At 70.8% G+C, this 47065-nt stretch carries 37 protein-coding genes and 2 tRNA genes (1 of these 39 cut by a window edge); 5 read left to right on the forward strand and 34 right to left on the reverse strand.

Annotated elements, in window-relative coordinates; genetic code table 11:
- Together ACZ32T_RS03865 and ACZ32T_RS03870 are read right to left on the reverse strand one after the other, a co-directional pair.
- A protein-coding gene (locus ACZ32T_RS03865; protein ID WP_467263390.1) for a YceI family protein crosses the window boundary here: on the reverse strand, positions 1-454 show its 5' portion. It extends 431 nt beyond the left edge of the window; the window shows 454 of its 885 coding nt (coding positions 1-454); the start codon lies at positions 452-454; its stop codon lies beyond the left edge, outside the window.
- 223 nt (positions 455-677) lie between these two features.
- Positions 678-1496, reverse strand: coding sequence for an arylamine N-acetyltransferase family protein (locus ACZ32T_RS03870; RefSeq protein WP_467365185.1), 819 nt, complete (start codon positions 1494-1496; stop codon positions 678-680).
- A 100-nt stretch (positions 1497-1596) separates the two neighbouring features.
- Between ACZ32T_RS03870 and ACZ32T_RS03875 the strand changes: the two genes are divergently transcribed.
- Positions 1597-2052: a pyridoxamine 5'-phosphate oxidase family protein gene (locus tag ACZ32T_RS03875; protein ID WP_467365187.1), complete on the forward strand. Its 456-nt coding sequence runs from the start codon at positions 1597-1599 to the stop codon at positions 2050-2052.
- 26 nt (positions 2053-2078) lie between these two features.
- On the opposite strand, the gene ACZ32T_RS03880 is transcribed toward ACZ32T_RS03875, so the two are convergent.
- From ACZ32T_RS03880 to leuS, 5 genes are all read right to left on the reverse strand, one after another.
- Positions 2079-4643 (reverse strand): ComEC/Rec2 family competence protein, encoded by a 2565-nt coding sequence (locus ACZ32T_RS03880; protein WP_467365189.1) that lies wholly within the window; start codon positions 4641-4643, stop codon positions 2079-2081.
- Positions 4644-4678: 35 nt separating this feature from the next.
- Positions 4679-5356 (reverse strand): ComEA family DNA-binding protein, encoded by a 678-nt coding sequence (locus tag ACZ32T_RS03885; protein WP_467365191.1) that lies wholly within the window; start codon positions 5354-5356, stop codon positions 4679-4681.
- A gap of 785 nt (positions 5357-6141) precedes the next feature.
- The gene (locus ACZ32T_RS03890) at positions 6142-6987 is read right to left on the reverse strand and encodes a DegV family protein (protein ID WP_467365193.1); all 846 of its coding nucleotides are present in this window, start codon (positions 6985-6987) and stop codon (positions 6142-6144) included.
- A gap of 187 nt (positions 6988-7174) precedes the next feature.
- Positions 7175-7867 (reverse strand): hypothetical protein, encoded by a 693-nt coding sequence (locus ACZ32T_RS03895; RefSeq protein WP_467262627.1) that lies wholly within the window; start codon positions 7865-7867, stop codon positions 7175-7177.
- A 167-nt stretch (positions 7868-8034) separates the two neighbouring features.
- Positions 8035-10908 (reverse strand): leucine--tRNA ligase, encoded by a 2874-nt coding sequence (gene leuS / locus ACZ32T_RS03900; protein ID WP_467262628.1) that lies wholly within the window; start codon positions 10906-10908, stop codon positions 8035-8037.
- 465 nt (positions 10909-11373) lie between these two features.
- On the opposite strand from leuS, the gene ACZ32T_RS03905 reads away from it, so the two are divergent.
- Positions 11374-12603, forward strand: a complete 1230-nt coding sequence (locus ACZ32T_RS03905; protein ID WP_467365195.1) for a hypothetical protein — start codon at positions 11374-11376, stop codon at positions 12601-12603.
- Entirely contained in the window at positions 12600-14174 is a 1575-nt protein-coding gene (locus ACZ32T_RS03910; RefSeq protein WP_467365197.1) for a ferredoxin, read from the forward strand. The genes ACZ32T_RS03905 and ACZ32T_RS03910 overlap by 4 nt, the downstream gene beginning before the upstream one ends.
- Before the next feature lie 77 nt (positions 14175-14251).
- Here the strand turns inward: ACZ32T_RS03910 and ACZ32T_RS03915 are convergent.
- The 9 genes from ACZ32T_RS03915 to ACZ32T_RS03955 all read right to left on the reverse strand — a co-directional run bounded on the left by ACZ32T_RS03915 (position 14252) and on the right by ACZ32T_RS03955 (position 19334).
- Positions 14252-14324, reverse strand: a tRNA-Ala gene (locus ACZ32T_RS03915).
- 163 nt (positions 14325-14487) lie between these two features.
- Positions 14488-14721 (reverse strand): hypothetical protein, encoded by a 234-nt coding sequence (locus tag ACZ32T_RS03920; protein ID WP_467262631.1) that lies wholly within the window; start codon positions 14719-14721, stop codon positions 14488-14490.
- Between the two features lie 453 nt (positions 14722-15174).
- A tRNA-Ala gene (locus tag ACZ32T_RS03925) sits at positions 15175-15247 on the reverse strand.
- Positions 15248-15363: 116 nt separating this feature from the next.
- Positions 15364-16017, reverse strand: a complete 654-nt coding sequence (locus tag ACZ32T_RS03930; RefSeq protein ID WP_356715560.1) for a histidine phosphatase family protein — start codon at positions 16015-16017, stop codon at positions 15364-15366.
- A complete protein-coding gene (gene rsfS / locus ACZ32T_RS03935; protein WP_099172529.1) occupies positions 16014-16445 on the reverse strand; it encodes a ribosome silencing factor in 432 nt (143 codons plus the stop codon). Before rsfS ends, ACZ32T_RS03930 begins: the two co-directional genes overlap by 4 nt.
- 60 nt (positions 16446-16505) lie before the next feature.
- Positions 16506-18260, reverse strand: coding sequence for an LCP family protein (locus ACZ32T_RS03940; protein ID WP_467365200.1), 1755 nt, complete (start codon positions 18258-18260; stop codon positions 16506-16508).
- A gap of 19 nt (positions 18261-18279) precedes the next feature.
- On the reverse strand, positions 18280-18897 hold the full coding sequence (nadD, locus tag ACZ32T_RS03945; RefSeq protein ID WP_356715468.1) for a nicotinate-nucleotide adenylyltransferase: 618 nt from the start codon (positions 18895-18897) through the stop codon (positions 18280-18282).
- A 38-nt stretch (positions 18898-18935) separates the two neighbouring features.
- A complete protein-coding gene (locus tag ACZ32T_RS03950; protein ID WP_356715470.1) occupies positions 18936-19097 on the reverse strand; it encodes a hypothetical protein in 162 nt (53 codons plus the stop codon).
- An 84-nt stretch (positions 19098-19181) separates the two neighbouring features.
- The gene (locus tag ACZ32T_RS03955) at positions 19182-19334 is read right to left on the reverse strand and encodes a hypothetical protein (RefSeq protein ID WP_187355734.1); all 153 of its coding nucleotides are present in this window, start codon (positions 19332-19334) and stop codon (positions 19182-19184) included.
- Positions 19335-19445: 111 nt separating this feature from the next.
- Here ACZ32T_RS03955 and ACZ32T_RS03960 point away from each other — a divergent pair, with 111 nt between their 5' ends.
- Positions 19446-20591, forward strand: a complete 1146-nt coding sequence (locus tag ACZ32T_RS03960) for a M48 family metallopeptidase (protein WP_467262634.1) — start codon at positions 19446-19448, stop codon at positions 20589-20591.
- On the opposite strand, the gene ACZ32T_RS03965 is transcribed toward ACZ32T_RS03960, so the two are convergent.
- The 5 genes from ACZ32T_RS03965 to proB form a co-directional block, all read right to left on the reverse strand.
- On the reverse strand, positions 20524-21645 hold the full coding sequence (locus ACZ32T_RS03965) for an SCO2583 family membrane protein (protein WP_467365202.1): 1122 nt from the start codon (positions 21643-21645) through the stop codon (positions 20524-20526). The two genes, ACZ32T_RS03960 and ACZ32T_RS03965, sit on opposite strands and share 68 nt — an antisense overlap.
- 308 nt (positions 21646-21953) lie before the next feature.
- Positions 21954-22553, reverse strand: coding sequence for an SCO2584 family spore wall biosynthesis protein (locus ACZ32T_RS03970; protein ID WP_467262637.1), 600 nt, complete (start codon positions 22551-22553; stop codon positions 21954-21956).
- A gap of 97 nt (positions 22554-22650) precedes the next feature.
- Complete coding sequence (locus ACZ32T_RS03975; protein WP_467365204.1) at positions 22651-23934, reverse strand: glutamate-5-semialdehyde dehydrogenase; 1284 nt, start codon at positions 23932-23934, stop codon at positions 22651-22653.
- 98 nt (positions 23935-24032) lie between these two features.
- On the reverse strand, positions 24033-24518 hold the full coding sequence (locus ACZ32T_RS03980; protein ID WP_467262639.1) for a hypothetical protein: 486 nt from the start codon (positions 24516-24518) through the stop codon (positions 24033-24035).
- A gap of 130 nt (positions 24519-24648) precedes the next feature.
- Complete coding sequence (proB, locus tag ACZ32T_RS03985; RefSeq protein WP_467262640.1) at positions 24649-25767, reverse strand: glutamate 5-kinase; 1119 nt, start codon at positions 25765-25767, stop codon at positions 24649-24651.
- 297 nt (positions 25768-26064) lie between these two features.
- Between proB and ACZ32T_RS03990 the strand changes: the two genes are divergently transcribed.
- Positions 26065-27477, forward strand: coding sequence for a polysaccharide pyruvyl transferase family protein (locus ACZ32T_RS03990; RefSeq protein ID WP_467365207.1), 1413 nt, complete (start codon positions 26065-26067; stop codon positions 27475-27477).
- A gap of 53 nt (positions 27478-27530) precedes the next feature.
- Here the strand turns inward: ACZ32T_RS03990 and ACZ32T_RS03995 are convergent, their stop codons facing one another.
- The 13 genes from ACZ32T_RS03995 to ACZ32T_RS04055 form a co-directional block, all read right to left on the reverse strand.
- Positions 27531-28751 carry a glycosyltransferase family 2 protein gene (locus ACZ32T_RS03995; protein ID WP_467365208.1) on the reverse strand — a complete coding sequence of 407 codons (1221 nt, stop codon included), beginning with the start codon at positions 28749-28751 and terminating at the stop codon, positions 27531-27533.
- 211 nt (positions 28752-28962) lie between these two features.
- Positions 28963-29559, reverse strand: a complete 597-nt coding sequence (gene rfbC, locus ACZ32T_RS04000) for a dTDP-4-dehydrorhamnose 3,5-epimerase (RefSeq protein ID WP_365929561.1) — start codon at positions 29557-29559, stop codon at positions 28963-28965.
- Positions 29560-29653: 94 nt separating this feature from the next.
- The gene (locus ACZ32T_RS04005) at positions 29654-31669 is read right to left on the reverse strand and encodes a glycosyltransferase family 2 protein (RefSeq protein ID WP_467365210.1); all 2016 of its coding nucleotides are present in this window, start codon (positions 31667-31669) and stop codon (positions 29654-29656) included.
- Between the two features lie 237 nt (positions 31670-31906).
- A complete protein-coding gene (locus tag ACZ32T_RS04010) occupies positions 31907-32752 on the reverse strand; it encodes a class I SAM-dependent methyltransferase (RefSeq protein ID WP_467262645.1) in 846 nt (281 codons plus the stop codon).
- 229 nt (positions 32753-32981) lie between these two features.
- A complete protein-coding gene (gene rfbD / locus ACZ32T_RS04015; protein WP_467262646.1) occupies positions 32982-33860 on the reverse strand; it encodes a dTDP-4-dehydrorhamnose reductase in 879 nt (292 codons plus the stop codon).
- A gap of 138 nt (positions 33861-33998) precedes the next feature.
- Positions 33999-34985 carry a dTDP-glucose 4,6-dehydratase gene (rfbB, locus tag ACZ32T_RS04020; protein WP_467262648.1) on the reverse strand — a complete coding sequence of 329 codons (987 nt, stop codon included), beginning with the start codon at positions 34983-34985 and terminating at the stop codon, positions 33999-34001.
- Positions 34982-36052, reverse strand: coding sequence for a glucose-1-phosphate thymidylyltransferase (locus ACZ32T_RS04025; protein ID WP_467262650.1), 1071 nt, complete (start codon positions 36050-36052; stop codon positions 34982-34984). Before ACZ32T_RS04025 ends, rfbB begins: the two co-directional genes overlap by 4 nt.
- A gap of 366 nt (positions 36053-36418) precedes the next feature.
- Entirely contained in the window at positions 36419-38464 is a 2046-nt protein-coding gene (locus tag ACZ32T_RS04030; RefSeq protein WP_467262651.1) for a hypothetical protein, read from the reverse strand.
- Positions 38465-38594: 130 nt separating this feature from the next.
- Positions 38595-40097 carry a D-ribitol-5-phosphate cytidylyltransferase gene (locus tag ACZ32T_RS04035; protein WP_467262653.1) on the reverse strand — a complete coding sequence of 501 codons (1503 nt, stop codon included), beginning with the start codon at positions 40095-40097 and terminating at the stop codon, positions 38595-38597.
- A gap of 300 nt (positions 40098-40397) precedes the next feature.
- On the reverse strand, positions 40398-41840 hold the full coding sequence (gene obgE, locus ACZ32T_RS04040) for a GTPase ObgE (protein WP_467262654.1): 1443 nt from the start codon (positions 41838-41840) through the stop codon (positions 40398-40400).
- 140 nt (positions 41841-41980) lie between these two features.
- A complete protein-coding gene (gene rpmA / locus ACZ32T_RS04045; RefSeq protein WP_056785490.1) occupies positions 41981-42238 on the reverse strand; it encodes a 50S ribosomal protein L27 in 258 nt (85 codons plus the stop codon).
- Between the two features lie 14 nt (positions 42239-42252).
- Complete coding sequence (gene rplU / locus ACZ32T_RS04050; protein ID WP_015577124.1) at positions 42253-42573, reverse strand: 50S ribosomal protein L21; 321 nt, start codon at positions 42571-42573, stop codon at positions 42253-42255.
- Positions 42574-43060: 487 nt separating this feature from the next.
- A partial coding sequence (locus ACZ32T_RS04055) for an Rne/Rng family ribonuclease (RefSeq protein ID WP_467365212.1) occupies positions 43061-47065 on the reverse strand: 4005 nt, incomplete at its 5' end.

Raw genomic sequence — 47065 nt, forward strand, 5'->3', positions numbered from 1 at the left:
AGGTGTTGAACCTGCCGTGGATACGGGCCATGCCGATATGACGTGCCGTGAAACCGATCTGGGTGTGCGACGGCTCGATCTCCCAGTCCCCCGGGTCCGGGAGCTGCGGGGGCTGGGCCACCTGGAGGGAGACGTCGCCGAGGCTCGCGTGACCGCCCTGGGCCACGGTGGCCGAACCGTGGAACGGGGTGAAGCCCTCAGCCGTGACACCGAGGCGGTAGTCGCCGACCGGGACGGTGGCCACTACGTTTCCGAAGGGGTCTGTCTCTCCGCCGACGACCTTGCGGCCCGCGCTGTCGGTGACGACGAACTCGGCCTGCCGTACGGGCTCGGAGACGGGGTCCAGTACACGACAGCTCAGCACTCCGGCGTTCTGCGGCACCGGCAGCCCGGGGAGGGGGTTGCTCTGTGCGGGGCCGGTCTTCGCTCTGCTGCCTAGCCAACGGCCGAACATGTGCACGTACTCCCCAGGGGCGGTTCTCACCTCGGGCCCCTGACAGCCGGACGTCGTTGTCGGAGCAGCGGCCCGCCGACGAATGGGTATTCGATCACCGTTGCGACGTTCGAGGCAAACGCAGCAGCTCAGAGAAGGTTGTGCCGAGCTGTCCCAGCTGTGCGCTGCTGTACGCACGTACCACCTAAGGTCCGTAATGACCGGGGAGCCGACGTGCGCACGGTCAGCTCCGGGGGCTCACCGTGGGCAGGTGGGTGAGCGTCAGGCCGAAGTGGTCGCGGTAGGCGGCGAGTACCTCGGCGTCGCCCCTCAGCTCCGTCTCGTGCCGCTCGCCCCGCACGGTGGTGATCAGGGTGCGGCCTCGGAGCGTCACCCGGCCGTCCGCGGTGCGGCGGGAGCAGATGAGGAACCGTGAGAAGTGGGAGTCCGGCGAGGTCCGGTGGTACCAGCAACCGGCCCGGAAGTCCGCCAGCACCCGAGGGCGCGGATCCAGGCGGAACTGGCGCGAACCGTCGCGCAGCAGATCGAGGTCTCCCTGCGGCGCCTCCCTCAGCCGGAACCTGCCGCAGGGATCGTCCTGCTCGGTGCGGGCCTCCAGCTCGAGCGGGTACAGGGCGTGGTTTCCGAATCCGACATCGGCGAGCCACGGGCCCGTACCGTCGTCGGTCCCGACGCGCAGCGCGACATGGTCGTACGGGATACCCAGACGTCCGCCGTCGCCGAACACCCGCGCCTGGAGCAGAGTGACGCGGAATCCCAGCTCCCGGAGCAGCACGGCGAAGGCGCCGTTGAGCTCGTAACAGAAGCCGCCCCGGCGGTCCGTGACGATCTTGTCGACGAGCTTCTCCTCCTCCAGCACGATGTCGTGGCCGAGATGGATCGAAAGGTTCTCGAAGGGCACGGCCATGAGGTGGCGGAGCTGCAGCTCGCGCAGTGCCGCGGCGTCGGCACGCGCGGGGCGGGTCGCACCGATGCGTTCCAGGTAGGCGTCCACCCGGGCGGAGGCGGGCGCGTGGGCCGGTGGCTGCGGTTCCTCGTCCATCCGTGAAGTCTCTCGCGGTGCGCCGGACGGCGCCATGAGCCGGTGGGCCTAGGACTGCCGACGGATGCGGCGCCGCCTGCCGGTGGTTAGCGTGCCGGCCATGACGGAGCGAGAGCCGGCGCGCGGCCATGAACAGCGCAAGCAGGACGTACTCGATCGCCTGGAGAAGGACGAGGACGTATGGGTGGCGACGGCCTCCGCCGACGGGATGCCGTGCCTGGTGCCGTTGTCGTACGTCTGGGACCGGGGCACGCTGCTGCTGGCGACCCGGCGCAGCAATCCGACGGCCGTCAACGTGACGCCGTCCGGGCAGGTCAGGCTCACGCTCGGGCACACCCGTGACGTGGTGCTGATCGAGGGAACGGCCGAGACCGTGGAGGGGCCGGACCTCCCCGCCGAGTCGGGGGACGCCTTCGCCGAGAAGCTCCACTGGGACGTGCGGGAGCGCGCGGCATGGGTCTATCTGCGCGTCACGCCGTCCACCGTCAAGGCGTGGCGCGAGGCGAACGAGCTGGCGGGGCGCGATCTGATGCTCGACGGCATCTGGCTGGTCTGACAGCCGGTGCCGGGCGCTGCTCGTCTTCATGACCGGCCTGCCGCACGCAGCCCGGCGCCGGAACCCGTCACCGCGATCGCACCGTGGAGGTCGGTACGCAGGACCTTCGCTCCCACCGCTTCGAGTGCTTCGACCGTACGGGCCGCCGGGTGGCCGTACGGGTTGTCCCTGCCACAGCTGATCAGCGCGAACCTCGGGCGTGCGCTGCGCAGGAGTGCGGCGTCCTGGTGGGCGGAGCCGTGGTGTGCGACCTTCAGCACGTCCACCCGGGGCAGCACCGGGTAGCTGCGCAACACCCCTTGCTGTGCCGGGGGTTCCAGGTCCCCGAGGAGCAACAGGGTCAGGCCGCCGGACCTGACGAGGAACGTGACGCTGGAATCGTTCGGCTCCTCGGTCACGTAGGCCGCTGCCGCCCCCGGCGCGCCGGGCCAGAGCACCTGCCAGTCGAGGGGCCCCGTCCGGCGCCGCTCCCCCGCGACCGCCCGGACCATCGGGACACGCGCCGCCGCGGCCGTTCTCTTCACGAAGGCCGCCTGCTCCGGCGGTTCGTCGAGACCCGTCGTCTGGATCGTGCCGACCTCGCGTCCCCTCAGCACGCCGGGGAGGCCGCGTACATGGTCGGCGTGGAAGTGGGTGAGCAGCAGAAGCGGCACACGGGTGATGCCGAGGTCGCGCAGGCACCGGTCCACGGGGCGGGGGTCAGGACCGGTGTCCACGACCACTCCCGTGCCGTCCCCGGCGGCGAGCACCATGGCGTCTCCCTGTCCCACGTCACAGAGCGCGAAGGCCCAGCCCGGCGGCGGCCAGCCCGTCATGATCCGGGTGAGCGGTACCGGTCTCAGCACCGCGAGCACCAGAACGAGCGCGGCGGCGGAGCAGACCCAGGGGTGACGGGCCAGGCGGCGGGCCGACAGCACCAGCAGGGCGGTGAGGACCGCCAGGAGGGCCGCGCCGCGCCAGCCACCCGGCCAGTCGGCCTCCGCGCCGGGAAGTGCCGCCCCGGTGCGGGCCACGGACGCGATCCACCCGACCGGCCAGCCGGCGATCCCCGCCAGCACCTCCGCGGCCGGCATGGACACCGGGGCCGCGGCGAGGGCGGCGAACCCCAGGACCGTCGCCGGAGCCACCGCGAATTCGGCCAGCAGATTGCAGGGGATCGCGACCAGGCTGACCCGGGACGCGAGGACCACGACCACGGGTGCGCAGACCGCCTGGGCGGCTCCGGCGGCGGCCAGCATCTCCGCGAGCCGTGCCGGGACCCCGTGCCGCTGAAGAGCGCCGCTCCATCTGGGCGCGAGGGTGAGGAGCGCCCCGGTAGCCAGCACGGACAGCAGGAACCCGTAGCTTCGGGCCAGCCACGGGTCGTACAGCACCAGCAGCAGAACGGCCGCTGCCAGTGCGGGAATCAGCGATCTGCGCCGGCCCGTCCCGATGGCGAGCAGCGTGATCAGGCCGCACGCGGCCGCACGCAGGACGCTCGGCTCGGGGCGGCAGACGATCACGAAGGCCAGCGCGATACCGCCCCCCGTCAGGGCGGTCATGCGCAGGGAGATGCCCAGCCGGGGTGCCAGCCCGCGGCGTTCGCTGCGCGCCGCCGTTCCCGGCGGACCGATGAGGAGGAAGAGCAGGATCGACAGGTTGGCGCCCGAGACGGCGAGCAGATGCGTGAGGTCGGTGGCCTTGAAGGCGTCGTGCAGGTCGGGTGGGACCCGTGAGGTGTCGCCGACCACCAGCCCCGGCAGGAGGGCCCGCGCATCGGCGTCGAGCCCGTCGGTGGCTTCTCGCAGGCCGGACCGAAGGCGCCCTGCCGCGCGTTGGAGGAGGGTGGGCTCGGTGGTGACCTGTGGCGGGTCGTCCGCGTCGGTGCCCAGTACGGCCGCGATGCGCTCCCCCTCATGACGCGGAGGTGCGAGCCGACCGCTGATGCGGAGGCCTGTCGAGGGCAGCAGCCGCTGCCACCGCGCCGCCGCGCCGCCCGGGGCGACCATGACGAGAACGGGGGTGCTGAGTCCGGTGACCGTGCCGTCGGGGGCGGTCAGCCGGTCGACCTCGGCCTCCAGGAGCAGGGACACGGGCGTGCTGTGATCCCCCTGCACGCGCGGCCGGGTCCGGCGGGGGTCGGAGGTTACGGTCACCTCCGCGACGACGCGCGCGTACGACTCCGCCAGCCCGGGTACGGGGCCACTACGGGAATCCGCGCCGTGAAGCCCGGCCGCAGCCGCTCCGGCCGCCGCGCAGAGCAGGACCCCGGCAGCGGCGGTGGTCCGCGTCCCGGCGCGGCGGAGCGCCCTCGCCGGCCCGCCGTCCGCAGCCGCGGTATCCACCGCGCCCGCCGGATCCGCGACCCTCACGACACCCCGGGGCTCGGCTCGCGCCACGATCCGGGGTACGGCGATGAGGCCGAGCCCCGCGCACCCGCAGAGGACCGCCCCGACCGCCACCCACCGGCCGGGCGCCCCCAGTGCCAGGACGGAGGCCGCCCAGGCCGCCAGGGCCGGAGGGACCAGCCGCAGATCGGCCGGGGCATCCTGGCGCGGGTCGGCGGCACCCAGCCGGCGGCCCGAGTCCGCGTGGACGTCAGGTCCGGTCATGCGACGGCCCGAGTCCGCGTGGACGTCAGGCCCGGTCATGGCCTGACCAGCGGCCGGAGATCCGCGAACCGGCGGTCCCCGATGCCGTCGACCTCGCGGAGCTCGTCGACCGAGCGGTAACCCCCGTGTTCCGTGCGGTAGTCGACGATGTGCTGGGCGAGCACCGGTCCGACGCCCGGCAGGGTTTCGAGCTGCTCGACGGTGGCCGTGCCGAGACTCACCGGCACAGTCGGCCCGCCCTGTCCCGCCGCGCCGCCCCCCGCTCCCGTTCCGCCGGCGGGCGGTGGGGCCGCGGGCAGGCCCACCGCTACCTGCTCACCGTCCGCCAGGACACGCGCCCGGTTGAGCGCGGAGACATCGGTACCCGCGCGGACACCTCCCGCGGCGCGAAGGGCGTCCGCGACGCGGGAGCCGGCCGGCAGATGCTGGATCCCCGGCCGGCGCACCTTGCCGCTCACGTCGACGATGATCTGCCCGCCGGACGCTGCGCCCGTCCGCGCTGCCGCGTCGGGACCCGGCGCGAGGCCCGGCAGAGCCTTCGGTGACCCCGGCCCGCCGTCCTGGACCGCCCCGGCCTCCGCGACCCGGTCGGGCGCGCGTACGGGCTCGGGGCGGGCCGACCAGAAGTGCGCCGCCGCGAACACCGCGGCCCCGACCAGGACGACGGCGAGGGCGGCGAGAGCGCGTGGCTCCAGGCCACATCGCAGCCGCACCCACAGAGGTAAGCGATCCCGCAGAGCGGGCCCTGCTTCTCGCCACCACGGTCTCCGCCCGCCGGACCCGTCGGGCACCGCGCGGCGCGGCGGTCCCTGGGGGACCGTCGCGGAATCCGCGTCGGAAGCTGGGCGGGGTGGCGTGGCCACTGCCCAGGAAGGGGCCACGCGGGCACTCCGGTGCCCACCGGCCGTCCCTGCGGCCGTGCCCGCTGCAGGCAGCACCGTGGCAGACGCAGGCACCGGCCCAGCGGACCCGGAGACAAGCCCGGGCGCGGACGCGGGCCCGGACGCGGCCCCCGCCCCGGACACGAGCCTGGTCCCGGGCGCGGGCGCAGACGGGGCGGCGGCCATGAGCGCGTCCGCTCGGAGCCGGGAAGCTGCCGCGACCTCGGCGTCCGACCCGCGCGGAGTGCGCCGTCGGCGCCCGTGCCGGCCGCCGGACGCGGCACCGGGCGAGCTGCCGGCCGCTCCGCCGGGGCGGACACCGGGCCCGGGCCGAACGCGCGCGGGGCCGGGCCCGTGGGACACACGGCGTGCGGCGCGATGCGTGGCCCGCCGCGTGGGCGGGTCCATGGCCGCGTGTGCGGGCAGATCCGCGGACCTGTGCACGGGCTTGGCCGCGTCGGCACGGCTCTGCCTGTCGGTGGCACGGTCAGCTGCGAGAAGTGAACGGAGTGTCATGCCTCACGACGCTAGACACTTCCGGGAAAATCCGCCGAGCTGCCCCAATTACGGTGGATAACTCGCCAGTTGTGAATATCCGCGTCACCCGCAGGGGTGACTCAGCGCGGCGCGACCACGGCTCCGAGCAGCCCCGGCCCGGTGTGCGCCCCGATCACCGCGCCCACCTCGCTCACATGCAGGTCCACGAGTCCCGGAACCCTGCCCCGCAACCGCTCCGCCAGTCGCTCCGCCCCGTCCGGAGCGGCCAGGTGATGGACGGCGATGTCCACAGCCCCCGTTCCCGCCCGCGCGGCGACGATCTCCTCGAGCCGTGCGACCGCCTTGGACGCCGTCCGCACCTTCTCCAGCATCTCGATGCGCCCGCCGTCGAGTTGAAGGAGCGGCTTGACGGCCAGGGCCGATCCCAGCAACGCCTGCGCCGCACCGATGCGCCCACCCCTGCGCAGATAGTCCAGCGTGTCGACGTAGAAGAACGCCGATGTGCCCGCCGCCCGCTTCTCGGCCGCGGCCACCGCCTCGTCCAGCCCGCCGCCCGTCCCGGCGGTCTCGGCCGCGGTGAGCGCGCAGAATCCCAGAGCCATGGCGACCATGCCGGTGTCGACCACGCGTACCGGCACGGGCGCGTCCTTCGCCGCGACCACGGCGGCGTCGTAGGTGCCGGAGAACTCGGCCGACAGGTGGAGGGAGACGATGCCCGTGGCGCCCGCCTCGGCCGCGGCGCGGTACGCGGCGGAGAAGACTTCCGGGCTGGGCCGTGACGTGGTCACGGAGCTGCGCTTCTGCAGGGCGAGCGCCAGCGACCGGGCCGAGATCTCCGTGCCCTCCTCCAGTGCCTGGTCGCCCAGGACAACGGTCAGCGGCACCGCGGTGATGCCGTGCCGTTCCATCGTCTGGGGCGGCAGGTAGGCCGTTGAATCGGTGACGATCGCGACATGGCGGGACATGAGCCGGAGGTTACCTTCCGGGGTGGGAGCACGGCAGCCCGGGACCGACGTGCTGATCATTTCGGGTCGTCCCCGTGTCCGCCCATGACGCACCTTGGACTTTTCGGGAGACGTTCAGGGCGCGCCCGTGCCCGTCACCCGGACAGGTCGAGGACATCCCGCGTCTTCGTCGTCGCCAAGGCACCCGTCAGTTCGTGGTCTCCGGCCTGGCCGACTTCTGCCACGGGTAGTCCGCGCGCAGTCGCGGGTCCGGAGGGGTGAGCGAGGGCGGCGGCGCCTCCTCGGCGGGTCCGTCCCAGCTGTGCCCGGCCGCATTCGCCCGTGCCGCCGGCTCCTCGGTCGTCCAGTGCCGCAGAGCGCCGGACTCCAGGTCGATCTGCGCGTTGAGTGCGGCCAGATCATCGTCGGCGAACTGCCGGGCCCGGTCACGCGCCGCCCAGCGCAGCGACTCCGCCGAATGTGTGATGCGCTCCGTTCGCTCCTTCAGGGCGGGTAGCAGCGTGGCCACCGTCGCCCGGTCCGGCTCGCGCTCCAGGCGCTTGAGTTCGTCGTCGAGCTCGCGTCCGTGCACGCTCAGGCGCTGGAAGAGCCCCAACGACTCCGACAGGGACGCGTCCTCCGCCGCCCCGGCGTTCAGCGCGTCCTGGGTGGCCCGCATCGACGTACGCAGCGTGAGCCTCAGCTGCGCGAGCTCCCCCGGCACGCCCGGCTGGCCGTAGCTCTTGGCCCGCAGGGTGGTGTCCTCGACGGAGCGGCGTGCCTGCGTGATCGTCCGGTCCACACCCCGCTTGGCGGCGCGCACCGTCTTCACACCGGCGTACACCCCGAGCGCCATGAACGCCACGAACAGCAGCGTCAGGATCAGGATCACGGCTTCCATGAACGCCCCTCGGGTTGTCGGTCGGCGGCCGGCGTGCGGCCGCCCCTTCTACCGTAAACGGAACGGGCAGGCCGAGGGTTCCACCGGAACCCCCAACCTGCCCGTAGGGGAAAGCCCTGGCACGCCCGCCGGGCCGCCCGCACCGTTACGCGGGGACCGCCACGCCGTTACGCCGGGACGATGTTGACCAGCTTCGGCGCCCGCACGATCACCTTGCGGATCCCGGCCCCGCCCAGTGCGGCGACGACGTTCTCGTCGGCCAGGGCCAGGGCTTCCAGTTCCTCGTCCGAGATCGACGGGGAGATCTCCAGGCGCGCCTTGACCTTGCCCTTGACCTGCACCACACAGGTCACGGTCTCGTCCACGACGTACGCCGGGTCCGCGACCGGGAAGTCCTGGTGCACGACGGACTCGGTGTGCCCCAGTCGGCGCCACAGCTCCTCCGCCACGTGCGGCGCCAGCGGTGCGACCAGCAGGACCAGCCGCTCGGCGACCGACCGCGACAGCGGCCCGCCCGCCTTCGTCAGGTGGTTGTTCAGCTCGGTGACCTTGGCGATGGCGGTGTTGAACCGCATCCCCGCCATGTCCTGGCCGACACCGTCGATGGCCTTGTGCAGCGCCCGCAGCGTGTCCTCGCCGGGCTCCGTGTCCACGACGGTGACCTCACCGGTCTCCTCGTCGACGACGTTGCGCCACAGCCGCTGCAGCAGCCGGTACTGGCCGACGACGGCCCGGGTGTCCCACGGACGCGAGACGTCCAGCGGGCCCATGGCCATCTCGTACAGCCGCAGGGTGTCCGCCCCGTACTCGCCGCAGATCTCGTCCGGCGTCACGGCGTTCTTCAGGGACTTGCCCATCTTGCCCAGGACGCGGCTGACCTTCTCGCCGCCGTGGTAGAACGCTCCGTCGCGCTCCTCGACCTCGGCTGCCGGCACCGCGATCCCGCGGCTGTCCCGGTAGACGAAGGCCTGGATCATGCCCTGGTTGTACAGCTTGTGGAACGGCTCGACGGACGAGATGTGCCCCAGGTCGTGCAGCACCTTCGACCAGAAGCGCGCGTACAGCAGGTGCAGCACGGCGTGCTCCGCACCACCGACGTACAGGTCGACGCCGCCGGAAGGGCGGCCCTCGCGCGGCCCCATCCAGTACTGCTCGATGGCCGGGTCGACCAGCCGCTGGTCGTTGTGCGGGTCCAGGTAGCGCAGTTCGTACCAGCAGGAACCCGCCCAGTTCGGCATGGTGTTGGTCTCGCGGCGGTACTTTCGCGGACCGGCGCCGTCACCCAGGTCCAGGGTGACGTTGACCCAGTCGGCGTTCCGGGACAGCGGGGTCTCGGGCTGGGTGTCGGCGTCCTCCGGGTCGAAGGTGCGCGGCGAGTAGTCGTCGACCTCGGGCAGTTCCAGCGGCAGCATCGACTCGGGCAGCGGGTGGGCGATGCCCTCCTCGTCGTACACGATCGGGAAGGGCTCGCCCCAGTAGCGCTGACGGCTGAACAGCCAGTCACGCAGGCGGAAGTTGACGGTGCCCTCGCCGACGCCGCGCGCCTGCAGCCACTCGGTGATCTTCGCCTTGGCGTCGACGACGCCCAGGCCGTCCAGCGAGATCTCCTCGTTGGCGGAGTTGACCAGCTTCGCGTCGTACGAACCGAACGCGTCCTCCCACGTCGAGGGGTCCAGGCCGCGGTCGTCAGCCGGCTCGACGACACAGCGCATCGGCAGCTCGAAGGCGCGCGCGAAGGCGAAGTCGCGCGCGTCGTGCGCCGGTACGGCCATGATCGCGCCGGTGCCGTACCCCATCAGGACGTAGTCGGCGATGAAGACGGGGACCTTGTCGCCGCTGACCGGATTCGTCGCGTAGGCGCCGGTGAAGACACCGGTCTTGTCCTTGGCCTCCGCCTGCCGTTCCACATCGGACTTGGCCGCGGCCTGCTTGCGGTACGCGGTGACGGCCTCGGCCGGGTTCGCGTGGCCGCCGGTCCACACCGGGTGGGTGCCCTCGGGCCAGGCGGCGGGGATGATCCGTTCGACCAGCTCGTGCTCGGGCGCCAGCACCATGTAGGTCGCGCCGAACAGCGTGTCCTGGCGGGTGGTGAAGACCGTGATGTCCCCGGCCCCGTCGACGGGGAAGTCGACGCGCGCACCCTCGGAACGGCCGATCCAGTTGCGCTGCTGCAGCTTGATTGCCTCGGGCCAGTCCAGGCCGTCCAGGTCGTTCAGCAGCCGGTCAGCGTAGGCCGTGATGCGCATGTTCCACTGGCGCAGCTTGGCCTTGAAGACCGGGAAGTTACCGCGCTCGGAGCGACCGTCGGCCGTCACCTCCTCGTTGGCCAGCACGGTGCCCAGCCCGGGCGACCAGTTGACTGGGGCGTCCGAGGCGTACGCCAGGCGGTACTGCCCCAGGATGTCGGCACGGTCGGCGGCGCTCAGCGCGGCCCACTCGCCGCCGCCGGGGACGGGGCGCTCACCGCTCTCGAACTGCGCGACCAGTTCGGCGATCGGGCGGGCCCGGTCGGCCTCGGTGTCGTACCAGGAGTTGAAGATCTGCAGGAAGATCCACTGGGTCCACTTGTAGTAGTCCGCGTCGATCGTCGCGAAGGAGCGGCGCTTGTCGTGCCCCAGGCCCAGCCGGCGCAGCTGGACCTTCATGTTCTCCATGTTGGCCTCGGTGGAGGCCCGCGGGTGTGTGCCCGTCTGCACGGCGTACTGCTCGGCCGGCAGGCCGAAGGCGTCGAAGCCCAGGGTGTGCAGGACGTTGTGCCCCGTCATCCGCTGGTGGCGGGCGTAGACGTCGGTGGCGATGTAGCCCAGCGGGTGACCGACATGCAGCCCGGACCCCGAGGGGTACGGGAACATGTCCATGATGAACTTCTTGGGCTTGGCGGCCAGCTCCGGATCGTCCGCCAGGTCACCGGTCGGGTTGGGCGCCTCGTACGTCCCCTCGGCGTCCCAGAAGTCCTGCCAGCGTGCCTCGATGTCGGCGGCCATCGCTGCCGTGTAGCGGTGCGGCGCGGCCACCTCGGCCGCGGAATTCGTCTCGCTCATGATCCTCAAAGCTCCATCGATCGTCATCTGCCGGCGCCCACGTCTACGGACACACGTCTACGGAAACGAAAAATCCCCTCGCACAGGAGGGGACGCCGCGCCGAGTCCGACCAGGCATTCTCACCGGTCGGGAATGATCAGCGCGGCTCGCTAAGCAGAAGGCGTACGGCACGCATGGCGTCAGGGTACCGCACAGGCACGGGGCCCGGCCCGGCACATATGCGGCGGAGGGGCCGCCCGGCGGCCGCCGCCCCGCGCCCGGAAGGCACGCCACCTGCGCCAACCCTCCACATGACCCGCACACTCCGGAGGTTACTCCGCGTACTGCCTCCTATCGGGGCAACACTTCAAACCTCGTACCGGCCGGTATACGGCGACCTAGCATGCCGCAACGGGACCGCATTGCCGAGCCATTCGGAGTCGCCCCCCATGAAGCCTCATCGCAGGATCCGTACCTCCCCCTCCATGAGTTCCGGCCCAGGGATGAGCCGCCCGGTGCAGGGCGGACTGACCGTCGCGGCGCTGGTTCTCATCCCTCTGCTCGCCGTCGCGGGGAGCGGCGGCACGCGCGCCGCGTTCGACTTCACCACCGGCGTCCTGACGCTGGTCTCCCTCACCGCCACGGTGGCCTGGGGCCTGCTGGCCACCGACCGGGTGTTCCTCTCGGCCCGCCGGCGGATCGTCTGCCAGGGCATCCACCGGGCCGCCGCCGTCGCCTCGCTCGGATTCCTCCTGCTGCACGGCACCGTGAAGGTCGCCCTGGGCCACGTCGGTCTGCTCGGCGCCCTCATACCGTTCGGCACAGGCGTGAGCGGCACCGCGGGACTCATCGGCTTCGGCTCGCTCGCCGGGCTGCTGATGATCGCCACGGCGGCGACCGGCGCCCTGCGCGGCGCCTTCGCCACTCCGGGCCGGGTCGCCGGCCGCTGGCGCGCGCTGCACGCGCTGGCCTACCCGGCCTGGTGCTCCGCACTGGTGCACGGTCTCCACACCGGCCGGCAACCCGCGACCTGGGTCGTCGTGACGTACGTCCTCTGTCTGACTGCGGTGGCGGCCGCGCTCTCCCTGCGACTGCTTCCCGGGCCGGCCAAGCGCCTGCTCACCGATCTGGTCACCGGGCTGGTCCGCCCGGACGGTTCTCCCGCCGCGCCCGATCCGGTCATACGCTCTTCCCCGCTCCCCCGCCCTGAACACACGGTTCCCCCGGCCGGCCGGGGCCTGCCTCCCGACGCGCCCGGCTGGGGTGACGACGACCACGCGGCGCGCGGTACCCCGGTCCGCCCCAGGACGCTTGCGGCCCCGCCACCAGGAGCCTTCGAACCGCAGGAGTACGGGCCGCAGCCCCACGACCGGCCGCCGTACGTACATCAGCGGTACACCGCGCCTCCGTACGAACCCCCGCCGCGCAGCTCCGAGCGGCTGATCCCGAGTCCGGTTCCGGCGCCGGCGGCAGGGCCCCGGCCCGGCATCTTCGCTGCGTACCGGGCCGTCTCCCGTCCTTCCGCCCGTCCGCCGGAGCGGAAGGACGACCGCTGGCCCACTCCGGCCCCCACGCCTCCCGCACAGGCGCTCAGGCCCGCGTACGTCCCGCCCCCCGGCCCCGCCTCCGCCCAGGAGACCGTGCAGCTGCCGGGCCCGCTCTACCCGCCCTCGGCGGGAGAGCCCTGGAACACACCGGCAGGAGACCGACCGTGAACGTCCCTCTCCCCGATGTGCCCGAGGTCCGCGTCGTCGGACTTCCCCAGATGACCACCGGTTTCGACCTGGTGGAACGTCTCGACCTCGCCATGCATCTGAGGGTGCACGGTCCGCTCGAGCCGATGACGGGCCAGCGGCTCGCCGAACTGGCCGAGTCCATCTCGCTGTGCGGCCGGGGCGGCGCGGGCTTCCCGTTCGGGAAGAAGCTGCGCGCGGTGGCGAAGTCCGCGGTACGGCGCGGCGTGCGGCCGGCCGTCGTGATCAACGGCAGCGAGGGCGAGCCCGCCTGCCGCAAGGACACCGTGCTGCTCAACCGCACCCCGCACCTCATCCTCGACGGCGCTCTGCTCGCCGCGGAGGCCCTCGGCGCCCGCACGCTGGTCGTGGCCGTCACACGCGACTCGACGGAGATCTCCGTACGGGCCGCCCTGGCCGAACGCGGTCTGTCCGACCGGCGCGGCCGGCATCTCCGTGCCCGGGTGGTGCGCACCCCGGAACGTATGGTCTCCGGGGAGGCCTCAGCGGTCATCCGCGCGGTGAACGGCGGTCCCGCCCTGCCGCCGGGCCGCCGCGAGCGGGCTGCGGAGTCCGGCGTCGGCGGCGCCCCGACCCTCCTGTCCAACGCGGAGACCTACGCTCAGCTCGCCGTCGCCGCACGGCTCGGCTCCCGCCGCTACGGGCACACCGGCCTGCCCGACGAACCAGGCACGGTCCTGCTCACCGTCTCCGGGGCGGTGGCACGCCCGATGGTGATCGAGGTGCCCACCGGCGTGCCCCTGCGCTACGTCCTGCAGCTGGCCGGCGCCCCACCCCTGCCCCAGGGCGTACTCACCGGCGGCTACCACGGCAACTGGATCGACGGGCTCGCCGCGCACGACGCCATGATCTCCAAAGCCTCCCTGGCCGCGGTGGGCGGCGCACTCGGCGCCGGCGCCATCCTGCCGATCGGGCCGGAGACCTGCCCGATCGGTGAGTCGCTGAGGATCGCGACCTGGCTGGCCGCCGAGACGGCGGGTCAGTGCGGCCCGTGCAAGCTGGGGCTGCCTGCCGCAGCGGGCGGTCTCTCCGACGTACTGAACGGCGGCGGCCCCGCCGCCCTGGAGGCGCTCACCGAGGTGACCCAGGCGGTGAAGGGCCGCGGGGCGTGCAAACACCCGGACGGATCCGCCCGGTTCCTGGCCTCCACCCTCTCCGCGTTCACGGACGATCTCGCCGCGCACGTGCTGGACGGAGGCTGCGGACGGGAGACGCTCGGGGTACTGCCGCTGCCCGCACCCGGCTACGACGGCCTGGCGGAGTCCGTACCGAGCGGTCACAAGCTGGCGGTGGACTGGACGCTCTGCCAGGGCCACGGCCTCTGCGCGGACATCGTCCCCGAGCTGATCAGACTCGGACCCGACGGCTACCCGGCGCTCGCGGACGCCACTGTGCCGACGCACCTGCGGGGCCGCGCCCAGCGGGCCGTCCGGAGGTGCCCCGCCCTGGCACTCCGTATCGAACAGGTGCCCGCGGAACGCCCCGCGCTCCCGAGCACACAGCGCAGAGCCCTGGACAGCGGACGCGGCTGACGCGCCCCGGTGGCGACAGAGGTGACGGACACAACAAGAAGCGGGTCATCCGATTCGGATGACCCGCTTCCTCACTGTGGAGCTAAGGAGAATTGAACTCCTGACCTCCTGCATGCCATGCAGGCGCTCTACCAACTGAGCTATAGCCCCGTGTTGTCCGCCGCCCGGTTCCCCCGGCGACATCGAGAACATTACACGGTCCTACCGGCCCATCAAAAATCGTTTCCACTCTGTCCGCATATGACCGGTGCGCACTGCTCTGACCAGCGGTTGCTCCGGCCATGAGGAGCGTGCACCGGAGGCGCACATCACGTCAGGCGGTGGCGAAGGAGTAGAACCTCTTCAGGGTGCAGTGCTCCTCGAGGAGCCGGCCGTAGATGGGCTCCCCTTCGAGCTCCCGGTACGTCTCGATGGGGTCCCCTTTTATGACCAGCGCCCGCGCGCACTCCTCGCACCAGTACTGGAACTCCGTGTTGACGGGGTCCATGTCCCGGACGATCGGCGTACCGCTGCCGCACCAGTCGCACTTCCTCCTGTGTGCACCCATCCGGTCAGCTCCGGGGGTGGCCGCAGGCCGCGCACGCGGAGGAGCCCTCTTGCGAGACGTCGGGGGAACGGGTTGCGGTGGATCCCCGAGCGGCGGAGCGGTGACCGGCGGAGCGATGGGGCGCGGTGCGGGTAAAGGGCGGGCCCGGGGCCCGTACGCGGCTCGCAGGCATCGCGCTCCCTCCCGATCGGTCCGTCGCCCCCTCCGGCGCTCCGATTCTGCCATGGCCCCGCAAGGAGGTCAGCCCGACGACCGCCCCGCTGGGCGGCTTTGCCCTGAACGAAGGAGGCCGGAGCGTCCGCCGTACCTGCGGAGAAGGAGCGGTAGCGCCCTGTCGGCCCTTGTCCCAGGCGGGCCAGGGCAGTTGAGGCTTGCCGGCGCGGACCACCGCACCGGTCACTCATGAACGGCAAAAAAAGATCCCGCCCCCTGCCGGGGACGGGATCCTCACTGTGGAGCTAAGGAGAATTGAACTCCTGACCTCCTGCATGCCATGCAGGCGCTCTACCAACTGAGCTATAGCCCCGCTGTCCGCTGTGTTTCCCTGCGTTTCCGCGCTGCGAACAAGAAGAACTTTAGCCTGCGACGAGCCGGAAAGTGAAATCCGGCCCCCGGCGCCCCGCAGGGGCCTGGGGGCACCCGCTAGTCGTCGTCCCCGAGCACCGGTTCGGGAAGTGTCCCGGCGTTGTGCTCGAGGAGGCGCCAGCCGCGCGCACCCTCGCCCAGCACGGACCAGCAGCAGTTGGACAGCCCGCCGAGCCCCTCCCAGTGGTGGGCCTCGAGACCGAGCAGCCGGCCGATGGTCGTGCGGATGGTGCCGCCGTGGCTCACGACCACGAGCGTGCCCGCGTCGGGCAGCTTGCCGGCGTGTTCCAGGACCACCGGGGCCGCCCGGTCGGCGACCTCGGTCTCCAGCTCGCCGCCGCCTCTGCGGACCGGCTCACCGCGTTTCCACGCGGCGTACTGCTCGCCGTACTGCCCGACGATCTCCTCGTGCGTGAGGCCCTGCCAGGCACCCGCGTACGTCTCACGCAGCGCCGAGTCGTGCGCGACGCCGAGACCGGTGACCGAGGCGAGCTCGGCAGCCGTGGCCGCCGCCCGCCGCAGGTCGGACGCCACGATCGCGTCCGGCTTCAGCGAGGCCAGCAGCCGGGCGGCGCGGCGGGCCTGGCCGACACCGGTCTCGGTCAGCTCGATGTCCGTGGAACCCTGGAAGCGGCGCTCCAGATTCCACGCCGTCTGCCCGTGCCGCCAGAGGACGATCTTGCGGCCCCTGCCGCTGCTGCTGCCGTTCAGCTCTGGTCACCTTCCGTGCCGCCGTTGAGCTGGGCGTGCTCCTCGGCCTTGCCCCGGGTCTTGAGCGCGTCCTCGGGGAGGGCGATCTCGGGGCAGTCCTTCCACAGCCGCTCGAGCGCGTAGAACACGCGCTCCTCGCTGTGCTGGACGTGGATCACGATGTCGACGTAGTCGAGAAGGATCCAGCGGGCGTCGCGGTCGCCCTCGCGGCGCACCGGCTTGGCGCCGAGCTCCTTCTGCAGCCGCTCCTCGATCTCGTCGACGATCGACTTGACCTGGCGGTCGTTGGGAGCCGAGGCCAGCAGGAAGGCGTCGGTGATCGACAGCACGTCGCTGACGTCGTAGGCGATGATGTCGTGCGCGAGCCGGTCGGCCGCCGCCTGGGCGGCGGCGTTGATGAGCTCGATGGAGCGGTCCGTGGCGGTCACATGCAGGCTTTCGTCGGCGGTCAGATCGACCTCTAGGGTCTCACGGACCGCCGACAGCCCTTACGACGTCGGCTCGGAGATCTTGTAGTCCTGTCCGAGGGCGACGGACACGTCGGCGTTCGCGGCCGGCTTGCCCTTCTTCACGGCGCTCTCCGGCAGACCCAGAGTCTTGGCGACCTCGACCGCCTTCGCCTTGTCCTCGGCGGCCCCGTAGACCACCTCGGACGACGCCACGGTGTCCGCCTTGCCGCTGTCGACGAAGGAATAGCCCCCGTTGACGAGCTGCACCCTGGCGTTCTCCGTACCCTTCGTGTCGCCCGTGGCGTTCCTGATGCCGACGCGTACCGCCGCGCCCTGCTCCGGAGCCTTGACCTTGCCGCCCAGGACGTCCTTGACGACGCTCTCGGTCGCCGCGTCGGTGAGGGTCCCGTCGCTCTGGACCGGGAGCAGCTCCGTCTCGTAGTCGCCCACCTTGGCGTGCCCGGCGAGCTTCGCCAGGGAGGCGCCGAGGTCCTGCTCCGGCAGGGACGGGTCGAGGATCTGCGCGAGGGTCTCGATGGTGACGGTGGCGGCCTTGGGGTCCTCGGACAGCTTGCGCAGCACGCTGCGCATCACCTGCCCGAAGCGCATCAGCTGCTTGGCCTCCGGCTCGCCCGCGCCCTGGTAGGTGGCGTACGCGACGGCCATCGGACCGCTCAGCGTCTGTGCCTCCCCCTTGTTCACCAAGGGCGCCGCGCCCTTCTTGGAGTCGGGCACGGCGGTGTCGGTGTCGACCTCGATGTTTCCCACGAGCTCGACGAGGTTCTCGAGGTACGGGGTGTCGAGGCGCCAGGTTCCGCTGATGCTGGTGCCGAGCAGGGTGTCGATCGCCTCACGGGTGCCGGTGGACCCGTCGTCGTCGACGGACTTGCCGAGCGTGGTGGTGGACCCGTCGTCGGCGGCCACGGCCAGCGAGTTGGGGAGCAGGACGGTGGTGCCCCGCTCGGTGGTGACGTTGTCGACGAGCAGCGCCGTCGAGGTGCCGCCCTTCTTGGTGTTGTGCAGGTGGACGACGATGACGTCCCGCTTCTGGGGCCCCGTCGCCGCGGCGTTCTGCTCGTCGCTGCCCGAGACTCCCGGGATCTTCCCGGCGAACCAGAGGTAGCCCGCTCCGCCGACGACCACGAGAGCCACGACGACTATGAGCGCGATCATCCGGTTGTGCCCGCGCCGGCGGGCTTCCTCGCGCCGCTCGCTGCGGCTCTCGGTGAATTTGAGCCAGTCGATGACATCTTCGGAGTCCTCGTCGGGCTCCTCGATGAAGGAGAACTGATCGGTGCGGTGGTCGCGGTCGGCACGGCGTTGCCCGGGGAGGGCCGGGTCCGCCGGCGGTTCCGGTTCACTCCGCTGTTCCGGGAAGGGGGGCGGGGGCGCGGGCGCGGCCGCCGGCGCGGCGGTGGCCTGGGGAGCGTTCCACTGGTGGGTGGAGTCGTCCCCGGCGGGCTGCCGGCCGGTGTCGTAGCCGTACGCGCCGTAGCCGCCGCCGTCGTAGCCGTACCCCTGCTGCGTCGGCTGGGCCTGCTGCGTCGGCTGGGCCTGCTGGGTGGCGTACGGGTCGTACTGCTGCTGCGTGCCGGCGTACGGGTCGTAGCCGTAGCCCTGCTGCGGCTGCCCGTCATGCTGGGGCTGCTGGGGCTGCTGGGGCTGCTGGGGCTGCTGGGCATACGGGTCGTACTGCTGCTGGCCCTGCTGCTGGTAGACCGGCTGCCCGTACTCGTCGTAGCCGATGATCTGCGGCTGCTGGTACGGGTCGTACGGGTCGTGTCGGTCGGTCACAGGTGCCCCTCTCCGTGGCTCATTCGCCGCGGTACAGCTGGCGCTTGTCGATGTAGCGGACGACACCGTCCGGCACGAGGTACCAGACCGGCTCTCCCTGCGCGACCCTGGCACGGCAGTCCGTGGACGAGATCGCCAGCGCGGGAACCTCCATCAGTGAGACGCCGCCCTTGGGCAGCCCGTCGTCCGTCAGCAGGTGCCCCGGCCGGGTGACGCCGATGAAGTGGGAGAGCGAGAAGAGCTCCTCGGCGTCCCGCCAGGTCAGGATCTGCGAAAGGGCGTCGGCGCCGGTGATGAAGAAGAGGTCGGCGTCGCCGTGGACCGCGTGCAGGTCCCGCAGCGTATCGATCGTGTACGTCGGTCCGCCACGGTCGATGTCGCTGCGGCTGACCGAGAACTGCGGGTTCGACGCCGTCGCGATGACCGTCATCAGGTAGCGGTCCTCGGCCGGCGAGACCTGCTTGTGGCTCTTCTGCCAGGGCTGCCCGGTCGGGACGAAGACGACCTCGTCCAGGTGGAAGTGGGCCGCCACTTCGCTCGCCGCCACCAGGTGTCCGTGGTGGATCGGGTCAAATGTCCCGCCCATCACGCCGATTCGGCGCTTGCCGCGGCCGGTAGGCACTTCCTGCTCTTCCATGCGTGCAGACCCTACTGGCACAGCTGTTCGCCTCTGCCTCAGCGGTCTCGGTTGAAGCGGGTGGTGATCCACAGCAGGAGCAGCAGCACGAGGAGCGCGCCGCCACCGGTGAGGTACGGGCTGAGGCTTTCGTGGTTGCCACCCTGCTCGCCTTCGGAGGCGAGGGTGACCAGCTGGTGCGCGGTGCTCGAGAGGCTCATCTTCTGCAGGACCTATCCATCGGGAATCAGGAGGGAGACGTCGCGCACATCGTATGCGGGCGCCCCGGGCACGCTCACGCCGACTCAGTCGTTGTTGTCGTCGTTGCGGTATCCACGCAGGAGGAACCAGGCGAGCAGGGCGGCGCCGACGAGCGAGACGAGCAGCACGATCCGGAGCGTGTTGCCAGGTCCCTGGTCCTCGGACACGGCGGCGAGCATGACGGCGGTGTGCGGCATTCCGGGCGCTCCTCAAAGTTATCCACAGCCCCCCGCACACCGTAGCGCCAGCGCATACGCTGGCTTTTGTCAGGGGGACGAGCAACGTCTCGTACGAACAGGGGGCCATCCATGACCGACGCCAGTCACGAGAGCGTGCCGAGCAGGCACCGCAAGCGATTCCCGGACATCTCCTCACGGGCCTACGAGCACCCGGCGGACCGCTCGGCCCTCGTGGCCCTGCGCAAGCTCAGCGGTTTCGACACCGTGTTCAAGGCGCTGAGCGGCCTCCTGCCCGAGCGCAGTCTGCGGCTGCTCTTCCTCTCGGACTCCGTCCGGGTGAGCGACGCCCAGTTCACGCATCTCAACGACATGCTGCGGGACGCGTGTTACATCCTGGACCTGAAGAAGGTCCCGCCGATGTATGTGAATCAGGACCCGCAGCCCAACGCCATGTGCATCGGTCTCGACGAACCGATCATCGTGGTGACCACCGGACTCGTGGAGCTGCTCGACGAGGAGGAGATGCGGGCAGTCGTCGGCCACGAGGTGGGTCACGCCCTCTCCGGCCACGCGGTGTACCGCACGATATTGCTCTTCCTCACCAATCTGGCGCTCAAGGTGGCGTGGATCCCGCTCGGCAATGTCGCGATCATGGCGATAGTGACCGCGCTGCGCGAGTGGTTCCGCAAGTCGGAGCTCTCCGCCGACCGTGCCGGCCTGCTGGTCGGACAGGATCTGCGCGCCTCGATGCGCGGGCTGATGAAGATCGCCGGCGGCAATCATCTCCACGAGATGAATGTGGACGCCTTCCTCGCCCAGGCCGACGAGTACGAGAAGGGCGGCGACCTCCGCGACTCCGTGCTCAAGATCCTCAATGTGCTTCCCCGGACGCATCCGTTCACCACGGTCCGCGCGGCCGAGCTGAAGAAGTGGTCGGAGACCCGCGACTTCCAGCGCATCATGGACGGCCACTACCCCAAGCGCGACGAGGACAAGGACACCTCGGTGACTGACTCCTTCCGTGAGTCCGCGTCGCACTACGCCGACACGGTGCGCACCAGCAAGGACCCGCTGATGAAGCTGGTCGGTGACATCGCCGGCGGTGCGGGCGACCTCGGCGGCAAGCTCCGCGACAGGTTCACGGGAGCCGCGGGCGGGGGCGCCGCCGGTGGTGGCGCGGGCAAGGGCGGCGCTGCGGCCCCGGACGCTACGGACGACTCCGAGGGGACCTGGCGACGCCCGGATCCCGAAGAGGGCTCCGGGTCGGGGAGCTGACGGCCAGCGTGCCGCAGAGCGCCGCCGCGGGCACACCCGTGGCATAGGGATCGGTGCCTGCGGGCCCCCGGGTGTCCGCCCGCTCGCCCGCGAGCAGCGGGCGCAGCGCTCCCGTCGTATCGGCCGAGCACGCCTGCGGGCCGGCCTGGACATAGGCGCTGCGGACCTCCAGCCGGTGCAGCCGGATGTCCTCACGGTCGAGCAGGAAACGCAAGACGCGGCGCACGGTGAAGAGCGAGGCTCCGTCGGCCCGGTGGGGCCCGGACACGACGGGCCGCAGTGCGTAGGTGAAGGTGTGGTCGGACACCACCTCCAGGGTGTCCGCCCCCGCTTCCGCGTAGGAGAGGGTGCCCTGGACCCTGATGTCGGAATCGGCCAGTTCCACCTCGGCCGGGTCGAAGCGCACCAGCCAGCCGGTCGCACTGTGCTCGCCGTCGTCGGCCGGTGAGTCCATGCTCCGGTCGAACTGCGCCGTCTGATCCGGATCGAGCAGCCGGCCGACCGGCCTCACGACCCCTGCGGTGAGTACGTCGGGGTCGAGGGAGGAGCCCACCAGGTAATCCTTCACCGTGGTCAGGGCGATGGTCACCTGGCTGTCCGAGAAGTTCGTCGTCCGCCGGACCGACGGGAAGTTGATGCCCGCCGCGCCCGTCCGGTGCCCGGCGGCCGGACCGTCGGCGAGGAGCGACTCGGCGACTCCTCCAGGTACGGGGCTTCGGGGGGCGAGCGGGATAACCGTGGTCTGCAGGGGTTCCGCGCGCCTGCCGACGGGCGTCGGGTAGGGGTTGCGGAAGCCGAAGTAGACGGCGGTGGCGAATGCCAGCGCGATCAGCACGACGAGGGCGATGCCCGCCCTGGAGCGGTGCCGGCGGGTGGGGCGGCCGGGGAGGGAGCGTACGGCGCGCGCGTGGTCACCCATGCGCTCCTGGGCGGAGAACTCCTGCAGCCGGGCAGCGCGGACGAACGATTCGTCGAAGACGACTGAGCGGTACTCGTCCTCCCCACCCGAGGGGTTGTCGGGCGGACCTTCCGGCGGTTCTCCGCGGCCTGTCATGACTTCTCCCGATCTCCGCGCCACCGGCGGGGCTGGCGCTGGGATCCGCCTCAGCCGCTCGGCATCGGGCGGACCTGTCCGTCACGGGTTCGACACATGGACACGTGACCTGCCCTCTTCCCGGGGACGGGGACGAGAGAAGGGATCACAAGGTCATACCTTCAGATTGGGTCGATCCTCATCAAGGTAAACGCCCCGCAGGTGGGAGCGCAGGTGGAGCGCCGCCGGGAGAGCGGTCGAGGCAGGCAGGGAGGAGCCACGGCCGGGAGGAGTGACGGAGGGGGAGGATGCCGGTGCGGGAGCGCGGCTCAGGGGGTACGGGGAACGGCCGGTACCGCAGGGCGGGAGTAGTCGGCCGAGGCGGAGGGGGCCACGCCCGGCTTGTCGACACCGCTGGTCGCCGGGGGCGGCACCTGGTCCTGCCGGCTCCCCGCGGCGCCGCGGTACACGGCGCTGAAGGCCAGCGCCACCATCCCGATACCCATCAGCAGGGCGAGCAGCCAGGCGACCGGCCGGTGCCAGCGCGACGCACCCCGGTAAGGGCGCAGGGAGCCGCCGTGGGGCCCGTAGGGGCCGTTACCGTCCTCGTGGAGGCCGTCGGGGTCATCGGGGTCGTAGAAGTCGCCGAAGGCTCTCTCGCGGCCGTACGCCCCGTCCGGGCCGTAGCCGTCGTCGTAGAGGTCGTCGTCCGGAGGGCCGCCGCCGGAGCGCGCCCTGCTCGCCTCGGCTTCGGCGCGGGCCTGCGCGGCGGCCAGCAGGCGCTCGACGGCGGTGGGTTCGTGGATCTCGGCGGACCTGACGAAGTCCTCGTCGAACACCACGGAGGCGAAGTCCTCGTCCGCGCCCCCGCGGTCGTCGTCGGGCTCCCAGCCGTCCGGGAACGGCCTGCCCCCCACGTCGTCCGGCACGGCTTCAGCGTAGCCCCGGCGGGGCGTTTTGGGCAGGGAGCCCGCGCATTCGCCCGGACACGCCGCCCTCCCTGCCCGCCCCGTCCGGGGCCCCGGGCTAACGGATGTGGCCGTCGCCGGTGACGATGTACTTCGTGGACGTCAGCTCCGGCAGCCCCATCGGCCCCCGGGCGTGCAGCTTCTGCGTGGAGATGCCGATCTCGGCGCCGAAGCCGAACTGGCTGCCGTCCGTGAAGCGGGTGGACGCGTTCACGGCGACCGTCGTGGAATCCACCAACTGGGTGAACCGGCGGGCCGCGGCCTGCGAGGTGGTGACGATCGCCTCGGTGTGGCCGGAGGACCAGAGCCGGATGTGCGCCACAGCCGATTCCAGCGACTCCACCACCGCGGCGGCGATGTCGTACGAGAGGTATTCGGTCTCCCAGTCCTCCGGGGTCGCCGCCACGACGGTGGCCTTGGACCCCTCGGCGTACGCGAGCACCCGCTCGTCGCCGTGCACCGTGACGCCGGCCTCGGCCAGCGCGTCCAGGGCGAGGGGCAGGAAGTCCGCCGCGACGTCCTTGTGGACCAGGAGCGTCTCGGCGGCGTTGCAGACGCTCGGCCGTTGCGCCTTGGAGTTGACCAGAATCTCGACGGCCATGGAGAGGTCGGTCTGCGCGTCGACGTACACGTGGCAGTTGCCGGTGCCCGTCTCGATGACGGGAACCGTCGACTCCTCCACGACCGTGCGGATCAGGGAGGCGCCACCGCGCGGGATCAGCACGTCGACGAGGCCGCGGGCCCGCATCAGCTCGCGGACCGAGTCGCGGTTCTCGCCCGGGACGAGTTGCACCGCGTCCGCCGGGAGGCCGGACCCGCCCACCGCGTCACGGAGCACCCGCACGAGAGCGCTGTTCGAGGCGTACGCCGACGAGGACCCGCGCAGCAGTACCGCGTTCCCCGACTTCAGACAGAGCGCGGCGGCGTCGACCGTCACATTGGGCCGGGCCTCGTAGATGATGCCGACCACCCCGAGCGGCACCCGCACCTGGCGCAGGTCGATCCCGTTGGGAAGGGTCGAGCCCCGGACCACCTCTCCGACCGGGTCGGGCAGCGCCGCCACGTCGCGTACGTCGGCGGCGATCGCGCGGATGCGCTCCGGGGTGAGCGTGAGCCGGTCGACGACCGACTCACTCGTCCCGGCCTCCCGGGCCTTCGCGACGTCCTCGGCGTTGGCCTCGACGATCTCGCTGGTGCGCACCTCGAGGGCGTCCGCGATCGCGAGCAGGGCGTCGTCCTTCGCCGCGCGCGGGAGTGGCGCGATGTCGTCGGCGGCGGCGCGTGCCCGGTAGGCGGCCTGGGCGACCGGGGACATGTTGTCGTAGGGCGAAAGCGTGGTCATGCCCGCAGGGTAATGCGCACACCGCGGGCATCCGTCACGTATCCCGTGATGCGAGACGGGCGTATCAGCGTCCGCACACCCGGTCCGGCACGCCCCCGTCAGTACGGGTGCACCCCGACGGGGGCGGCCGGTGGCGGTCCGTAGCCCTCGGCGATGCGCAGGTGGTAGGTCTCCCGGTCGATGACCTCCAGGCCCACGATCTCCCAGGGCGGGAGCTTCGCGCTGGACCGGTGTTCGCCCCACAGCCGCAGCGCCACCGCCGCGGCGTCGTGGAGGTCCCGGGCCTCTTCCCAGTAGCGGATCTCCGCATGGTCGTTGGCATACCGGCTGGTCAGCAGGAACGGGTGGTCGTGCGCCAGCTGTTCCAGTCCGCGCCTGACCTCCTTCAGCGGTGTCTCACCGCCGGAGACGCTCAGGGTGATGTGCCACAGCTTGGAGCGGGTCAGCTCCTCGTCCGTCACCACCGGTTCCTGCTCGATGGTCCGGTCGGAGGGCGTGCCGACGAAGTCGGCTCCCGCCCCGACGCTGGTCAGGGCACGGCTGCCCGTTCCGCGGGGCAGCGCCCCCGGGCGCGCTCGTCTCACCGGCGGCCTCCTGTGAATGTGTAGCTGTGCCGACCCCACTGTGTCCCCGTGACAAAGTTGACCAGCCCGGGGCCGGATGTGGGGCGCTTTTCGTGAAGGTCTCCGCCCGAAGGCTGGACTTTCAGCCGTTTCAGGGGGTCGGGCGAGGCGTGAGGACGACGAGATCGTCCCTGTGTACGACTTCACGCTCGTAGGCCGGGCCCAGCTCGCGCGCGAGGTCGCGGGTGGACCGGCCGAGCAGCTGCGGGATCTCCTTGGCGTCGAAGTTGACCAGCCCGCGGGCGACGGCCGTGCCGGCCGGGTCCCGCAGCTCGACCGGGTCCCCCGCGGAGAACTCGCCCTCGACCGCGGAGATACCGGCGGGAAGCAGGGACGTGCGGCGCTCGACGACCGCGCGCACGGCCCCGTCGTCGAGCACGAGTGCGCCCTGCGGTGTCGAGGCGTGGGCCAGCCAGAGGAGCCGGTCGGCCGAGCGGCGCCCGGTGCGGTGGAAGTACGTGCCGGTGTCACGCCCGCCGAGGGCGTCGGCGACATGGCTCGCGGAGGTGAGGACGACCGGGATCCCGGCGGCGGTGGCGATCCGGGCCGCCTCCACCTTGGTGACCATGCCTCCGGTGCCGACACCCGCCTTCCCCGCGCTGCCGATGGTGACGCCTTCCAGGTCGGCCGGTCCGCTCACCTCCGCGATGCGGGAGGTGTCCGGCCGGCTCGGGTCCCCGTCGTAGAGGCCGTCGACGTCGGACAGGAGGACGAGCAGATCCGCGTGCACCAGATGGGCGACGAGTGCGGCGAGCCGGTCGTTGTCCCCGAACCGGATCTCGTCCGTGGCGACCGTGTCGTTCTCGTTGACGACGGGGAACGCGCCCATCTCCAGGAGCTGGTCGAGCGTGCTGTAGGCGTTGCGGTAGTGGGCGCGCCGGCTGGTGTCGTCCGAGGTCAGCAGAACCTGCCCGACGCGTACGCCGTACCGGGCGAAGGACGCGGTGTAGCGGGCGACGAGGAGTCCCTGGCCCACACTGGCCGCGGCCTGCTGGCGGGCCAGGTCCTTGGGCCTTCGGACGAGACCGAGGGGGGCGAGGCCTGCCGCGATGGCGCCGCTGGAGACGAGGACGATCTCGCGCTCCCCGCCGCTCCTCACCTTGGCGAGGACGTCGACGAGCGCGTCCACCCGATCGGCGTCAAGCCCTCCCGCCGCCGTGGTGAGCGAGGAGGAGCCGACCTTGACCACGATCCGGCGGGCGTCGGTCACACCGGGCCTGCGCCCCGCGCCGCTCCCGGAGGGTGTGCGGAGCGCGCCTTCGGGCTCCCTTGCCGCGCCTTCGGATTCCCTTGCCCCTGACACGTACGCCCGTCCCCATCACGTCGTCCTGCTCGGTTCCGCTCAATCTACGCGAGGGGGCGGGGCCGGCACCGAGCCGTCTCAGCTGCTGTCGCCGCGCGGACGTCATTACACAGACCGACCGGCCCGGATCACGTTTCGACATGCCCCCGAATGGGGTCATTTACGCAATCTCCACCCGCCATTCATAGAGCTACCCTCTATTGCGTGACAGATGAACTCTCCCGCCAGAAGCGCATTCTCCTCAGATCGGGCAAAAGCCCCTTCGATGTGGCTTCGCTCGAACAGTCCCTCGACAGAGATGTCTTCGCGACCAACGCGGGCAACCTGATCTTCAGTGACGCGGCGCACAAGCTTCTGACGACCCCGCGGGCAGAGGTCTTCTCCAACGGCATCCGCACGGATCCAGCGGCTGCCGAACGCATGAACGAGGAGTTCGACGTATTCGTCGTCCCCCTGGCGAACGCCTTCCGCCCGACGTTCGAGCGGCCCCTGAAGCGGATGACGCAGCTGATCAAGAAGCTGCGCATCCCCGTGGTCGTCCTGGGAGTCGGCGCGCAGGCCGACCTCAAGTACGACGCCTCCCGGCTCAAGGCCATGGAGCCGACCGTCAGGGAGTTCGTCACCGAGGTGCTCAACCGCAGCGCCTCCATCGGAGTGCGCGGTGAGTTCACCGAGCAGTACCTCAAGAACATGGGATTCCGGGACGTCGAGGTCATCGGCTGCCCCTCCATGTTCATGAACGGCGAGACGTTCACGCTCGACAAGAAGACCGAGTCGCTCACGGCGGAATCCCGCATCTCGGTGAACGGATCGCACAGCGCCGTACGTTCGCACGGCCTCGACGCCATCATCCGTCAGGCCCACAAGCGCTATCCGAACCTGCGGTTCATCGGGCAGAACCTTCTCGAGGCCGAGCTCCTCCACTGGCGGGAGACGTCGAACCCGATCGGTGCCCAGACCTCGATGCCGACCCACCCCTCCCACCCGATGTACCGCGAGGGCAAGGTCCGGCTCTACGTCGACCCGGCCACCTGGATCGAGGAGCTGCGCGCGTTCGACTTCTCGTTCGGCTCGCGTATCCACGGGAACATCGCCGCGCTGCTGGCCGGCGTCCCGAGCACCGTGCTCTGCAGCGACTCGCGGACCCTGGAGCTCTGCCGTTACTTCGGCATCCCGCACCGCAAGATCTCCGAGACGCCCAAGAACATCGACCCCACCGAGCTCTACGAGGCGGCGGACTTCGGCGAGCTGGTGAACGGCCACAAGGAACGCTTCCTCCGTTTCACCGGCTTCATGGAGAAGAACGGCCTGGAGAACACCTTCCACCACGGCGACGGCGGCAAGGCGTTCGACGCACAGATGTCCAAGCTCGTCCTGCCGCCCGCCGTCCGGCCGTGGACCGACACCGACCCGGAGACCCTGAGCAGCCGCTTCGGCTGGCTGCAGAGCAGGCTCCAGGAGCTGACGGAGGAGAACAACGAGCTACGGCGGGCCCAGCTCACCGGCAGGCCCGACCGCTTCGGCACCAGGGCACGCGGCGGCGCGGGCGCCACGTACCGGCGCGCCCGGCGCGTGGTGGGCAGGCCCGTCAGGAAGTTCCTCCGCCCGGAGCAGTGAGCCGGACCGGGCCGGAGCAGTGAGGGCGGGCCGTCCCCGCGGCCGCCCGGGTCCTAATGCGCGCGGTGCGGGGTGCGCCGGGCCGACCGGGCAGCCCTGCCCGCCCTGCGGACGAGGCGACGCGTGATCGAGGTGACGGTCTGCTGCTTCGGCACCTCGATCCGCTTGCCGCCGACCCACTCCCTCACGGTCAGCTCGTAGGCGGAGTCCGGCAGCCCCGAGTCCTCGCCGAAGCGCGGATAGGCCAGGTACACCCTGCCCCGGAGCCCCTTGCGGACCACGTCGGGCTCCTGCTTGTCCGCCATGAACCGGAGGACGTCCAGGAGAAGATCGAGCCGGCCGCGGGCCACGCAGGCCAGCCGAAGCCGCTCGTGGACCTTGAGGCGACGGCCCAGACCCGCCGACCAGTAGGCCTTGAGCAGCGGGGCGGCCAGCTCCATCTTCTCCCTGCGCACCGCCTCGGACTGCCGCAGCAGGGACGGGCCGAACTGCGGCAGCAGGGTGATGACGAAGGGCCGGACCATCAGGTCGTCCCGCTCGGGCCCCGGCGGAAGCTGCGCCGCGATGAGCTCCGTCAGCGCCCGCGCGGAGTCGAAGCGCAGCCGGTAGCTCCCGCTGCGGGTCACGTGCTTGCCGTCGTCCCGGCCCACCAGGTAGTAGCAGGTGTAGTCGGCGACGACGGACACCCCGTCGCCGCGCAGGTACGCCTCCATGGTGAAGAGCGCGTCCTCGCCCGTCTTCAGCGCTTCGTCGAAGGTCAGCCCGAGTCGCACGAGCATCTCGCGCCGGAAGAGCTTCTGCGCGCTGAGGGTGAACTTGATGCGCGAGGAGAAGAGGTCGGCACGCTCGACCGTCTCCTTCCACATCGACTTCGGCGCTCCGCGGTTGACGCCGACGACCTTGCCGAGCACCACGTCGGTACCGGCCCGGTCGCCCATCGCGACCAGCCGCTCCAGTGCCTCCTCGCCGAAGTAGTCGTCCGCGTCGAGGAAGAAGACGTAGCGCCCGCGGGCCAGCCCCAGTCCGACGTTGCGCGGCCCGCTGGGCCCGCCGGAGTTCTCCTGGTGGACGACACGGGTCTCGATCGCGGTACGCGCGGCGAACTCGTCCAGGTACTCCCCCGTGCCGTCCGTGGACCCGTCGTCGACGGCGATGATCTCCATCCGCCCGGCGGGCAGGGTCTGTGCCTCCACGGACTCCAGGCAGCGGATCAGGTACGGCATCGCCTCGTAAGCCCCGATGACGATGCTGACGTCTGGTGCGCTTGTGCTCATCTCTCCCCGGTCCGCACACTTCGCTCTTCAGGAGAAGACGGTGGAACTGCGGTTCATGCCGCGTTCTTCGCGCAGACACACGAAAGCGGCCTGCCCGTTCCCCTCTTGACAAAGGAGACGGACAGACCGTTCATAAGGTTGCCTCTGATACCGGACTACCTGTGGACATGCGGGATACGACTCCGCGCGGGCCGGGAACCCGCGGGCCGGATCAGCGTGCGCGCAGCTGCTCCCGGAAGGAGACGCAGTCCTCGTAGCGGGGCAGCAGGCCACGCTCCTCCGCCTCGGCGAGCGTCGGCGCCTGCTCGTCCTTCGGGGAGAGCAGAGGTGCGATGCCCTCGGGCCAGGTGATGGCCAGACCGGGGTCGAGCGGGTTGATGCCGTGCTCACGCTCGGGGGCGTATCCCTCGGAGCAGAGGTAGACGACGGTGGCGTCGTCGCTCAGGGCGAAGAAGGCGTGTCCGAGGCCTTCGGAGAGGTAGACCGCGTGGTGGGTCTCGTCGTCGAGCCGGACGATCTCCCACTGCTTGTACGTCGGGGAGCCGACCCTGATGTCGACGATGACGTCGAGAACCGCGCCCCGCACACACTTGACGTACTTCGCCTGGCTCGGCGGCACGTCCGCGTAGTGGATGCCGCGCAGGGTGCCGCGCTTCGACACCGAGCAGTTCGCCTGGACGAGGCTGAGTTCCTGTCCGGTCGCGGTACGGAAGTCCGCGCCCCGGAACCACTCGTGGAAGCTGCCGCGGTCGTCCGGGAACACCTTCGGCTCGTGCACCCAGGCGCCTTCGATGGACAGAGGTCGCATACGTCTCTACTTCTTTCTCGACTGACTGTGCTGTGCGCTGCGGTGTGACGCCGCCGGATCCGGAGGCCGGCCCGCCGTCGTGGCGGGCCGGCCCTCAGCCGAACAGGCCGCGCTTGAGCCTGCCCGCCACGCGTCGGGAGAAGGATCGCTTCTTCGGAGCGATCACGGGCTTCTTGGCGGCGGGCTTGGCTGCGGGCTTGGCTGCGGGCTTCTTCGTGGGAGCGGGCTCCACGGCCTCGACGGTGCCGTCGTCCGCGACCCGGAGCACCGCGGGGAGCGCGCTCCACCGCGGCTTGCCGCGCCTGGCCGAGGGCATGCCCAGCCCCATGTCCCAGACCTGCCCCGGGAGCAGGCCGCCGGGGAGTTCGGCGGTCAGCAAGGCGCCCTCGGGTGCCGCGGTGAGGGTGGCGTCCGCCTGGACCGTGTCGGCGCCCGCGGACTTGAAGCGCAGGACCACGGGCTCGGTGCCGGCCGCGGGGCCCACCGCGAGCGGCAGCGGCAGCTTCACCCGGCCGCTCTCGATCCGGACGTCCTCGGGCGCGAGCCGTCGCACGTCCCGGTCGATACGGCTGGTGGCGAGGTCCACGTCGAGGGAGAGGTTGCCGTGCGGCTCGGTCCAGTAGGGCAGGACCACCCTGCGCGGCGAGCCGGTCAGGCGGCCGAGGCGGCCTTCCTCGACCTGGTCGGCGCGGACCGATCCCAGACGGGTCTCCTTGGTCCAGCCACAGGAGCTTATCCGGAAGAGGATGTCCCAGATACCGTCCCCGAGCGGCGCCCCGTTGGCGGCGGTCTCCGGGTCGATCGTCGCCGAGGCCCGGAGTTCCTGCCGGAACGTGGGGCCGTCCCCTACCGGGATCCGCTCCCTCGTGAACTCCACCGGCTGGAAGAACTCGGCAGCCGTGGTGCGCTCACGCACGACGAGGTCGACCTTGGACTTCGCGACCGGCGCCACGGTGCTGACCCCGAGGCCGGCGATCCTGCTCAGGGTCTCCTCGGCGAGCGGCGGGGCGAGCAGGTCCTCGCCGTCCACGGAGCGGAAGGTCATCGGCGCGTCCGACACCTGGTACTCGGCGGTGAAGCCGACATTCAGGGTGCCGCCGTCCCAGGCGAGGCTCTCGAGTCGCCCCGCGGGCTTGATGCCGGACTCCCAGCGGGCCAGCTCCTCGATGTCACCGAGGCGGTCGTCCACGATGAGCGCGGCGACTATCTGCTGGGTCGGCTGCATGCCCGCGGCGACGCCCGGACCGAACCGCTCGGTGACCACACCGCGGATCTCGGTGAAGATCTCCGCGCGGTAGTCCTCGGGAAGGCTCAGCAACCGCTTGCCGCGGAGCCGCTCCACCATCTCGTTGCGCAGCCAGCGGCGGTAGAGGCCGTCACGGATCTTCCCCGGCTCGGTGTACTGCTCGACGATGTCGAGCGCTTCACGGAGGTTGCCGTAGTAGCCCACCGGGTCGAAGCGCTGGAAGCCGGCGTTCGAGGCGTCCTCGCGCTTGATGTGGTAGTAGCACAGGTAGTCGCTGAGGACGGAGATGTTCGCCGCCCGCAGGTAGGTCTCCACGACGAAGACGTGGTCCTCCAGGCGCCTGCGTCCCTCACGGAACTTGATGCCCTTGCTCTCCAGGAACTCCCTGCGGAACATCTTGTGCGGCGTCAGGCTGTCGATCAGCGGGGCGTTGGAGACGCTCGCCCTCGGGCGGTTGACGCGGAAGAGCTCCACCGGGACCGGACGTCCCTTGCCCGCCATCTTCCCGATGATGACGTCGGAGCCGTTCTCCACGCCGTAGCGGTACATGCGTTCGAGCGCCTCGTCGCCGAGCCAGTCGTCGTTGTCGACGTACATGACGAACTCGCCCTTGGCCGCCGCCGTCCCGACGTTGCGCGGCTTGCCCGACCAGCCGGACGACTCCTGGTGGATGACGTGCATGTTCGGGTGGGCGGCGGCGAGTTCGTCCAGGCGGGCGGGGGTGGCGTCCGTGGAGCCGTCGTCGACGAAGATGGCCTCGTACTCGTCGTCCGGCAGGGACTGCCGCAACAAGGAGGAAATGCAGTCCTCGATGTACTCGCCCGGGTTGTAGACGGGAATGACGACGCTGACCTTGACGGACATGCAGAACCTCATCTGGTAATCAGGAAAAATCGGCGCTGAATCCCACCCGGGACGCCCGCCCGACAGGATATATCCGGAGAGGAGGACCCTTCTCCGGGATGGGTGTTGGGTAATCAGGCGAGGACAATGAGTAACGGGCCGGTACGGGGGCGAACGCCGAGCCGCCGGGCCCAGAATGTGCCCGGCGGCGATCGGAGTCCGGCGTCTTCAGGAACGGACGCCGGACGGGCCACGCATTCAGCTCTTGGCGCCTTCCTCGCTGTAGCGCTTCTTGAGCACCCGCTTCTTGTTCGTGCCTTCTGCGTTCTTACCCTTCTCGATGATGACAAGGTTGTGGTAGAAGTGCATGCCCACAATGTTGAGGTCGGTGTAGGACGGCTCGTAACCCTCGTCCACGAACTCCTCGTAGTTGAGGCCGTCGGCGAGCTTTTTCAGCATCGACATGCTGGTCTTCGGGTCGTCCCGGTCCTCGCTGCCCTGCCATTCCGGCCAGTACGAGGTCTGCGTGTCCTCGACGGCATAGATACCGCCGTCCTTGAGCAGCGGAAAAAGCGTCTCGAACGTGGTCAGAATGTGCGGACTCAGATGGCTGCCGTCGTCGATGATGACGTCCAGCGTGCCGATCTTCGAGGCCACACCGATGAGGGAACCGGGGTCGGACTGGTCGCCGATGAAGGTCGTGATCCGATCCTCGTCGACAAATGACTTGTCCTGGATGTCCATTCCGAAGATCTGCGCCTTCGGGAAGAAGTGCTTCCACATACGCAGCGACGCGCCGCCCTGTCCCGCTCTGCTGTAACCGCCGATACCGATCTCCAGCAGATTGAAGGAGTCATTCTTCAGATGCTCGAGGTGCCGCTGATAGTGCTGCGCATAGCGGTGGGTTCCCCACTTGTCCGTCCTGAAGTGCTGGGCGAGCTTGCGCAGGTCGTGCGAGATCGCAGCGATTCCCGTAGGTGCGGCGGGGCGCGGAACAGGGGCGGGCGCGCCCGCCAGTCTCCTCCGGAGGCGGCGCAGCCGCTTCCACCCCGCCTCTCCGACAATTGCCCTGACCATCTTCTTTGCAGCCGTCGTTGTTGCCATCGTACGGATCCCCTTCCGTATGGAACACTGCGCGGGCATCACAACGGTGGGTCGTGACACCTAGAAGTCCAGCTCGTCAGCGATTCGTGGACCCCGGAGTTCGGAGACGATTCGCCGGCTCGGCCGGCACAGGAACAGCGTGGACGCCGAAATGCGTCAGTCCCGCGCCGACCGGCTCGATAAGCAGTGAACTTACTGGGTCCGGGCAACAGTCGGCAATCACCACAGGTCACGGAGTTCCGTGGAGATCCTTGAAAGACTCCGCGAGCGCCTCCCGCCAATTCCGGATGGGCTCTAGACCGGCTTTCGCCCAGCGGTCGTGACCCAGCACGCTGTACGCGGGACGCGGAGCCGGCCGGGCGAAGGCAGCGCTGGTGGTCGGGCGGACACGCTCCGGGTCGGCGCCCAGCTGCTCGAAGATGGCCCGGGTGAAACCGAACCACGTGGTCCGGCCGCTACTGGTTCCGTGGTAGATGCCGGCCGGTGCCGTACCGGCCAAGGCGCCCTGTCCCAGCCGTACGAGCCGGTCGGCCAGGTCACCGGTCCAGGTGGGCTGGCCCAGCTGGTCGTCCACCACGTCCAGTGTGTCCTTGATGCCCTCGAGCTTGATCATCGTACGGACGAAGTTGCCCCCGCCCGCTCCGTACAGCCACGCGGTGCGGACGACGTAGCCCCTGTCGGGCAGCAGAGAGAGGACGGCCCGCTCGCCAGCCAGCTTGGTCCGCCCATAGGCGCTCCTCGGCGCGGTGGGCGCGTCCTCGGCGTACGGCTCGCCCGCCTGCCCGTCGAACACGTAGTCGGTGGAGACCTGGAGGAGCACGATTCCGCGCTCGGCGCAGACCTCGGCGAGGAGCCGGGGGCCCTCGCCGTTGATGCGCAGCGCCTCGTCCTCGCGGGTCTCGGCGTCGTCCACCGCGGTCCAGGCGGCGCAGTTGACGATCACGGACGGGCCGTGCTCCTCGACGGCCCGTCGCACGGAACCCGCGTCGGTGATGTCCAGCGCCTTGCGGTCCAGGCCCACGGCGCTCTCGCCGTCCTGGGCAAGCCGGGCCAGGACGTCCTGCCCGAGCATCCCGCCCGCTCCTGTGACCAGCCAACTGCCGCTCATACCGCATCCCGCTTTCTGTTGTGCCTGCCGGCGTGAACCGTGAGCCGGCGAACCCGGCAGAAGGGGAGCCCGAGCCCCTTCGGTCCGGCTCCCGCGTCGCTCACCGCCGGGCTTCACCGGCATCGTAGGGCGTAGGGCTCAGAGCGCCGCGCGGTCCTTCAGCGGCTCCCACCAGCCGCGGTTGTCGCGGTACCACTGGACGGTCTCGGCGAGCCCCTGCTTGAAGTCCTTGCGGGGCACGTAGCCGAGCTCTTCCCTGATCTTGGCGCAGTCCACCGAGTAGCGGCGGTCGTGACCCTTGCGGTCCTCGACGTAGGTCACGCTGGTCTCCCAGTCGGCGCCGCAGGCCTCGAGCAGCAGGCCGGTCAGCTCCTTGTTGGAGAGTTCGGTGCCACCGCCGATGTTGTAGACCTCGCCGGCCCGTCCCTTCGTGCGCACCAGCTCGATGCCCTGGACGTGGTCGTCGATGTGCAGCCAGTCGCGGACGTTCGCCCCGTCGCCGTACAGCGGGACGGTCTTGCCGTCCAGCAGGTTGGTGACGAAGAGCGGGATGACCTTCTCGGGGAAGTGGTGGTGCCCGTAGTTGTTGGAGCACCGGGTCACCCGCACGTCGAGACCGTGTGTGCGGTGGTACGAGAGGGCGATCAGGTCGCTGGACGCCTTGGCGGAGGAGTACGGCGAGTTGGGCTGGAGCGGGTGCGTCTCCGGCCAGGAGCCCTCGTCGATCGACCCGTAGACCTCGTCCGTCGAGATGTGCACGAAGGTCTTGATCCCGGCCAGGTGCGCGGCGTGGATCAGGGTGTGCGTGCCCACGACGTTCGTGCGGACGAACTCGGCTCCGCCGTCGATGGAGCGGTCCACGTGGGACTCGGCGGCGAAGTGCACCACCTGGTCGTGCTCCGCCATCAGCTTGCCGACGAGTTCGGGATCGCAGATGTCGCCCTCGACGAAGGCGAAGCCGGGATGGTCACGGACCTCGTCGAGGTTGGCCGGGTTGCCCGCGTAGGTGAGCTTGTCGAGCACCGTGACAGCCACGTCGCCCGGCCCCTCGGGGCCCAGCACCGTGCGGACGTAGTGGGAACCGATGAAGCCGGCCCCGCCGGTCACCAGGATGTTGGTCGTCATGAGGAGATCTGTACCTTGCTGTGGTCGCCGAGCACGAGTCGGTGGGCGGACGGGCTGCGGGGCGCGGGGGTCACTTCGACGTTGCGGCCGATGAGCGACGCCTCGACCCGCCGGACCCCGATGATGGAGGCGTCCTTGAGGACGATGGAGTACTCGATCTCGCTGTCCGCGATGTTGCAGCCTTCGGAGACCGAGGTGAACGGGCCGACGTAGGAGTCGCTGATCACCGAGTCCGCCCCGATGATCACGGGGCCCACGATGCGGCTCCCGGTCACCTTGGCCCCCTTCTCGATGCGGACCCGGCCGATGATCTCGCTGGCGTCGTCGACCTCCGCCTCCTCGGCGTGCGGCTCGACGGTCTCCAGCACCGAGCGGTTGACCTCCAGCATGTCGGTGACGTTGCCGGTGTCCTTCCAGTACCCGGAGATCGTGGTGGAGCGCACGTTCCGCTGCTGGTCGATCAGCCACTGGATGGCGTGGGTGATCTCCAGCTCGCCCCGCCAGGACGGCTCGATCGAGCGGACCGCCTCGTGGATGGAGGGGGTGAAGAGGTAGACGCCGACCAGGGCCAGATCGCTCTTGGGGGCCTTCGGCTTCTCCTCCAGGGCGACGACCCGCCCGTCGGAGTCGAGCTCCGCGACACCGAAGGAGGTGGGGTTGGGGACATGCGTCAGCAGGATCTGGGCGTCCGGCCGGTCGCTGCGGAACTCCTCCACCAGCCCGCTGATGCCGCCGACGATGAAGTTGTCGCCGAGGTACATGACGAAGTCGTCGTCGCCGAGGAACTCCCGGGAGATGAGCACGGCGTGGGCCAGGCCCAGCGGCTCGTCCTGGGGGATGTAGGTGACCTCGATACCGAACTCGGAGCCGTCACCCACCGCTTCCCGGATCTCGTCGACCGTGTCACCGACGACGATGCCGACCTCGGTGATGCCCGCGTCGGCGATGGCCTCGAGACCGTAGAAGAGAACCGGCTTGTTGGCGACCGGCACCAGCTGCTTGGCCGAGGTGTGGGTGATGGGGCGCAGACGGGTGCCCGCCCCACCTGAGAGTACGAGAGCCTTCACGTTTTTCTGTCCCCATATTGAGAGTGTGGTGATCGAGTGCCGGACACCGGTGCGAACGAAGCATGCTGAACGCGATGTGATTTTACTGTGAAATCCCTTGCTCCCCTGCCGCACGGAAGGGTGGGACCGACGCGTCCACCCGGTCGCGCGGGCCGAGGAGTGAACACGGCATCACCGGTGTACACCCCGGCGACGTCGTGCAGCCGCCGGGAATCGCACTGTCGTTCACGTTCAATTGAGACAACCGATACGGCGCGTTGGTTGTGCGCGACACGCTTTTTCGGCCTGTGAGCTGCACCACAAAGGCCCGCCGAAACCCGTTTCCAGGTTTCGACGGGCCCATGCCCGATGTGTGCTCTCGCGGGATCAGCCGCCCACGGGTTCGCCGAGGCTCCGGGCGACGCCGATGTTGCGCGCCTCCGCCTTGGCGGCCAGTTCCCGGACCGCCGTGTCGAACTGCTCGATGGAGGTGGGCTCGTCGGGGCCGAGCAGATACTGCTTCAGCTCGCGCCGGTCCTCGCCCAGGGAGTCGGCCGCCGGGTCGGTGACGGCGGCCATCAGCTCGTCCAGCTCGACCGCGGAGTTCGAGAGGATCACCGCGGCGCGCACCGCGGTGTTCTGGCGCCGGAATTCCTCCACGCCCATCGCGGCCGAGTCGGTCACGGCGTACGGCTTGCCGCTCGCGATGAAGTCCGAGACCACGCTGGAGATGTCCGAGACCATGGCGTCCGACTCGTTGAAGCAGTCGTACAGACGGGGTGCGGCCCCGACGATGACCTTGTGCTCCCACCAGCCGGTGGAGCGCCAGTAGGCGTCGTTCCACTCTTCCCTGAGCTTCGCGGTCTCCGCCTCGGTCCCGGGGTCGACCTTGGCGTCCCTGGACTGCTCGGCCTCGTCCCGGTCGGTCTGCGAACTGCCGGCGAGCCGGGACAGCTGCGTCTCGATGCGGAGCATCGCGGCCCGCGCCTCGGCCTGGCCGGCGCGCAGCGCCTCGCGCTCCTTCGCCCACCGGGGGTCGGTCGCGCGTTCGGCGGCGGCCTGCTCGATCATCGCGGTGATACGGGCGTGCACGGCCTTCGCCTGCCGGCTGCGGGTGCCGGTGAAGGGGTGCGGCTTGTAGAGCAACCGCACCGGCTCGTCTGCGGTGAGCAGACGCCTGACGATGTTCTCGCCCGCCAGCAGCAGCGAGGTGTTGCCGGGGTTGTCGTCCCAGCCCTCCCAGGTGGGGGCGTACAGCACGGTCGGGACCGGGTTCTTGGGGGCGCCGGTCCACGGCTTGATCGAGGCGAGCTGGGGGCGCCCCACCTCGACGATGTCCTCGTCGCGGATGCCGACGTCGGCCAGCGCGTAGCGGTCCCGCCCGGCCTTCCCCGCGGTCCACACCTCGTCGTACACCTTGCTGTACGGGTTGACGCTGGCGAGCTTGTCGCTGTCGCCGTGCCCGATGAAGACGTGCTTCATGGTCGGGACCCGCAGCATGTGGATGTTCTTTCCGACGTTCGCCGCGTACAGCGCCACACGCACCGACGAGAGGTCCAGGTTCATCAGGTGGACCCCCCCGGGCACGCAGAGCACCGGAACCGAGGTCATGGCCAGCTGCGGGACGATGTTGCGCTCACGCAGGAAGATCAGCGGCCGCCCGCCGAGCTGGGCCATCGTCTCCAGCCACATGTTCACCTGGTACGCCGAATCCTTCGATCCGGAGAAGTACATGATCACCGTCGGCCGGTAGGTGCGCAGCCAGTCGTCGACCGCCGCGAGGACCTTGGCCTCCGGCGGGACGAGGCGGCTGGGGCGCGCGTAGGGCAGCAGCGCGGCGAGGTAGAGGACGGCGAAGCCGAGCATGAGCGCCAGGCCGGCGTACGCGAAGGCGGCGGTGCCGGTCTGGATGGCGATCAGCACGCCGATCAGGCCGAACAGGTCCAGGTGGAGCATCTTCTCGGCCGGACGGCTCATCAGCCTGCGCGGCGGGGCGTTCCCGATGGACACGGCACTCAGGTCGATGTTCCGTGTGACCACCGGCAGCTTGCGGCGCAGCCTGATGAGGGTGACTATCGCGCTCTGCGGCGCCTGGAGGCCGTAGAAGGCCAGCAGGCAGGCCACGGTCACGTAGAAGAGGGTCGCCTCGCCGTAGCCCATGCGCGAGAGCAGCAGGACCAGCAGCAGCTGACGCACCAGGAAGCGGATCGAAAGGCCCGCGCGCACCGCGGCGAGCCGGTTGATGAGGTAGCTGCCGCAGCGGTGCAGATACTGGTCCGCCGCATACGTCACGAAGGCTGCCGCCGCGAAGAACCACAGGTTGGGGGCTATGGCCGCGGCCATGACGCACGGGAAGCCCAGACCCAGGAGAAGCGCGGCGGCCAGCTCCGAACCGCTGCCGACACGAGCCAACCGAATGGCTTTCGAAATCACGAAGTACCGCTCCTGAGAACGCCGACTGGATAACCTTGCGGGGAAATTGTGAAGAGCGCATTCACGCATTCGGACCCCGCCGGTTTCGCCCTTACGGCGAACCGACGGGGTCCGAATAGTCGATCACTGATTATGGCACATCGATCTGACGGTCCAGCACCGAGGCCAGGGCCTGCTCGAAGCCCGACGCCTCGCTGGCGCCCCGGGTCGGGTCCTGCTGGCGGACGTCGATCACATGGCCGGTCATCTCGGACAGCAGGACGTCCACGGACGTCCTGGCCACGGCCTCGGAGGAGAGCAGCGAGCCCACCGGCTCCTCGCCGAACGCCTTGGTCCGCATCGGCGTCGCGGTCCGCTCGGGATTGACGCAGTTCACCCGGACCCCGTCCGCCGCCCACTCGTCCGAGAGCGCCTGGGTGAGGTTCACCATGGCGGCCTTGGTGGAGGAGTAGAGGCTGTACTCGGCGCGGCCTCGGGTGTAGCTGCTGGAGGTGTACAGCAGCAGCTGGCCCTTGGTCTCCGCGAGGTACTTGTACGAGGCGCGGGCGATCTGGACGGGCGCCAGGTAGTTGACGTTCAGCGCCTCCTGGATCGTCGCGCTGTCGGTCTCGGCCAGCTTGCCGATGCGCAGCACGCCGGCGGTGTTGACCACGTAGTCGATGCGCCCGGTCTCCGCGTACGCCGTGGAGAGCGCCTCCTCGACGTGCTCCGGGTTCTCGATGTGCGTCCCCGTGGTGGAGCGCCCCAGGGCGTACACCTTGGCGCCGAACGACTCCGCGAGCGACGCGATGTCGGCCCCGATGCCGTACGACCCGCCGAAGACCACCATGGTCTTGCCGGTGAGCAGCTCCCGGTAGCCCGCCTCGCCCGTCGGCTGCGGCACGGCGGTCGAGGCCAGCTGGAACAGCTTGTCCGCGATGAAGACGTCGACCGGCTGGGTGACCTTCATGTTGTACTCGTCGCCCGCGACGACGTAGATCGGCACGTCCGGAAGGTACTTCAGGACCACCGAACAGTCGTCGGTGGCCTGGAAGTTGGGGTCACCCGAGGCGACCTCGTAGGCCCGCCGGATGGTCGACAGCTTGAACGCCTGGGGCGTCTGGCCGCGACGCAGCCGGGAGCGGTCGGGTACGTCCGTGATGAACGCGCCGTCCTCGCCGTGGGTGCGGGTCACGATGATGGTGTCGGCGGAGGGGATGGCGACGTCCACCGCCTGGTAGCGGTCGAGGGCCTCGACGCAGTCCTTGATCACCCGCTGGGAGAGCAGAGGACGCACGGCGTCGTGGAACAGTACGTTGCGGTCCTCCCCCTCGGCCAGACCCTCGCCGAGTGCCGCGATGGCACGCTCGGTGGTCTCGTTGCGGGTCGAACCGCCCTCGATCACCTTGATGACCTTGGTCAGGCCGGCCTTCGCGACGATCTTCTCGACATCGGCGACATACCCCGGCGCCATCAGGACGATGACGTCGTCGATCGATTCGGCCTGCTGGAAGATGCTCAGAGTGTGCTCGATGACGGCTTTGCCGGCGATCTTCAGCAGCTGCTTCGGTATCGACAGACCCACGCGCTGACCGGTACCGCCGGCGAGTACGACTGCCGTGGTGCGGACTTGGGCTATGTACTGCTCAGACACAGACGACCTACCTTGCGAGGGCTGGGGAACATCCCGATGGTTACACTCTCCGTTACCATCTCGCAAGGTGAACGTCGAGTGCGCCTCACCCTGTGAACACCTGCCGTTCCCCTGCCACACAGGAGAAACACCTGAACGGCGGCCCTGCGGGCAGGTGACCGACGCCACACGCGTGAGCGGCATGGAGCACCTATGAGCGGGGCCTGAGCGCGCCGGATTTCACCCGGGCGGCCCATCGGCACCCTCTGTACTCCCGTGTCCCGCCCGGGCGGCTTGCCGTCGCCGGGCGGGACCGCGTCGTCAGTCGCTGAAGGGCTCGAACCCTTCGTACTCGCGCTGCGCGACGTCGCGCTCGGACTCGCGCTCGCGGCGGCGCTGCGCGGCGGGGCGGGGTGCCTCCAGGCGGTGGTCCTCGCCACGGCGGCCCAGCATCTCGGCCCCGGCGGCCATGGTCGGCTCCCAGTCGAAGACGACCGCGTTGTCCTCGGCGCCGATGGCCACGCCGTCGCCCGCCCGGGCGCCCGCCTTACGCAGCTCGTCCTCGACACCGAGCCGGTTGAGCCGGTCCGCGAGGTAGCCGACGGCCTCGTCGTTGTTGAAGTCGGTCTGCCGGATCCAGCGCTCGGGCTTCTCACCGCGCACGCGGTAGATGCCGTCGTCCTCCACCGTCACGGTGAAGCCGGCGTCGTCGACGGCCTTGGGACGGATGACGACCCGCGTCGACTCCTCCTTCGGCTTGCTGGCCCGCGCCTCGGCGATGATCCCGGCGAGGGCGTACGAGAGGTCGTTGAGCCCCTTGTGCGCGATGGCCGAGACCTCGAAGACGCGGTAGCCGCGCGCCTCCAGGTCGGGGCGGATCATGTCGGCGAGGTCCTGGCCGTCCGGGATGTCGACCTTGTTGAGGGCGACGATGCGCGGGCGGTCCTCGAGGCCGCCGTACAGCCGCAGCTCCTCCTCGATCATGTCGAGGTCGGAGACCGGGTCGCGGTCCGACTCCACCGTCGCGGTGTCCAGGACGTGCACCAGGACGGAGCAGCGCTCGACGTGCCGCAGGAACTCCAGGCCGAGGCCCTTGCCCTCGCTGGCGCCGGGGATGAGCCCCGGGACGTCCGCGACGGTGTAGACGGTCGAGCCGGCGGTGACGACGCCCAGGTTGGGGACGAGGGTGGTGAACGGGTAGTCCGCGATCTTCGGCTTGGCGGCGGAGAGCACCGAGATCAGCGAGGACTTGCCGGCGCTCGGGTAGCCCACGAGCGCGACGTCGGCGACGGTCTTGAGCTCCAGGACGATGTCACGGCTCTCCCCGGGCTCGCCGAGCAGCGCGAAGCCGGGCGCCTTGCGGCGGGCGGAGGCCAGCGCGGCGTTGCCGAGGCCGCCGCGGCCGCCCTGGCCCGCGACGAAGGTGGTCCCCTGGCCGACCAGGTCGGCGAGGACGTTGCCGGCCTTGTCGAGGACGACGGTGCCGTCCGGGACGGGCAGCACGAGGTCCTGGCCGTCCTTGCCGGAGCGGTTGTCACCGGCGCCGGGCTGGCCGTTCGTGGCCTTGCGGTGGGGGTGGTGGTGGTAGTCCAGCAGCGTGGTCACGGCCTGCTCGACGACGAGGATGACATCGCCGCCGCGTCCGCCGTTGCCCCCGTCGGGACCGCCGAGCGGCTTGAACTTCTCACGGTGTACGGAGGCCACGCCGTGGCCTCCGTTACCCGCGGCGGCATGGAGCTCGACGCGGTCCACGAAGGTGGTCATGGTGGGTGCCTCCAGGTACTACGGAAAAATACGGGAATGTCTCTTGACGTAACGCGCCGAGGGCGGACCCGCTTCCCCGGATACCGGGAAAGCTGAGATCCGCCCTCGGAAGGTGCTGTGTCGTCTCGCCGTTGCCTGACTCAGGCAGCGACGGGAACGATGTTCACGACCTTGCGGCCACGGTGCGTACCGAACTCCACCGCACCGGCGGTCAGCGCGAACAGCGTGTCGTCGCCGCCACGGCCGACGCCCGTGCCCGGGTGGAAGTGGGTGCCGCGCTGGCGGACCAGGATCTCACCGGCGTTCACGGCCTGACCGCCGAAGCGCTTCACGCCGAGCCGCTGGGAATTGGAATCGCGCCCGTTCCGAGTGGACGATGCGCCCTTCTTGTGTGCCATGTCTCCTCAGTCCCTTACTTCGCAGCCGCGGGGATACCGGTGACCTTGATCGCCGTGTACTGCTGGCGGTGACCCTGGCGACGGCGGTAACCCGTCTTGTTCTTGTAGCGAAGGATGTCGATCTTCGCGCCCTTGTGGTGGTCCACGATCTCGGCCTGGACCTTGATGCCGTCCAGGACCCAGGGGTCGCTGGTCACGGCGTCGCCGTCGACAACGAGCAGGGTCGAGAGCTCGACCGTGTCGCCAACCTTGGCGGTGGAAATCTTGTCAACCTCAACGATGTCGCCGACAGCAACCTTGTGCTGGCGACCACCGCTGCGCACGATGGCGTACACGCGGATCTCTCTCTCACTCGGAACGGATCCCCTGATGCCAGCCGCTCGCACGGGCCGGGGCCCGGGACGATCCGGAAGGATGAGCGGCCTCTGCCGGCAGGTGCGCGATGCGCGCGCCGAATCCGGTAGGGATGTGCTCAGGGGTAGGTGCGTACGGAAACACACCGAGCGTTAAGACTACGGACAGCCGCCTTGCCGGTCAAACCGGCTCCCGCCCGGCAGCGGAAGCGCCCGGAAGGCTCCCCGGGAGCCCCCGAGAACCGCCTCAGGACGGACCAGGACGGGCGTGCCGGGCGGGAGGCCCACGACTCCAGCGGAACGACGCTCAGGGCCCCGTGGCGGCGGCGCTGCGGTCCTCCGCGCGCCGCCCTGCCCTTGGCCGCGGGGGTACGGGGCGGTTGGTGCGCCCCTCCCCGCCACGGCCCCTGTCCCCGCCCGCACACGTCTGTGGGCCCCGCCTCGGTCGAGGCGGGGCCCACTGACGCTGTCACTGTCCGGCCGGCCCCTGGAGGTCGGTCGAGGCCGTCACGGAAGGCGACGACTGCTCGGCGGCGACGGTCTTCTTGGCCGCTGCCTTCTTGGTCGTCGTCTTCTTCGCAGCGGTCTTCTTCGCGACCGTCTTGGCGGCCGTCTTCTTGGTGGCCGCCTTCTTCGCCGTGGCCTTCTTGGCGGTCTTCCGCGCCGCGGCCTTCTTCACCGGAGCTTCTGACTCCGCCGCCTCGGTCTCAGGCACGTCGGACGGCCCGGAACCGGCGTCCGTGACCACGACGGCCGCGGCCTCTTCGGTGCCGGCCGGCGACCCCGCCGGGGCGGTGGCCTTCCGGGTCGCCCTGCGACGGGCACGCGGCGGGGCGGCCTCCGTGCCAGCCGCCGGAGCCTCGGGCGCCGGAGCATTCTCCGAGGGAGCGGGCGCCGGTGCCGCGGCGGCCTCGACGACCGGGTCCTCGGCCGCGACGGGCTCCGCCGCGGGCTCGGCCGGATGGACCGGCGGTGTCACGTCGGCCTGCTTGGGCGAGCCCGCCGGGGCGGTCGCCTTCCGGGTCGCCCTGCGACGCGTACGCGCCGGAGGCGCGGCCTCGGGCTCAGGGACGGCGGGAACCTCCACGGGGGTCTCGGCCACCGGCTCGGGCTGCTGCTCCTCGGCCGCCGGGGCCACCGGCGCGGGCTCGGCCACCGGGGCGGGCGTGCTGACCGGAGCCGTGACCTTACGGGTCGCGCGCCGACGGCCGCGGCCGCGCGACGCCGCCGCCTCGGCCTCGGCCGCGCTGCTGTACAGCTCCTCGTCGGCGACGAACTCCGGCTCGGGCAGCGCCACCGGGGCGGCGACCTCGGCGGCCACCTCGGCCTCGGTCTCGGCCTGCTGCTCGTGCTCGTGCTCCTGGCCGTGCTCGTGCTCGTGTCCCGCGCCGCCGCGACCGCGCTTCTTGGAGCGCTTGCCACCGCCGCCACCGGCGGCCGTGGGCTGCTCCATGTGGACGATCACGCCGCGCCCGTTGCAGTGGACGCAGGTCTCGGAGAAGGACTCCAGCAGACCCTGGCCCACCCGCTTACGGGTCATCTGGACCAGGCCCAGCGAGGTGACCTCGGCGACCTGGTGCTTCGTACGGTCGCGGCCCAGGCACTCCAGGAGCCGCCGCAGGACCAGGTCCCGGTTGGACTCCAGCACCATGTCGATGAAGTCGACGACGACGATGCCGCCGAGGTCGCGCAGCCGCAGCTGGCGGACGATCTCCTCGGCCGCCTCCAGGTTGTTCTTGGTGACGGTCTCCTCGAGGTTTCCGCCCTGGCCGGTGAACTTGCCGGTGTTGACGTCGACGACGACCATCGCCTCGGTCTTGTCGATCACCAGCGAGCCGCCGCTCGGCAGATAGACCTTGCGGTCCAGCGCCTTCATCAGCTGCTCGTCGATGCGGTACGTCGCGAAGACGTCGACCTCGGAGGTCCAGCGCGACAGCCGGTCCTTGAGGTCCGGTGCCACGTGCGAGACGTAGCCGTGGATGGTGTCCCAGGCGTCGTCACCGCTGACGATCACCTTCGAGAAGTCCTCGTTGAAGATGTCGCGGACCACCCGGACGGTCATGTCCGGCTCGCCGTAGAGCAGCGTCGGCGCGTTGGAGCTGCTGGTGCTCTTCGACTTCTTCTGGATCTCTTCCCACTGGCCCTGCAGCCGCTCGACGTCGCGGCGCAGCTCGTCCTCGCTCGCGCCCTCGGCGGCGGTGCGCACGATGACACCCGCGTCCTCGGGGACGATCTTCTTGAGGATGGTCTTCAGCCGGGCGCGCTCGGTGTCGGGCAGCTTGCGGCTGATGCCGGTCATCGAGCCCTCGGGCACGTAGACCAGGTACCGGCCGGGCAGCGAGACCTGGCTGGTCAGGCGGGCGCCCTTGTGGCCGATCGGGTCCTTCGTCACCTGGACGAGGACGGACTGGCCCGACTTGAGCGCGGTCTCGATGCGGCGCGGCCCGTGGGCCATGCCGAGTGCCTCGAAGTTGACCTCGCCCGCGTACAGGACGGCGTTGCGGCCCTTGCCGATGTCGACGAAGGCGGCCTCCATGGACGGCAGTACGTTCTGCACCTTGCCCAGGTAGACGTTGCCGACGTAGCTGGTGGCCTGCTCCTTGTTGACGTAGTGCTCGACGAGCACGTTGTCCTCGAGGACGCCGATCTGGGTGCGCTCGCCGCTCTGGCGGACGACCATGACGCGCTCGACGGCCTCACGGCGGGCCAGGAACTCGGCCTCGGTGATGATCGGGACACGGCGGCGGCCCTGCTCACGCCCCTCGCGGCGGCGCTGCTTCTTGGCCTCCATGCGGGTCGAGCCCTTGATGGACTGGACCTCGTCGAAGCCGGTGCCGGGCTCGCGCTCGGCCTCCTTCTTACGGGGCTCGCGGACCTTGACGACCGTACGCTCCGGGTCGTCGGCGCCCGTGCCCGTGTCCTCGCCGGCGGCGTCCCCGCTGCGGCGGCGGCGACGGCGGCGGCGACGGCTGCTGCTGGAACCGGAGGACTCGTGCTCCTCCTCGTCCTCGTCGTCGTGCGCCTGCTGCTCGTCCTCGGAGCGGTCCGAGGCGGCGTCGTCCTGCTGCTCGGCGTCGTCCGTGTCGTTGGCCTCGCCGCGACGGCGGCGACGGCCACCACGGCGGCGACGGCGCGAGGGACGGTCCCCGTACTCGTCCGTCTCGTCGCCCTCGTGCTCGGCGTCGGTCTCGGGCTCGGCCTCGTGCTCGTGCTCGTCCTCGACGGGGGCGGCGGGAGCCGCCTGCTCGGCCGGAAGTGTCACCGGGGTCGCGGCCGGCTCGGTCTCGACGGCCTCGCCACGGCGGCGGCGACGGCGGCGCGAACCGCCCTGGGGTGCGGACTCGGCGGCTTCGGCGGGTGCGGCGGCCTCGGCGGCCTGCCTGCTCTCGGCCTTGCGCGGCGCGCGGTCCGCGCTCTTCTGCTCCTCGGTGCCGTCGCTCTCGTCGTAGGACGGGGCGGAAGTCACGGCGGCAGCGGCGGCAGCCGCGGTCTCCGGGGTCTGGAACATCGGCTCGGAGAAGACCGGGGCCTGGAAGACGGCCACGGCGGGGCGCGTCGCGCGGCGTCCCTTGCGGGCGGGCTCCTCGGTCTTCCCGGTGAACTCGGGGCGGCCGGCGGCGGCGGTGGCGCGGCGGCGCTGGCGGCCGCGCGGCGCGGCCTCCTCGACCTGCTCGGCCTCGGAGGCCAGCTCCTCGGCCACTGCGGCGGGGAGGTCCTCGCCCTTCTCGGCGGCCGCCTCGGCGACCTCCTCGACGGGCTGCGGGGCACCGGCCGGCGCGGACGCCTTACGGGAGGCACGGCGGCGGCCACGCGCGGGCGGCGCGGCCTCGGCGACGGGCGCCTCGACGGTCTCCTCGGCGCGGTCGGGTCCGGCGGCGGCCACGGCGGCCGGCTCGGCGGCCTCAGCGACCGGTTCGGCCACGATCGCGGCCGACGGCTCCGCGGTCCGGGCACCCTGCGGCGTACCGGCCGGGGCCGACGCACGACGGCGGGTACGGCCTCGCGGCGCGGCGGCGGGCTCGGCCGGCTCCGCGAGGGCCTCGGCGACGGGCTCGGGAGCCTTCACCGGCTCGGCCACGATGTCCTGCGCGGCGGTCTCGGCCGTCTGAGGGGCACCCGCGGGAGCGGTGGCCTTGCGGGTGGCGCGGCGACGGCCGCGGGGAGCCTCCACGACGGGGGCCTCGACGGCCTCCTCGGCCTCATCCTCGGCCGGGACCTCGGCGGCGGGCTCGGTGACCGGCTCCACGACCTCGGCGGCGGCCTGCGGCGCACCCGCCGGAGCGGTCGCCTTACGGACCGCACGACGGCGGGCGCGCGCGGGCGGTGCGGCCTCGGCCGGCTCGTCGCTCACAGCAGGGGCCTCGGGGGTGGCCGGGCTCTCGGCGGCGGGCTCGGTGACCGGCTCCACGACCTCGGCGGCGGCCTGCGGCGCACCCGCCGGAGCGGTCGCCTTACGGACCGCACGACGGCGGGC

The sequence above is a fragment of the Streptomyces sp. NPDC023573 genome (assembly GCF_055559735.1).

Excerpts from the sequence above, each read along its gene's own strand:
- ACZ32T_RS03870 (WP_467365185.1), bottom strand. The coding sequence starts at position 1,496 with ATGGACGAGGAACCGCAGCCACCGGCCCACGCGCCCGCCTCCGCCCGG.
- ACZ32T_RS03875 (WP_467365187.1), top strand. The coding sequence starts at position 1,597 with ATGACGGAGCGAGAGCCGGCGCGCGGCCATGAACAGCGCAAGCAGGAC.
- ACZ32T_RS03880 (WP_467365189.1), bottom strand. The coding sequence starts at position 4,643 with ATGACCGGACCTGACGTCCACGCGGACTCGGGCCGCCGGCTGGGTGCC.
- ACZ32T_RS03890 (WP_467365193.1), bottom strand. The coding sequence starts at position 6,987 with ATGTCCCGCCATGTCGCGATCGTCACCGATTCAACGGCCTACCTGCCG.
- ACZ32T_RS03895 (WP_467262627.1), bottom strand. The coding sequence starts at position 7,867 with ATGGAAGCCGTGATCCTGATCCTGACGCTGCTGTTCGTGGCGTTCATG.
- leuS (WP_467262628.1), bottom strand. The coding sequence starts at position 10,908 with ATGAGCGAGACGAATTCCGCGGCCGAGGTGGCCGCGCCGCACCGCTAC.
- ACZ32T_RS03905 (WP_467365195.1), top strand. The coding sequence starts at position 11,374 with ATGAGTTCCGGCCCAGGGATGAGCCGCCCGGTGCAGGGCGGACTGACC.
- ACZ32T_RS03920 (WP_467262631.1), bottom strand. The coding sequence starts at position 14,721 with ATGGGTGCACACAGGAGGAAGTGCGACTGGTGCGGCAGCGGTACGCCG.
- nadD (WP_356715468.1), bottom strand. The coding sequence starts at position 18,897 with ATGGAAGAGCAGGAAGTGCCTACCGGCCGCGGCAAGCGCCGAATCGGC.
- ACZ32T_RS03950 (WP_356715470.1), bottom strand. The coding sequence starts at position 19,097 with ATGAGCCTCTCGAGCACCGCGCACCAGCTGGTCACCCTCGCCTCCGAA.
- ACZ32T_RS03955 (WP_187355734.1), bottom strand. The coding sequence starts at position 19,334 with ATGCCGCACACCGCCGTCATGCTCGCCGCCGTGTCCGAGGACCAGGGA.
- ACZ32T_RS03960 (WP_467262634.1), top strand. The coding sequence starts at position 19,446 with ATGACCGACGCCAGTCACGAGAGCGTGCCGAGCAGGCACCGCAAGCGA.
- ACZ32T_RS03965 (WP_467365202.1), bottom strand. The coding sequence starts at position 21,645 with ATGACAGGCCGCGGAGAACCGCCGGAAGGTCCGCCCGACAACCCCTCG.
- ACZ32T_RS03975 (WP_467365204.1), bottom strand. The coding sequence starts at position 23,934 with ATGACCACGCTTTCGCCCTACGACAACATGTCCCCGGTCGCCCAGGCC.
- ACZ32T_RS03995 (WP_467365208.1), bottom strand. The coding sequence starts at position 28,751 with ATGAGCACAAGCGCACCAGACGTCAGCATCGTCATCGGGGCTTACGAG.
- rfbC (WP_365929561.1), bottom strand. The coding sequence starts at position 29,559 with ATGCGACCTCTGTCCATCGAAGGCGCCTGGGTGCACGAGCCGAAGGTG.
- ACZ32T_RS04005 (WP_467365210.1), bottom strand. The coding sequence starts at position 31,669 with ATGTCCGTCAAGGTCAGCGTCGTCATTCCCGTCTACAACCCGGGCGAG.
- ACZ32T_RS04010 (WP_467262645.1), bottom strand. The coding sequence starts at position 32,752 with ATGGCAACAACGACGGCTGCAAAGAAGATGGTCAGGGCAATTGTCGGA.
- rfbD (WP_467262646.1), bottom strand. The coding sequence starts at position 33,860 with ATGAGCGGCAGTTGGCTGGTCACAGGAGCGGGCGGGATGCTCGGGCAG.
- rfbB (WP_467262648.1), bottom strand. The coding sequence starts at position 34,985 with ATGACGACCAACATCCTGGTGACCGGCGGGGCCGGCTTCATCGGTTCC.
- obgE (WP_467262654.1), bottom strand. The coding sequence starts at position 41,840 with ATGACCACCTTCGTGGACCGCGTCGAGCTCCATGCCGCCGCGGGTAAC.
- rpmA (WP_056785490.1), bottom strand. The coding sequence starts at position 42,238 with ATGGCACACAAGAAGGGCGCATCGTCCACTCGGAACGGGCGCGATTCC.